The 57,671-nt window shown below is 53.0% G+C and carries 40 protein-coding genes (2 of these 40 only partly in view); 21 read left to right on the top strand and 19 right to left on the bottom strand.

Annotated elements, in window-relative coordinates; genetic code table 11:
• Nucleotides 1-310, bottom strand: the start of a protein-coding gene (locus tag KOR42_RS07445) for a hypothetical protein (protein ID WP_146508429.1). 974 nt of this gene lie to the left of the window's left edge; 310 of the gene's 1,284 nt are visible here — the first part of the coding sequence; the start codon lies at nt 308-310; its stop codon lies off the left edge, out of view.
• A 109-nt stretch (nt 311-419) separates the two neighbouring features.
• Between KOR42_RS07445 and KOR42_RS07450 the strand changes: the two genes are divergently transcribed.
• On the top strand, nt 420-1,538 hold the full coding sequence (locus tag KOR42_RS07450; protein ID WP_146508431.1) for a DUF1570 domain-containing protein: 1,119 nt from the start codon (nt 420-422) through the stop codon (nt 1,536-1,538).
• Nucleotide 1,539: 1 nt separating this feature from the next.
• On the opposite strand, the gene KOR42_RS07455 is transcribed toward KOR42_RS07450, so the two are convergent.
• From KOR42_RS07455 to KOR42_RS07465, 3 genes are all read right to left on the bottom strand, one after another.
• A complete protein-coding gene (locus KOR42_RS07455) occupies nt 1,540-4,164 on the bottom strand; it encodes a PVC-type heme-binding CxxCH protein (protein ID WP_146508433.1) in 2,625 nt (874 codons plus the stop codon).
• A gap of 186 nt (nt 4,165-4,350) precedes the next feature.
• Nucleotides 4,351-5,769, bottom strand: coding sequence for a tetratricopeptide repeat protein (locus KOR42_RS07460; RefSeq protein ID WP_146508435.1), 1,419 nt, complete (start codon nt 5,767-5,769; stop codon nt 4,351-4,353).
• On the bottom strand, nt 5,766-7,157 hold the full coding sequence (locus KOR42_RS07465) for an FG-GAP and VCBS repeat-containing protein (protein WP_146508437.1): 1,392 nt from the start codon (nt 7,155-7,157) through the stop codon (nt 5,766-5,768). The genes KOR42_RS07460 and KOR42_RS07465 overlap by 4 nt, the downstream gene beginning before the upstream one ends.
• Before the next feature lie 287 nt (nt 7,158-7,444).
• Here KOR42_RS07465 and KOR42_RS07470 point away from each other — a divergent pair, with 287 nt between their 5' ends.
• On the top strand, nt 7,445-8,806 hold the full coding sequence (locus tag KOR42_RS07470; RefSeq protein ID WP_146508439.1) for a Gfo/Idh/MocA family protein: 1,362 nt from the start codon (nt 7,445-7,447) through the stop codon (nt 8,804-8,806).
• 107 nt (nt 8,807-8,913) lie between these two features.
• Here KOR42_RS07470 and KOR42_RS07475 read toward each other — a convergent pair whose 3' ends face one another.
• The 3 genes from KOR42_RS07475 to KOR42_RS07485 form a co-directional block, all read right to left on the bottom strand.
• Nucleotides 8,914-10,263, bottom strand: coding sequence for a PQQ-binding-like beta-propeller repeat protein (locus tag KOR42_RS07475; RefSeq protein WP_146508441.1), 1,350 nt, complete (start codon nt 10,261-10,263; stop codon nt 8,914-8,916).
• Between the two features lie 221 nt (nt 10,264-10,484).
• Nucleotides 10,485-11,492, bottom strand: a complete 1,008-nt coding sequence (locus KOR42_RS07480) for an NAD-dependent epimerase (protein ID WP_146508443.1) — start codon at nt 11,490-11,492, stop codon at nt 10,485-10,487.
• Nucleotides 11,493-11,640: 148 nt separating this feature from the next.
• Nucleotides 11,641-13,017 (bottom strand): nucleotide sugar dehydrogenase, encoded by a 1,377-nt coding sequence (locus KOR42_RS07485; protein ID WP_390620869.1) that lies wholly within the window; start codon nt 13,015-13,017, stop codon nt 11,641-11,643.
• Between the two features lie 546 nt (nt 13,018-13,563).
• On the opposite strand from KOR42_RS07485, the gene KOR42_RS07490 reads away from it, so the two are divergent.
• Nucleotides 13,564-15,339, top strand: a complete 1,776-nt coding sequence (locus KOR42_RS07490; protein WP_197440951.1) for a sulfatase family protein — start codon at nt 13,564-13,566, stop codon at nt 15,337-15,339.
• A gap of 130 nt (nt 15,340-15,469) precedes the next feature.
• Here the strand turns inward: KOR42_RS07490 and KOR42_RS07495 are convergent, their stop codons facing one another.
• Entirely contained in the window at nt 15,470-16,879 is a 1,410-nt protein-coding gene (locus tag KOR42_RS07495) for a DUF1501 domain-containing protein (RefSeq protein ID WP_146508445.1), read from the bottom strand.
• Nucleotides 16,880-16,881: 2 nt separating this feature from the next.
• Nucleotides 16,882-19,407 (bottom strand): PSD1 and planctomycete cytochrome C domain-containing protein, encoded by a 2,526-nt coding sequence (locus KOR42_RS07500; RefSeq protein WP_231740755.1) that lies wholly within the window; start codon nt 19,405-19,407, stop codon nt 16,882-16,884.
• Between the two features lie 1,041 nt (nt 19,408-20,448).
• Between KOR42_RS07500 and KOR42_RS07505 the strand changes: the two genes are divergently transcribed.
• From KOR42_RS07505 to KOR42_RS26490, 14 genes are all read left to right on the top strand, one after another.
• Complete coding sequence (locus tag KOR42_RS07505) at nt 20,449-21,936, top strand: sulfatase family protein (RefSeq protein WP_197440953.1); 1,488 nt, start codon at nt 20,449-20,451, stop codon at nt 21,934-21,936.
• A 306-nt stretch (nt 21,937-22,242) separates the two neighbouring features.
• Entirely contained in the window at nt 22,243-23,586 is a 1,344-nt protein-coding gene (locus KOR42_RS07510) for a V-type ATP synthase subunit B (protein WP_146508450.1), read from the top strand.
• A 119-nt stretch (nt 23,587-23,705) separates the two neighbouring features.
• Nucleotides 23,706-24,335 (top strand): V-type ATP synthase subunit D, encoded by a 630-nt coding sequence (locus KOR42_RS07515; RefSeq protein ID WP_146508452.1) that lies wholly within the window; start codon nt 23,706-23,708, stop codon nt 24,333-24,335.
• Nucleotides 24,332-26,137 (top strand): V-type ATP synthase subunit I, encoded by a 1,806-nt coding sequence (locus KOR42_RS07520; protein ID WP_146508454.1) that lies wholly within the window; start codon nt 24,332-24,334, stop codon nt 26,135-26,137. Before KOR42_RS07515 ends, KOR42_RS07520 begins: the two co-directional genes overlap by 4 nt.
• Nucleotides 26,128-26,574, top strand: a complete 447-nt coding sequence (locus KOR42_RS07525) for an ATP synthase subunit C (protein WP_146508456.1) — start codon at nt 26,128-26,130, stop codon at nt 26,572-26,574. Before KOR42_RS07520 ends, KOR42_RS07525 begins: the two co-directional genes overlap by 10 nt.
• 61 nt (nt 26,575-26,635) lie before the next feature.
• Nucleotides 26,636-27,286 carry a hypothetical protein gene (locus KOR42_RS07530; protein ID WP_146508458.1) on the top strand — a complete coding sequence of 217 codons (651 nt, stop codon included), beginning with the start codon at nt 26,636-26,638 and terminating at the stop codon, nt 27,284-27,286.
• Between the two features lie 101 nt (nt 27,287-27,387).
• On the top strand, nt 27,388-28,059 hold the full coding sequence (locus KOR42_RS07535; protein ID WP_146508459.1) for a DUF2764 family protein: 672 nt from the start codon (nt 27,388-27,390) through the stop codon (nt 28,057-28,059).
• A complete protein-coding gene (locus tag KOR42_RS07540) occupies nt 28,034-29,848 on the top strand; it encodes a V-type ATP synthase subunit A (protein ID WP_146508461.1) in 1,815 nt (604 codons plus the stop codon). Before KOR42_RS07535 ends, KOR42_RS07540 begins: the two co-directional genes overlap by 26 nt.
• 253 nt (nt 29,849-30,101) lie before the next feature.
• The gene (locus tag KOR42_RS07545; protein WP_146508463.1) at nt 30,102-32,531 is read left to right on the top strand and encodes a phosphoketolase family protein; all 2,430 of its coding nucleotides are present in this window, start codon (nt 30,102-30,104) and stop codon (nt 32,529-32,531) included.
• A gap of 185 nt (nt 32,532-32,716) precedes the next feature.
• Entirely contained in the window at nt 32,717-33,499 is a 783-nt protein-coding gene (locus KOR42_RS07550) for an LOG family protein (RefSeq protein ID WP_231740759.1), read from the top strand.
• Complete coding sequence (gene glgX, locus KOR42_RS07555) at nt 33,496-35,559, top strand: glycogen debranching protein GlgX (protein WP_146508465.1); 2,064 nt, start codon at nt 33,496-33,498, stop codon at nt 35,557-35,559. The genes KOR42_RS07550 and glgX overlap by 4 nt, the downstream gene beginning before the upstream one ends.
• A complete protein-coding gene (locus tag KOR42_RS07560) occupies nt 35,556-36,746 on the top strand; it encodes an acetate/propionate family kinase (protein ID WP_146508466.1) in 1,191 nt (396 codons plus the stop codon). The genes glgX and KOR42_RS07560 overlap by 4 nt, the downstream gene beginning before the upstream one ends.
• 719 nt (nt 36,747-37,465) lie before the next feature.
• Nucleotides 37,466-38,215, top strand: a complete 750-nt coding sequence (locus tag KOR42_RS07570; RefSeq protein WP_146508470.1) for a DUF5343 domain-containing protein — start codon at nt 37,466-37,468, stop codon at nt 38,213-38,215.
• Nucleotides 38,216-38,366: 151 nt separating this feature from the next.
• Nucleotides 38,367-38,510 (top strand): hypothetical protein, encoded by a 144-nt coding sequence (locus KOR42_RS26490; protein WP_197440954.1) that lies wholly within the window; start codon nt 38,367-38,369, stop codon nt 38,508-38,510.
• 356 nt (nt 38,511-38,866) lie between these two features.
• Here KOR42_RS26490 and KOR42_RS27815 read toward each other — a convergent pair whose 3' ends face one another.
• From KOR42_RS27815 to KOR42_RS07605, 7 genes are all read right to left on the bottom strand, one after another.
• The gene (locus KOR42_RS27815) at nt 38,867-38,977 is read right to left on the bottom strand and encodes a PEP-CTERM sorting domain-containing protein (protein ID WP_146510025.1); all 111 of its coding nucleotides are present in this window, start codon (nt 38,975-38,977) and stop codon (nt 38,867-38,869) included.
• A gap of 663 nt (nt 38,978-39,640) precedes the next feature.
• Nucleotides 39,641-40,618, bottom strand: coding sequence for an NAD-dependent epimerase/dehydratase family protein (locus KOR42_RS07580; protein WP_146508472.1), 978 nt, complete (start codon nt 40,616-40,618; stop codon nt 39,641-39,643).
• A 132-nt stretch (nt 40,619-40,750) separates the two neighbouring features.
• Complete coding sequence (locus KOR42_RS07585) at nt 40,751-41,899, bottom strand: sulfotransferase family protein (protein ID WP_146508474.1); 1,149 nt, start codon at nt 41,897-41,899, stop codon at nt 40,751-40,753.
• Nucleotides 41,900-42,315: 416 nt separating this feature from the next.
• On the bottom strand, nt 42,316-43,179 hold the full coding sequence (locus tag KOR42_RS07590) for an SDR family NAD(P)-dependent oxidoreductase (protein ID WP_146508476.1): 864 nt from the start codon (nt 43,177-43,179) through the stop codon (nt 42,316-42,318).
• A gap of 277 nt (nt 43,180-43,456) precedes the next feature.
• Nucleotides 43,457-43,894: a ComEA family DNA-binding protein gene (locus tag KOR42_RS07595; RefSeq protein WP_146508478.1), complete on the bottom strand. Its 438-nt coding sequence runs from the start codon at nt 43,892-43,894 to the stop codon at nt 43,457-43,459.
• 131 nt (nt 43,895-44,025) lie between these two features.
• Nucleotides 44,026-47,148 carry a YXWGXW repeat-containing protein gene (locus tag KOR42_RS07600; RefSeq protein WP_146508480.1) on the bottom strand — a complete coding sequence of 1,041 codons (3,123 nt, stop codon included), beginning with the start codon at nt 47,146-47,148 and terminating at the stop codon, nt 44,026-44,028.
• A gap of 398 nt (nt 47,149-47,546) precedes the next feature.
• Nucleotides 47,547-48,710, bottom strand: a complete 1,164-nt coding sequence (locus KOR42_RS07605; RefSeq protein ID WP_197440955.1) for a glycosyltransferase family 4 protein — start codon at nt 48,708-48,710, stop codon at nt 47,547-47,549.
• 422 nt (nt 48,711-49,132) lie between these two features.
• On the opposite strand from KOR42_RS07605, the gene KOR42_RS07610 reads away from it, so the two are divergent.
• Nucleotides 49,133-50,065 carry a UDP-glucuronic acid decarboxylase family protein gene (locus KOR42_RS07610; RefSeq protein WP_146508484.1) on the top strand — a complete coding sequence of 311 codons (933 nt, stop codon included), beginning with the start codon at nt 49,133-49,135 and terminating at the stop codon, nt 50,063-50,065.
• A gap of 58 nt (nt 50,066-50,123) precedes the next feature.
• On the opposite strand, the gene KOR42_RS07615 is transcribed toward KOR42_RS07610, so the two are convergent.
• The gene (locus KOR42_RS07615) at nt 50,124-50,627 is read right to left on the bottom strand and encodes an MEKHLA domain-containing protein (protein ID WP_146508486.1); all 504 of its coding nucleotides are present in this window, start codon (nt 50,625-50,627) and stop codon (nt 50,124-50,126) included.
• 278 nt (nt 50,628-50,905) lie between these two features.
• On the opposite strand from KOR42_RS07615, the gene KOR42_RS07620 reads away from it, so the two are divergent.
• Complete coding sequence (locus tag KOR42_RS07620) at nt 50,906-51,415, top strand: DUF1499 domain-containing protein (protein ID WP_197440956.1); 510 nt, start codon at nt 50,906-50,908, stop codon at nt 51,413-51,415.
• Between the two features lie 161 nt (nt 51,416-51,576).
• Nucleotides 51,577-53,106, top strand: coding sequence for a phenylalanine--tRNA ligase subunit alpha (pheS, locus tag KOR42_RS07625; RefSeq protein WP_146508488.1), 1,530 nt, complete (start codon nt 51,577-51,579; stop codon nt 53,104-53,106).
• Between the two features lie 105 nt (nt 53,107-53,211).
• On the opposite strand, the gene KOR42_RS07630 is transcribed toward pheS, so the two are convergent.
• Entirely contained in the window at nt 53,212-54,960 is a 1,749-nt protein-coding gene (locus tag KOR42_RS07630) for a hypothetical protein (protein ID WP_146508490.1), read from the bottom strand.
• A 427-nt stretch (nt 54,961-55,387) separates the two neighbouring features.
• Here KOR42_RS07630 and typA point away from each other — a divergent pair, with 427 nt between their 5' ends.
• Nucleotides 55,388-57,199 (top strand): translational GTPase TypA, encoded by a 1,812-nt coding sequence (gene typA / locus KOR42_RS07635; protein WP_146508492.1) that lies wholly within the window; start codon nt 55,388-55,390, stop codon nt 57,197-57,199.
• Between the two features lie 199 nt (nt 57,200-57,398).
• Here the strand turns inward: typA and KOR42_RS07640 are convergent, their stop codons facing one another.
• Nucleotides 57,399-57,671: the 3' portion of a potassium channel family protein gene (locus KOR42_RS07640; RefSeq protein WP_146508494.1), read on the bottom strand. It continues 708 nt past the right edge of the window; the window shows 273 of its 981 coding nt (coding positions 709-981); the start codon falls outside the window, past its right edge; its stop codon occupies nt 57,399-57,401.

Below are 57,671 nucleotides of genomic sequence, written 5' to 3' on the forward strand. Positions count from 1 at the left end.
TGCGGATGGCAAGGCGAATCCGATCCAAATGAATTGCGATGACGGGATCGTCCGTCGGGAACTCCTCAAGAGCGGGGATGGCCTGTTCCCCGAGTTGGATCAATGATCGTTCCGCCTGGACTCGTTCCGCTCGCGATGGGCTGTCGAGCTGAGAAATCAGTTGGGAGACTTTCTTTTCGTCAGGAACGCTCTCACGGTCATCGTCTGCCGCACACCGGAACTCGTTGATTTCGGCGCAGGAAATGATCAACGTGAGGAGAACAAGCCGGAAGGTCCAACGGAAACAGGGCATTGTTTCAGCATAATTCATTCAATCCGAAAAATCATTCCATTTGATGGAGCCGAACTTGAGGTCGCTTCCGCGCAGACGGGCTTAGCATTCTACGTTTGTCTGACGCGTTCCAAGTCCGGGGACCTCAATGATTTTTCTACGAATTGTGTTCTGTCTGCTCGTGATGCCAGCCTTGTTGCTCTCTTCGGCGTACGGGGCAGGGCAGGTGGAACTCACGACCCCCGAGGGAACTTATGTCGGGAAACCGTTGGTTCATGATCGAGGATTGAGTTGGTTGGCCCATTCGGACGGGAGCTATTCCCGCATCGAATTGCAGAAGGTCACAGGTGCGAGAAAGTATCCTGATCCGTTTCGCGCAGAGTCATCGATTGCGATGAGAACCCGACTCCAGAAGGAGTTGGGACACGATTACGAAGTAGCGACTCGTGGACAGTTTGTTGTCGCGGGACCGAAAGGCCGAGCGAAAAAGTACGCCGAGTTGCTCGATAAGATGGCCCGAGCATTTTCGCTCTATGCTTCCCGACGAAAACTTCCGACGATCCGCGCAGAGTTTCCGCTGCTGGTTCAAGTCTTCAGCAAACGATCCGAGTTTGACGCCTACTGCGAGAGCGATGAAGTCCCACCGAACGGGCTGATTCGGGGTTATTACCATCCCTCGACGAATCGCATCGCTCTCTATGAACGTCCTTCGCAAACCCCGAAGTATCGAACGGTGCCCACCAGACGAAATTCACGCTCCACAGATAGTGAACTCGATCCAGCGATGGTTCAAACACTTCTTCACGAAGGCATTCATCAACTCGCTTTCAATTCTGGGCTGCACTCACGAATCGGTGCGAACCCTCGCTGGGTTGTCGAAGGCTTTGCCGAGATGATGGAAGGAGACGGGACCTTCGACGAGAAACAGTTTCGGGGAGAGGCTGCATTGAACCCGCAACGACTGCACCACTTTCGGGCCTATTTGTCGCAAGCGAGGCAAGAAACAATCTCTCAGTTTATCGCCGATGATGAAGTCTACTTTCGCCGGAAAATCCTGAATGCATACAGCCAGGCGTGGGCGCTGAGCTATTTTCTGGCCGAGACTCGACCGTCAAAATACGCGGCCTATTTGAAGATCATTTCGACGAGAGACTCACTCGATCGAGAATATTCCGCGACCGAACGTCTCAGCGATTTTCGAAAAGCGTTCGGGAACGACATCGACTGGCTTGAGGTTCAGTTCGTTCGATTTATCGAAGGATTGTGAGTCATTTCAAGTTCTCAAGGAATGCAACGAGATCCTGAAATTCTCCAACCGTCATGGATTGAACGAGGCCATCTGGCATCAGAGATTTCGGAGAGGCAGCGTAGTCTTCGATTTCATGAGACTTAAAGTACAGGTTGTCGCCGGATTCCGAGATCATCGCAATTGCTCCCCCGGACTTGTGGTCGAGTTGAAGTCCACGATGGATTTTCCCGTCGGTCGTCGCGACCATCCATGCCTGATATTGCGGAGGAAACTCTGCGGAGGGTTCCAGCACTGAGTGAATGATTTGTTGTCGAGATTTTGAAAGCGAAACCTGACTGAGATCGGGGCCGAGAATGCCGCCTCGTCCATCCACAGTATGGCACTTGAAACATCCGACTCGTTCGGTGAAGAAGACTCGTCGACCGCGTTTCGCGTCCCCTCCCAAAAGTGTGAGCTTCGTCCATTCCTCTCGATTGTCGGGCCGAGCAGCGACGTCGGTTTCTGAGAATCCATTCTCTTCACGAGGACCGGAAATCCTCTCTCGGACGACTGGGGACAACTCTTGCAGGTCAATTCGTTCAAGGCATTCCTGGGCGTGCAGCCGGTCAAACCAGGCACGAAACGTTCTTGCTGCTTCAATCGCAACGGATTCATTCTCATCGAGCAAGAGAGGGAGCAATCGTTCCGGGTTGTCGACGCTGACGGTGCTGATGGCGAGAAGAGCTTCACATCTTAATTCGGAAGGCACTGAGTCATCCATGCAAATCCCCTCCAGCTCTTCGATGAGTGAGGGATATTGCGCTAACGGGAGTTCGGCTAGTTTTCGAACCGCAGCTAGTGCGAGCTGTTGGTGTTCACTCCGCAATTGTTGCGTCAGCCAATCGCGTTCTGATTTGATGCTGGAAAGATCAAAGAAGCGAACCGCGTGAGCCTGGACTGATTCTGAAAACTCCGGACTCCTGGCGACCTTTACCAGAAGTGCTGCGGTCGATGGTCGTGTGAGTTGACTTGACTTGGCGGAGGCACGAGTTTGATAGGCCTCGATGAATTTTGCATCCAGATTCTGAACAGCGGCCAGATAAGTCGCGAACAGTTGAGTACTGACGTCTTGGCGAGTGATGGCAGCTTCCAGATCGTCAAGCAACTCGACGTTCATCGATTCCCCAGCCCAGACGAGCGCTGCCAGACGAATCTTTTCCGACGGATCCTTGAGCCATCGGCGAATCGACGGGACGTCGTTGGGTTGTCGAAGACGCTGCGCCAGCAACGCTCCTAATCGCACGCTTTCGCTGACATCACTGGAAAGCCGGTCGTCGAAACTCTTCTCGTCGAGATGCGCGACCCGTTGAACTGCGACATGCCTGAGCATTGGCGAATCAGATTGAAGAGCCTGGATGATTTCCTCTCGGTCGTCTGTCTCGGAAATCTCATTCGCGTGCGCTTGCCACGGATTCGTCAGTGGTGGATCAAACTTCTGATGAGGGGCGATCGACGGTTCTGTGCTGATGTTCGAAATACGCCAGATGCGGCCCCGTCCATGGTTGGGGTAATTCACAAGCACCCAGTCCGTCAGATACATGTTACCGTGAGAGTCGCAGTCGAGTGCGACCGGGCGGAAGTCTTTTCCTCCGGACATGAACAGCGATTTGTCGGTGACAACCAGACCATCCGGTTCGGTCTTGAGTGTGAATCGCTCGATCGAGTTTTCATTCCAGACTGAGACGAGAACACTCTCCGAGTAATCCAGCGGAAAACTGGACCGCCGACAATCAATGACGGAACACGGAGCTTCCCCGGTCCCTGCAAGAAACGGCAAAGTGCCGGGTAAAGATCCATCCCAACCCTGAAAAGGATGATTGCCGCTCCCTCCGTAAAGCGATCGATATCCGTAGTCGCCTCCCTTGAGGACATGGACGAGACGATTGGGGCCTCGCGCATCGGGGTCGTTGTCAACGAGCAGAAGGTTGCCCAGATGGTCAAACTTCAAGTCGAAGGGATTCCAGAATCCGGTCGCGAATTCTTCGAGTTGCGTTCCGTCGGGGCGACATCGAACAACATTGCCGCCATCACCATAGCCGGAGACTTCGGAGTCATCGGTTCCGACGAATCGATAGCTTTTTGATCCCGTATTTCCGCGAGCAACATACATCCAGCCGTCACGATCGAACGTGATTCCGAGGAGGCTGTTGTGAGCATAACGTTCGTCGGTCTCGAGAGTCAGGATTGTTTCGACCCTTTCAGAGCGGCCATCGCGATCTTCATCACGAATCTTAAGAACGTTCCTCGCACAGACCACGTAGAGTTCGCCGTCAGGAGAGAACGCAAGACTCATCGCCTGATTGATTCCCTCCGCACACACGAACGAATCATCCGCTTTTCCATCGTGATCGCGGTCGAAGAAGACCTTAATTCGATCTCCTTTCGGTCCGGAATAATTCGCAGGTGGATGATGCGTGTGTGACTCGATGACGAAGATTCGATCCTGTGAATCAATCGCCATTCCAATCGGAGTCACAATTTCCGGATCTTCTGTAAAGAGCGTCACCTGCAATCGATCGTCGTGAACCACTGGAGGTTGTTGTGCCAGAGCGATCAGGGAGATCGAGTTCACCAGAAAAGTGATGACTGCGGTTCTTGTGCGCATGATGCAAATGCTCCCTTGTGTCGCCGCTTGAACTGTGTGCCCAGGTTCTTGGAATTCTGCCCGTGCAAAGTTCCGAAGACAATGCTTTGGAGGAAAATCACAGGGCGGCTGTGACTCGCTCACGCGATGGCCAACAGATTCCGGAAAGTCCCCACGAAGAAGGATACCTGTGTCGAATCAGATCGATCAATCTTCGGCCGATTCTGGCTGTGTTGCATCTTCTCCGCCGGAATTACGAATCGCTTTTACAAGTGCCAGACCGTCAATCGCACGGCCAAAGTTCGGATCAATTTTCAGGCATTCTTCATACGCTGTTTGAGCATCCGTGAGTTCCCCCAGTTCATAGAAGAGTTGCCCAAGGTAGAACAAAGGATCGGCAGTTTCGGGATTTGCTTCGGCACTTTGGATAAACAGGTCAATCGCTTTAGAAGGGTCTTCCGTTTGATAGATTTTTCTTCCGTAATGAAACTGTGCTTCGCTCCAGTTTGCCAGAGCCTTGTCTTCATTGCCCTGTTCCGAAGCAAGGTTCGCCAGTTGCTGGTACAGGTCGGCAACGACCTCACGCTCATCGTTGGATTCAAGAGCCGCTCCAACAGTCATGACCTTCTGGACTTCGTCTTTCTGCTCGTTGCCAATCAGTGCAAAACCGAGTCTTGCAGCCCGGTAGGAATCGAGCCCATCACGCTCGATGATTTCCTGAAGAAGAGCGATCTGTTCTTCGATGTTCCCGAGCGCACGTTCCACATCGGATCGAGCATCCCAGATAACGGGATGAAACTCGCTGCCAGCTTCGTATTTCAAAATCTCCTGTGCGTCCGACACTTTCCCCGCATCGAGCAGCTCTGTCGCGCGCGTCTGCACGAATTTCACATTCCCCACGTTTCGGAGCTGTTGAATGCTTTCGAAAATTTCCTGTCGCGGCGAGGTCAGTGCGACGAATCGACGGTCCGAACTGAGGTACAACATCGACGCCAGATGCTGCTCTCCTTGTTCATCGAAGACTTCCGCCAGGAGTCGTTGCGGTTCCGTCGCATTAGGGAATTCGTTGATAATTTCTTTGAGCATGTGTTCTGCTTGTGCGCTTTCCCCAGCTCGCCAGGCGATTTTCGCCAGTTCGAATCGGGCTGCCGGCAGAGAGGTCGCCTTCAGGAAGAAACCTTTCGCAGTTTCAGGATCGTCCATGCGAAGTGCATTTCGGCCGAGAAAGTACCAGCACTGGCTCGCGTATGGGTGCCCAAGTTCCATCGCTCGTTCGAACTCACGAGACGATTCATCGGTCTTGCCAGCAAGGATCAACGCGAAACCCAGTTCGTACGCGATCGACGGGTCTTCAGGGCTGATCTCTTGTGCTCGAGTAAAACAGGCCACCGATTCGTCATAGAAACCGAATGCCTGATAAACCATCCCGAGTCCACTCCATTGTTCCGCGAACTTGGGATTCATCGCGACTTCGGAAGACATAATCATGTTCCGAGTAAACCCCGGTAAACCTTCCGTGTTGGCTGTCGGGGCCACTGGTTGCTGTTGAACATTCCGATACGACCTGAAGCCTGCAACAAGCTCGATCCCGATGACTGCCAGTAGTACGGCGTTGACGACTCTCATTCCTGCTCCTCGCCTTCTTGAGTCCAGACTGTCACGCGCCCGGGGCGAATGATCGGTTCATTGTTGAACAGAGACCCGGCAATGATTTCCTTCTGACCATTTCCGGTGAGGTCACCACAAGCGACTGTCGCAAGACGAGCAGGGGAGTCGGCAATTTTCCAGGTTTGAAAGGTCGCCTCTCCGTCGTTTTCAAACCAGACCAGACTCGTTGTTCCATCAACATGCCAGTTGTTGAACCTGCTCCCAGCGATGATGTCCAGGTCGTTGTCGTTATCAATGTCTGCGACTGCAATCGAACTGCATCCGGGAAGAGAGCCCACTGAATGCAACTCGAACTCGAAATCACCGAGGTTTTCGAGCCAATACACGCCGTGCGAAGATTGCTGAGTGGGAACGGGATATTCCGAGTCTTCCCCAGCTGCAAGGAGTAAGTCGAGGTCGCCATCTTCATCAAGGTCAACTGACAGCATCTCCGAGCCGCCGAAGTCGAAGTTCGCGGTTCCCCAGATCTTTCGTTGGACTGGTTGGAAGGGTGCTTCCCCAGTGTTCTCGAAAATCCATACTTCTTCTTGCTCACTCGGAATGAAGGCGGCAACGTCAGGATCTCCATCGCCGTCGAAGTCTTCTGCGGAGACCGAAACGGTTCCGGCGGCACGCATGAGTTCTCGATCGACGAACGTGAGATCGCCGCGGTTTTCCATCCAGAAGATTCGGCCGAACTCATGGCCATATTCCGCAACGACGAGGTCAAGGTCGCCATCTCCGTCAAAGTCGCCGGATCGGGCATCGGAGACACGCCGAATTTGATCAATCAGGACTCGCGGAGTGAACTCGTTGTCCCCGTTGTTTTGCAGAAGAACAACTTGACCAATTGGATCAGACGTTGGAGTCAAGCTTCGAAACACAGCGACCAGAATGTCCGGATCGTTGTCGCCGTCGAGATCGACAACTTCCGTCCGGGCAGGGACCGAAATGGTGTTCTCCGGAACGAGTGCCGTTTCCTTCCAGGATCCATCGGGAAGTCGTTGGTATTGGAAAATGGTGTTCCGAACTGCATCGCAAACAAGAAGCTCAGGCTCACCGTTTTCATCAAGGTCAACGATGTTGACGTTCGTCACTCGGGGGCTCCAGTCCTCATGGTCGGTCAACTCAAATGCCCGAAAACGAATCGGGGACATTTCCAAATCCGAAGGAGCCCGAGAGATCTCCAAAGGAGGGCCCTGCGGAGTGGTCGTCGCAATCATCTGCAGCCAACCGATCGGGATCGCGGTGGCGACTAGAACGAGGGCGATTGTGAGTCCGTACCGAACGCGAGTGCCAGACTCTTCGAGAGGGGCAATCGGTTCTGGTACGAGCGAACTCCCCCAAGATAAAAATTCACGAAACATTCATTTCCCGCCAATTGGGTCTTCAGTTGGAGTTTGACACATCGGACTTGCGAACTGGGCCAGAAGACTGCATTGAGAGGCAATTTTTTCTGGTGACCGAATCACAACGTTTTCCGTTCGAGAACACAACTCCCGCCCGGAGGATTTTGAGATTCACCACACGTTTTTCGAGCACAGATCCCGTGTCGGCTTTTCGAATCCCATCAGTCGGCGACGATGCATTCGTGAGTAAAATCAGATAATGTTTGCGAAACGGCTGTGCTTCACTCGAATCGAAAGGGGACTGAATGTCATCTTCAAGACTGAATCGACGAACCGCACTGCAAACGATGGCGGCTTCGTCATTGGCATTGCTCCCGACAACCCGCAATGCGTTTTCCGCTCCTGCGAACGGGCGATTGAATCTGGCATTTATCGGAGTTGGCGGACGCGGGGGACGCAATCTCAAGACGATGACGGAGCAATCCCTCGTGGATGTGCAGGTCGTCGCTCTCTGCGATGTGAACCGTCAGAACTTGGGAATCGCTTCGAAACTCTTTCCTGAAGCGAGAACCTATGAAGACTTTCGAGAACTCTACTTCGATCGGACCGACGACATCGACGCGGTCGTTGTGAGCACGACCGAACACACGCACGCGTACGCAACGATGCCTGCATTGAAAATGGGCAAACATGTCTACTGCGAAAAACCTCTCACCCTCAACGTGGACGAAGCTCGACGCATCACGCAAGCTGCGAAATCGGCGGGCGTGAAAACGCAGATGGGGACCCAGATTCATGGGCTTCCCAACTACCGCCGAGTGGTTGAATTGATTCAATCGGGAGCCATCGGAGCTGTGCGGGAAGCCCATGTGTGGGTCTCTCGTGCCTGGGGGCTCCAGAGCAAAGAAGACTCCGACAAAAACAAAGACCGCGTTTTTGTTACCGAACGCCCCTCTGAAGCGATGACTCCTCCGAGTTATCTCAATTGGGATCTGTGGATCGGTCCGGCTCCGATGCGTCCTTATCACGAAGTGTACTTCCCCGGCCCCAAATGGTATCGCTGGTGGGATTTCGGAAACGGAACAATGTCCGACCTTGGAAGCCATCGCGTCGATCTTCCTTGGTGGGCGTTGAATCTGGATGCCCCCCAATCAATCGAAGCCTTCGGCCCGGAACCGCATCCTGAAATTGCCCCTGCATCGATGCACGTCACATACGAATACGATGCGCGAGGAGAAATGCCTCCGTGTACGCTCACCTGGTATCAGGGAGACCACAAACCCGACATCTGGAATCAGCGGGGAATTCCTCAATGGGCCAACGGAGCGTTGTTCATCGGAGAAGATGGAAAGATGCTTCTCTCTGACTACACCAAGCACATCCTGCTTCCGGAAGCTGAGTTCGCAAACTTCAAGCCGCCCGAACAATTCATTCCGGACTCACCCGGCCAGCACGAAGAATGGCTCGTCGCATGTCGCGATGGGTCGGAAACCTCGAGCCCGTTCAGCTATTCTGGACCTCTCACAGAAGCGAATCATCTCGGGAACGTGGCCTTTCGGGCTGGTGAAAAACTCTTATGGGATTCGGAAGCTCTGAGGGTCACCAACACGGAATCCGCAAACTCTTTCCTCGGGAGAGAACCGCGATCGGGCTGGTCGCTCGACTGAATCTCTGCACTTGAGGAAGCGAAATCCATCACGCCCCCAACGAAAGTTCAAGCTTCTCGAAGGGGGCGTCGTTGTAGATTCATTGCACGTGGTTGAGTCTGATGTGACTACTTACCAATACAATAGAGATTCTCTTTTCCTCGCAGATAAATCGCATCGCCAACGAGAACAGCCGATGCGTCGAAGTGGTCGTCAAGCTGATTCGTGGCGAGCACTTCAAACTCTGAATCCGCCACGATCACAACCGTTTCGCCGTCTCTTCCGGTCAGGTAGATCTTTCCCTTCGCTGCCACTGGCGATCCGTAGAATGCTCGCACACCCGGAACACGAGTTCGCTCCAGCAGGACTTCTCCTGTTTTCGGATCGACACAGGTCAAAATCGCGTTGTTGGACTGCGTAAAGTAAAGCAACCCGTTGTATAAGATTGGCGAAGGAACATACGGAGTTCCTTGTGCGAGTTGCCAGGCAACTTGATCAGTGCCGGTCACATCACCTTTGGAATCCAGCGAAATCGCCATTGCAGAAGAGCCACGGTAGCCACTCATGCAGTAAACATATTCTCCGTCGGTCACGGGACTCGGAGTGACATTGCTGGCCTGTCCACCGCATTCCCAGATGAGACTCCCGTCATCGAGATTGTAGCTTCGAACGCGATTCGCTGCGTTCACGATCACTTGCACAATTCCATCTTTCTCGACGATCAAGGGTGTCGCCCAACTGCTCAACTCGTCTCGATCTCGACTCCAGATTTCCTCTCCGGTCGTTGCATCGAGAACCATGATCGACGACTGGCCTTCGTGATCGCGATTGATGACGAGACGTCCATCGTGAGCGACTGGTGAAGTCCCTTCGCCAAAGCTTCGCCGAGTTTGAACAGGGCCGAGATCTCGTTCCCAGAGAAGGTTCCCGTCCAGATCAAGACAATACAAACCTTGAGATCCGAACCAGCAGTAAAGACGCTCTCCATCGACGAAAGGAGAACAGGAAGCGAAGCTGTTGTCTCCGTGATGCCCCTCGTTGGGAACACGCTCTGCCACGACCTTCCGCCAGATTTCGTTTCCCGTCGATCGGTCCAGGCACAGCACGACGAACTCGTAGTAGGTGTTCGGAAACACAATTCCGAATGATCGTTCGGGCTGTTCGGCAGGGGCCGGTTTTGAAGCGTCAATCCGTCCAGAATCGACCGCAGTAAGAACAAAGAGCTTGTCGCCCCAAACGATTGGCGTTGCGTTTCCGAGCCCCTCGATCGGCCTTTTCCAGCGGACGTTTCGGTTCTCGCTCCAATTCACTGGAGGCGTCGCTGTCTCCGAAACACCATTGGCATTCGGCCCTCGCCATTGGTGCCAGGAAGTTGACGGATCAACGTTATCTTCTGCCTGAGATTGCTGTTGCCCCGAGAAAACGATCCCGCTGACGATGATTAGCAAAGTGAAGAAATTACGTTTCGATTTACTCATTCCATGATCCTTGTGTGAGAAGGGGAGTCTCGGAACGAGAGCTTAGAGGATCGGACTCGGACCTGTGAAGTCGCCCGAACGGATTCTGAGACGAACAACACCTCCCGATGAGCCGTTCGGAATTCACTTCATGAAGTTTGCTTCAGACCAGTGAGACGAGTCCCGTTCGATCAGCTGTCTTTGAATCTGGTGAATTACCGTTCGAAATGAATTTGATCCGCTCACACCTGATAGTAATCGCGATACCATTTCACGAATTGCTCAATGCCAGAGTCGAGTGAAGTCTTCGGGGCGAATCCGGTGACTTCTCGAATCGACTCGATATCCGCAAATGTCGCAGGGACATCGCCGGGCTGCATTGGCAACAGATTCATTTTGGCTTTCTTACCCAGGCATCGCTCCAGCGATTGGATCATTTCCAGCAACTCGACAGGTCGATGATTTCCAATGTTGAAGATCCGATATGGAGCCTTCGATGTCGACGGGTCGGGCGAATCACCTGACCATTGAGGATTGGGTTCTGCGGGCCGGTCCAGCACACGAATGATTCCGTCCACGATGTCATCGATATACGTGAAGTCCCGCTGCATCTTTCCTTCATTGAAGACATCGATCGGCTTGTCCGCGAGGATGGCTTTCGTGAAGAGAAACAATGCCATGTCCGGTCGTCCCCACGGTCCATAAACCGTGAAGAAGCGAAGGCCAGTCGTTGGCATCTGATACAAATGGCTGTAAGAGTGAGCCATAAGCTCGTTCGCTTTTTTGGAGGCAGCATACAGACTGACGGGATGGTCGACATTATCCGTCACTGCAAACGGCATGGTCGTATTGGCCCCATAAACGGAGCTGCTTGAAGCATAGACCAGATGCTTCACCTTCGAATGCCGGCAACCTTCGAGGATGTTTAGAAAACCATCGATATTACTCGATATATAAGCATGCGGGTTCGTGAGCGAGTATCGAACGCCAGCTTGAGCAGCGAGATGGATGACTCCGTCGAACTGCTGGGCTTGAAAGAACTCTGCGTTTTTGACTCTGTCTGATAGGTCAAATCGGTGAAACTGGAAACGCTCGTCAGAGTTTAACATCTCCAGTCGCGTCTCCTTGAGTTCCACACTGTAATAATCGTTGACGCAATCGACTCCGACGACTTCGTCTCCTCGACCTAACAATGTGCGAGCAGTGTGAAAACCAATAAATCCAGCGGTCCCTGTGACGAGAATTTTCATGCGTGCCTCAGATTCCTCTCCTGAGATTTGTTTCCAAGCCGACGGAATGTCGATGACGGTTCAAGGACGTGATTGCTTTACGGGGGTCGAATTCTCTTCGAAAGACTTAAGTAAGTGCGACCACCCCATGTGTTCTTTCCAATGCCAATCAAGCCCGACGAATCTTATCGCGGCCGGATTCGACTTCGCGAGTCGCGTTGCGTGTGTCGATGACGAGCGGAGCGTGTTCAACGATAAAATTATAATCAAATGCGTCGTGATCGGTCGCAATTAACACACAATCCTGAGCTGTTAAGAACTCTTCGGTTAACTCCTGGCTGGAGAGCTGTGTCAGTTGATGTTTTCGCATCTTGGGAAGTGTTGGGATGTGCGGATCGCTATAGCTGACGTGTGCGCCTTTGGATGTGAGCTGATCGATCAGCACGAACGAGGGACTTTCCCGAGGGTCGCCGGTGTTCGGTTTGTAAGCAACACCAAGGACGCAAACGCGACTCCCTTTAATCGGCTTCTCGACTTCGTTTAAACAATCAGAAACCCGCGACACCACATATTCAGGCATTCGAACATTTAATTCGCCAGCGAGTTCAACGAACTTTGTCGATGCTCCAAACTTCCTTCCCAACCACGACAGATGGAATGGATCGATAGGAATGGTGTGCCCCCCCACTCCGGGCCCCGGATAGAATGGCTGAAATCCAAATGGTTTCGTTTTCGCTGCTTCGATGACTTCCCAAATGTCGATCCCCATTCGATCGAAGAGGATCTTCAACTCGTTGACAAGAGCAATGTTGACCGCCCGGTAAGTGTTCTCAAGGATTTTGCACGCCTCGGCAACTTCAGGACTCGAGACCTTAACGACATCGACTCCGGTCTCTTTGTAGAACGCTTCCGCCAGTCGGGCGCTTCTCTCGTCGATACTGCCAACGACTTTGGGAACTCGCGAGTGAGAAGGCTCCGGGTTTCCGGGATCATCTCTCTCCGGGCTGTATGCAAGGAAGAATTCTTCGCCGGCGACGCATCCACTCACTTCCAGAATTGGTAGAACCAGCTCGCGGAGAGTCGAGGGGTAGGTCGTGGTTTCGAGAAGAATCATTTGCCCCGGACGTAGTTCGCTTGCGATCGAGCGAACGGTCGTCCGCACGAATTGCAGATCCGGATCACGACTTGGAGTGAGCGGTGTTGGGACACAGATGATCAGAATGTCGGCTTCCTTGATGCGACTCATGTCGTCCGTCGCATCGAATCTTCCGCTCGACTTCCATTCCTGGACACGTTCGTCCGGGACGTGCTTGATGTAGCTTTTCCCGTAGAGCAGGGACTCGATTTTGGAGCGGTCGACGTCAAATCCGAGAACTCGATATCCGGAACTGAAGCTGCGATCGACAAGCGGAAGACCGACGTATCCCAGCCCGAGAATTCCGACAACGGCGGACTTGTCCCGAATCTTCCTGGCGAGATACTCGGCAAGGCCATCTGGCTCCAGTAATTCCGGTGTCACTCCCATGTGACCATCGTTGTGCAACATACCTGACATCAGCTTCTCGAATTCCGGGACAAGGGAAAATTGGCCGCTTTCGCCGGAAGGGCAATTGTGAAAACAGCCAAGTATTCACGGCTCAAACTACCTGACTGGGGAAGGCGAGTCGAGCCCCGTTCGTTGTTGCGAGGACTCCCGGAACCGACCGGGGAAGAAGATTCCGGAACACCTCGGAAGATGTTCGGCAGAAACTCGCCTGAGCAGCCACAGCAAAGTCTCGAGTTGAACGGATTCAGTGACTGCTCTCGAAAGAACAATGTAGTCCCGAAGTGAACCTGAGGAGGGAAAATCATCGAGCTTTGGAACGGAAGCATTCCTTTCGTGAGAGTTGACGGGCAGGCACCTGAAATTCTTCGGTCACTGTCACCTTGCAATCCCATTGAATCTTGTGGATCAATTGGTCATGCTCAGTTGTTCCTCATCATGCAAAGGCCCGCCATGCAAGTTTTCATGCACATCCGAAGTCTTACACTCTCCCGATTTGTTCGAATGATCGCCGCCTGTCTGAGCCTGTTCCTCGTGACGGAAACATTGGTGGCTTCGCCGACAAATCTGTTGATTATCACTGTCGACGATATGAGTTGCGATTCCATGGGAGTCTATGACTGCCCGGTTCCTGACACGAGCCCGCGAATGGATCAACTCGCAGCAGAGTCGATGAGATTTGATCATGCTCATGTTGTTGTGGGAAACTGTATGCCGTCCCGCAACGTCATGTGGTCCGGTCGATATCCACATTCGAACGGCGTCGAAGGCTTCTATCAGGTCCCCGATGCGACACATCCACATCTGGTCGACCTGATGCAGCAGGCGGGATACTTCACTGCGATCCGCGGGAAAGTCACACATTCAACTCCGTACCATCCGTATCATTGGGATCTCATTCTCGACACGGATACGGATGGAAGACAATTTGCCCTGAAAGATGCGAAATCTTACGGCAAGTCCGCTGCGATGGGGATTGCGGCTGCTGAGGAAGCGGGGCAGCCGTTCTGTGTCATGATCAATGTTTCCGATCCCCACAAACCGTTTTATGCACAAGGGAAGAACGGGACCGTGTTCGACGACCCGCATGTTCCCAGCCGAGTCTTCACCGCGGATGATGTGAGCGTTCCCGGTTTTCTATTCGAAGATCCCGTCGTTCGTCAGGAACTCGCACACTATTACTCTTCGGTTCGCCGGGCGGATGACTGTGTCGGCGAAGTCCTCGACGCGCTCGATGCGTCAGGTGTCCGCGACGAGACACTTGTCGTCTTTCTTTCTGACCATGGAATGCCGCTGCCGTTTGCGAAGACTCAAGTTTATCATCACAGCTCGCGAACGCCTCTGATGTTCCGTTGGCCCGGGAAAATCGAAGAGAACTCTGTCGACACCAAGCATATGGTGTCAGCTGTGGACCTGTTGCCCACGATTCTGGATGCGATGCGGTTGTCCGTTCCCGAGGGAATTCAAGGGAAGTCTTTTCTTCCGATCCTTGAAGGTGACGATCAGCCGGGGCGTGATTTTGTCGTCAAGGAATACAACGAAAACTCGGGAAGATCACGGGACCCGATGCGCGCAATTCAGACTGAAAACCTGCTCTACATTTTCAACCCATGGTCGAACGGTGAGCGGGTTTTCGCGACAGCAACTTCAGGCACGCAGACTTACAAGAGAATGAAACAGCTTGCCGAAAGCGATCCGCAGATCCGGGAACGTCATGAAGTTTATTTACACCGCCAGCCGAAAGAGCTTTATGACATCACTTCGGATCCCGATTGCCTTCACAATCTGATCGACAGTCCGACCCACACGGCAGATCTTGACTTCCTCCGGACGACACTGGAACAGTGGATGGTGGAGACGGAAGATCATTGCCTGATCGCATTTCGAAATCGCGACGATCCAGAAGCTATGGAGAACTACGTGCTCGCGAAAGAAGCAGAAGCGACTTCGAGACCGCGACGAAATGGGGGACAATCGAACTCCTCGCGGCAATCTCAAAGGCAGAGAAATCTGGTCTCAATGAAAGTCATTCGAAGTGCAGCACCAGAACTTCAGGCCACTGTTCAAATTGAACACAAGATTCCTAAAAAACTGGGAGAGCAAAAGCTGCATGTCACTCTTAAAGGCGGGCCGAACGACAAACGAATCGAACGGAAAATCGTCTCTGTTTCCGGGGTCGGAACCGAGACGGTGAAGTTCGACATTCCCGAGTCGCTTAAGGACGACGTTATCAGCTGTGCTGTTTTCGTTGGAGAAGATTTTCCACAGAACTTGCAGCACATTCAGTCTTCGCAGGTCCCTCCAGAGAGCAAGCAGAAAAATTGATCGACCAGCGATGAGGAATTCTCTCACTGGAGGCTCATGCCAGCACTTTTCTGGCTGAGCTTCCAGCATGGATCGGAATCGATGGGCGTTTCAAAGCCCGTGGTCGGTCATTCAGTGCGTCGCGTTTCAATTACGACATAATGTCGTGCACAACATTTCCGTACACATCGGTCAGCCGGAAGTTTCTTCCCGCATGAGTGTAGGTGAGTTGTTCGTGGTCAAGTCCGAGGAGATGAAGCAGCGTCGCATGCAGATCATGCATGTGAACAGGATTTTCCACAGGAGCATATCCGAAGTCGTCGGTGGAACCGTACGTCATTCCTCCACGCACACCGCCTCCAGCCATCCACATCGTGAATACTTGTGGATGATGATTCCTTCCGTCCTTGTTCTCAGCCATTGGCGTTCGGCCGAATTCCGCTCCCCAGACCACGAGTGTGTCTTCGAGGAGTCCTCGTTGATCCAGATCCGCCAGGAGCCCGGAGATTGGACGATCGACTTTTGCACACTCTCCGACTAACCCTTCCTGAACCTTCTGGTGATGGTCCCAGGTATAGTCGGTCGACACCTGGATGTAGCGCACTCCGTTCTCGGCAAACTTTCGAGCGAGAAGGCACTGGCGGCCGAAGTTGTCTGTCGGTTCCTCACCGATTCCGTACATCGCGTGCGTTTCAGGAGTTTCGTCGTCCAGCCCCATCACTTGCGGCATGGTCGATTGCATTCGGAATGCCAGTTCGTAATTCGCGATGAGTCCTTCAATCGTCGGATCAGTCACGGATTGTCGCAAATGGGATTGATTGAGTGACTGGATCAAATCGACCTGTCGGCGCTGTTGTTCCGTATTCAATCGGGGATTGCGAAGGTTGGAGACGACTGCTTGGGAAACGGGAGTTTCTGCGGAACCAATCGCTGTTCCCTGATGAGCGGCCGGCAGGAACGCACTGCCGTAATTCTGAACACCACCATGCCCACGCGGAGGAGAGATGGTGATGAAGGCAGGCAAATTCGCGCTTTCACTCCCGAGTCCATAGCTGACCCAGGCTCCGACACTCGGCCGGACCAAATTCGCCTGACCGGTGTGCAGTCGAAGCAACGCCTCGCCGTGGGCGCTCCCTTCTGTGTGGATGGAACGGAGCACACAGAGTCGGTCAGCGTGCTGGCTCAGTTCCGGAAAGAGTTCACTGATCCAGACTCCGCCTTCCCCATGTTGCTGAAACTTAAACGGAGAGCCGAGCAGTTCACCAAGTTTGTCACGATTGACCCCAACGGAACTTCCTGAAAGTTGCTCCCCGGCTCGAGCGTTCAATTCTGGCTTGGGATCGAACAGGTCAACGTGACTCGGTCCGCCCCACATGAACAGGAAAATGATCCGTTTCGCTCTCGGGGCGAAGTGCGGCATTCCACTGGTGGCTTGAGTTCCGGAGAAACCGGATGCGGACTCCGAGAGCATTGAAGCGAACGCAATTTGTCCCAGTCCGCAGGCGCTCGACCGCAGCATCTCTCTTCGATTCCAGACTGGCTCGAATTCATTGCATTTCATGGCTACTCCAGAATTTGAAACCGACTTGACGCAAACAGTGCCTGACAGACCATCGACCAGGCCTGTTGCTCAGGTGAGACTTCCTGCTCTGATGACGTCGGAGCGGCGTGCGTTTTGAAGTCGTTCAGAAACGACAGCAGGTTCTCTCGGACCGCATCTTCGGGAATTTGATTGAGCGTCAACTCGTAGAGATGGTCAAGACGCTGCCGGTCGTCAGAAAGGGTCTCATCGGCGAGCAGGGCAGCAGCTGTTTGTTCAGCAATGCGAATCACAGATTCTTCATTCAACATGAACAAACCTTGTTTCGCCACAAGAGTCTGCGGACGCATCCCGGTTGCGGCGTGAGGGTCGGTAAAGTCGAACGCTTCGAAAATTTCCGGAAGGTCGTTTCGAATGACAGGCAGGTACACACTGCGACACGGGAAGTCTGTTCGTCGGCGATTTGTATTGGCTCCGACCGCCGTCGCTTGATCACCCAGATACCAGACAGTTGAGTCCATCGGATTGAGATCGAGTTGCTTTCCGGAAAGCAGCATTGCATCGCGGAGCGACTCAGGATCAAGCCGTCGACGATGTGCTCGCCAGAGGAAAACATTCTCGGGATCGACAGCATGGGCAGAGTTGTCATGGGAACTACTCAGGACGAACGTGTGACTCATCACAATGTTCTTAATGAGAGATTTCATGGACCAGCCGGACTGAATCAATGAATCCGCCAGGTGATCGAGAAGTTCCGGATGGGATGGGGTTTCCCCGGTGCGGCCAAAGTTGTCAACGGTGCGGACGAGACCTCTTCCCATCAAGTGATACCAGATGCGATTGGCCAGCACGCGAGCTGCGAGATTCCCGGCTCCAGATTCAGTATCCGTCAGCCAGTTCGCCAGTTCGAGACGACCGCTTTGGTCGGCAGGAATCGAGACTTCTGAGTTCGTGAGGACTTGCAGAAATCCTCGAGGGACTTGATCGCCCAGCTTGTCGAATTGCCCGGCAATTCGGATGTGTTCATCTGTCGGTTCATTCCGTTCCGTCGGAGACATGGCTCGGGGCGGAATCGGCGGCGGCGAATTCCAGAGACGATCGAATTCGGCCACCATCTCTTGTTGTGCCGCAATTCGTTGTTCGATCTCAGCATTCTCATCTTTCGCCACTTCAGCGATGACGAGATCGTCTCGTTTGAGACGTTCCGTGAACTCTTCAAGTTTCCCGGCTTTCAAGAGTTCAAGAATCTCCGTCGAGCGTTGGCGGCGATCTTTGAGTGCTCCCCGTTCACGCCAGTAGGTTTCGTACTCTTCATCGAGTTTGGCTCCATCTTCACCGAGTCCGATGAGTTGTTCCATCACTCGCTGTTGACCGAGCATGTATCGTTGCTCCATCACTTCCGTCGATGACAAAATTCCAGCGAGTGCGTAATAGTCTCGGGTTGGAACGGGATCGAACTTGTGATCATGGCACCGGGCGCAGCCTAATGTTTGCCCAAGAACCGCTCTCCCGATGGTGTCAATCTGTTCGTCGGCGACTTCCATGCGTTGATTGGCGGGGATGTTTCCAAGCAAAACTTTCGGCCCCATGACCAGAAACCCTGCGGCAATCCGATGCGAATCCCGCTCTTCGATTGATTCATAGGGGAGGAGATCTCCCGCGATCTGCATCTTCAGGAAATTGTCATACGACAGGTCATTGTTGATCGCGGAAATGACCCAGTTGCGGTACCGCCACGCTTCTCGAAAGAGGAAGTTTTCGTCGAGGCCGTTAGAGTCCGCGTATCGTGCGAGGTCCAGCCAATGGCGTCCCCATCGTTCCCCAAAGTGAAACGATGCAAGAAGCCGATCGACCTGACGTTCGTAGGCATCCGATCGTTCATCCGCAAGAAAGGATTCCATTTCCTCCAGTGTCGGCGGGAGGCCGGTCAGCAATATCGAAACGCGTCTGAGGAGTGTGCGACGTTCCGCATCGTCTACGGGATGCAGGTCGCGATCTTCAAGTTGCTTGAGAACAAAGTGGTCAATGGAACTCAGCGGCCAGTCAGAATCGCTGACTGCAGGAGGAGTTTGATCCGATAGCGGTAAGAATGCCCAGTGTTCTCGTCCTCGAACCGGATCGGACGGGACGTCGACACTGACTGGTCGAACGGCCTCAGTGCGTGGATCGGGGGCACCGATTCGGACCCATTGTTCGAAGTCGGCAATTTCACGATCACTCAATGCCTGATCCGGCGGCATCTGCAAGTTTTCATCGTCGTAGCGAATCGCGGAAATCAAAAGGCTGCCATCGATGTCACCGGGGACAATGGCCTTTCCGGATTCGCCTCCTTTTGCCCAGCCTTGTCGAGTGTCGAGCGCCAAGCCGCCTTCCAGGCTTTGAGTTGCTTCCGAATGGCAGGAGTAGCAACGCTTCACAAGGACCGGACGAATTCGCTCTTCGAAAAAGTCTTCACCGTTTTCGGCGAAAGCGGATGCTGCGGTCACAGCAACGATGCTGAATGTGACGCAGCATGCTCTCAACGCGCTGAAGTGATCGGCGACGAACATGGTTGGCATTTCAAGGCAGGAGGGAGTGATGCGGCGGGAAGTGAAGTGTGACGCTGAATGAAGTGATCGTTCACACATGCACTTTGTCTGATTTGATTCTATTTCACAACGACCTCACTTCGCAAACTCAACTCAAGAAGTTTTGTGTCCGGGTGGGAAGACTCTTCCAGGATCTCTCGGTTTTGAGGAGAACGCACCTCGACGAGAAGAGAGATTGCTCGATTCGAAATGCAGTGACGAACCACGTCATCGGAAAGAGTTGCGAAGTCGCACAATCGACTTGGATGGTGTCGAGACGATCATGCAAGCGGGATCGTTAGCACTTCAGAATGAATTGCTTTCTGACTTGCACAGAGCTTGCGACGCTGAGATGTGTCGCCAAGAGTCGACAGCGAACCTCCCCGCGGCGGGCAACCTGGGGAGGCTCTAAGCTGGCGAAGCCGGCCAGGTCATTGCCAGCTTACGGTTAACATTGCTCACATAATCGGCTTTGCAAGAAAATTCCTCAGAATCGAATGGGTGGGTCATTTCGAATCGCGTCCATGTGGTTTCACGGCAACATGACGAATCCGACTCCCGCTGTCTTCGATGATGCGGACTCACCACGTCAAATCGACGAGCTATGAAAAAAGCGAGCCTCACTTCGGGCGGGCGTTCCGAGTGAGGCTCTTTCTGTCAACCACGGGCCGGTGACTGACAGAGTTCACAGAGCATCGCATCTACTTAAGCGATCGCAAGCTGGAAGGTTCAAGATGAGGGACATCCCTGAGACGATTGTCGCAGCCTCTTCCGTCCTTCTTCGATCTCTCTGCTCTGTCGAGTTGCTTCGATTGCGTCGGGATTATTCTCAGAAGACTCATGAGAGACTCATGCCTTGAAGTCATTGGCCACTCGAGGGGGCTGTCTGGACTGTGCAGCGCACACTTTCTAGGTTTACTGAAGGTGCTGACCGAGTGTGTGATGCGAAGCGATTTCGTCATCGCCGGTCCTTGATTGAGTTTCATCACTTGTTGAGAACGAAGAGATACAATGATTCGAAACATGAGAAACTGTTGGTCGATGCTGCTCCTGTGCTGTTCCCTCAGCTTCGCATCCGATGAACGTCCCAACATTCTCTTCATTGTTTCCGAGGACAACGGTCCTGAACTTGGATGTTATGGCGATCCATACGCCCGGACGCCAAATCTTGATCAACTTGCCGCCAGTGGAGTCTTGTTCCGCCGAGCCTTTGTTCCTCAAGCGGGATGCAGCCAATCACGCGCCAGCTTTCTGACGGGGCTCTATCCCCATCAGCATGGTCAAATTGGACTGGCAACGTGGGGCTTTCGACTGGCTTCGGAAGAAACTCCAAACCTTCCGCGAAGCCTAAAAGAAGTGGGATACCGAACCGGCCTCATCGGGAAACTTCACATCAACCCGGAGTCGGCGTTTCCTTTTGATATGCATGAGAAGCCGTCTGCTAATTTTGCACGAAAGAAGCTCAAGGACTACGCTCGTCGTGCAGATGCGTTCATCAACGCGGGAGATGCGCCGTTTTTTCTCAGCGTGAATTATCCGGACGCCCACTCTCCGTGGCTTCGTCAGGTCGGAGGATTGCCTGAGCACCCGCAATCAGCTGACGAAGTTCATGTTCTGGATTACATGGGGATCGATCCGCCGGCCCTACGGAAATTGATGGCCAATCACTACAACTGTATGAGTCGACTCGATTCGCTCGTCGGCGATTTGTTGGAAGTGCTGGATCGATCGGGGAAATCGAAGAATACCATCGTCATTTACTTCGGCGACCATGGTGCTGATTTTCTGAGAGGGAAGAGGACCTGTAACGAAGGCGGACTGCGAATTCCGTTGTTGATGAGGTGGCCAGCAAGGATTTCCGCACAAGAACGTGACGAACTTGTGTCAACGATCGATCTGATGCCAACGTTACTGGTAGCGGCAAACGCTCATCCAGTCGCTAATTTACCCGGTGAGTCTCTCTTGTCACTTGTGTCAGATGGCGAAACGAACTGGAGAGATTATTTTTGTGCCGAGTATCACACACATGCCGCTGCTCCTAACTACTTCCCTCAGCGATCCATCAGGGGGGCTCGATATAAGTTAATCGAAACCCTGTTGCCGGATACAGTTCATCCCGATTATGCCGTTACCATCCAGAAGATAAATCAGGCATTACCAAAAGGCTCTCAAACGATCGAAGAGTCCATCGAGCAATCTCAGTCGGTTGTTCGTGAAGCATACCGGCTGATGGAACGCCCCACTCGATTTCAACTCTATGATCTCGAACAAGATCCGCACGAGTTTCACAACATTGCAGACGATCCGAAGTATGCGGTCACACTGGAAGAACTCAAGGGCCAACTCGACCAGTGGAGAGAAAAGACAAACGACCCTCTCTTGGACGAGGAGATCCTGAAGCTTCTCACGAAAGAGGTCCAGTCAGTCGAAAACAAAACCGATGCCAAGGACCACACGTGGAAGTATCCGGAACATTTCATTTGGTATCGGAAACTAAAAGGTGTTAATTAATCCAATTGTGCATTTGTCTAATTCATCAAAGAGCCTAAAGACAATGTAAACATTGGGCGAAGTCGACGAGACCTGTCGCCCTTTCTCAACTTTGGTATCTACCAATCCCAAAGTCTCTGGGCCCACGATTTCTGATTCAGGCGTATTCTCCACTTGCGTGTCACAAAAGTGGCATCGGGATCGTCATCTCACCGCCGACTTTGAGAAAATCCCGTCGCTGAACCCGGAATCGTGATGCCGATGGTTCCATGGCTGTTGGCCATTCGATATCGTGGATTCAGCTCCAGTGATGAAAGGTGACGCAGGATGACTGAGTCGGTGCAGCAGCTCGTTCGGTATACGCGCATTCAGGAAATTGTCGGCGATGTCATTCGGCTCAGGGCTTCTGGAGTAGCACTCGGCGACATCGCCGAAGTCGAGAACACCGATGGTGAAGTTTCGATTGCTCGAGTCATCGGGCTGGATCGAAACATCGTCAGCCTCCAGGTCTTTACCGGAGGGAAAGGGCTTTCCACTGACGCGACTGTTCGGTTTCTGGGACGACCGCTCGACGTTGTCTATTCCCCGAACATTCTCGGGCGAATCTTTTGCGGATCAGGCGAACCGATCGACGGTGGCCCTTTGCTGACGACGGATCGGCATGTCCCGGTCGGTGGGCCAACAGTGAATCCTGTCATGCGCGTGATGCCGTCACGCATGATTGAAACTCGCGTCCCGATGATTGACTTGTTTAATTCGCTCGTCGAGAGTCAGAAGATTCCAATCTTCTCGGTTGCGGGAGAGCCTCACAACGAATTGCTCGCAAGAATTGGTTTCCAGGCCGACGCCGATGTTCTCGTCTTTGGCGGAATGGGTTTAATTTTCGACGACTACCACTTCTTTCGCAAGTCGTTTGAAGAGCACGGAGTCTTTGGCCGTACGATCATGTTCGTCAATCAGGCATCGGATCCTCTTGTCGAACGTCTGTTGATTCCCGACATGGCGCTCGCTGTGGCGGAGCGATTTGCTGTTGAAGAGAACAAACGCGTTCTCGTTCTCTTGTCAGATATGACAGCTTACGCCGACGCGATGAAAGAGATTGGAGTCGCCCAGGAGAGGATTCCGGCCGTGCGAGGTTATATGGGTGACCTCTATACACAACTCGCCCAACGCTATGAAAAAGCCTGCGACTTCAAAGGAGCGGGATCGGTCACCATCCTGACAGTGACGACAATGCCCGGCGATGACGTCACGCATCCCGTACCCGACAACACTGGATACATTACTGAAGGGCAATTCTATCTGCATGGCGGCGTCATTGATCCTTTTGGCTCCCTGTCACGACTGAAGCAGCACGTCATCGGAAAGGAAACTCGAGAAGATCATTCGCAGGTGATGAACACAATGATTCGCTTTTATTCCGAAGCTGTCGAGTCGGAGCGAAAACAGGCAATGGCCTTCGAGTTGTCGCCGTTTGACAAGAAGCTTCTGAAGTATTCCAAGCTGTTTCGCGACCGTTTTATGAACATTCGTGTTTCATTGGGTGTGGATGAAGCACTCGATCTTTGCTGGAAAACGCTCGCCGAATGTTTCGAACCCAAAGATTTGTTGATGAAGCAACACCTTATTGACAAGTACTTCCCTGACATCGCAGAGAAGGAGACAGGATAACTGTTTTGATGACTTCGAGCTGTTTGGCAGCGACAGGTGCAATGTGAGTTCGTCAGCTCGCTCGTTCCTGTATCGGCACTCTGTCTTTAGGTCACTTCCGGGAAAGTCGCAGTTAATCAATGGCGAAATTAAAACTCAGTAAAAACTCGCTTCAGCAACAACAGCAACAGTTAAAGCTGTATAAAAAGCTTCTACCGTCACTTGACCTGAAGCGTCGACAGTTGGCAGTCGAAGCGAAGAAGGCTCGCGCCACTCATCAGCAGACGGTCGAGACATTGGAACAACTCGATATCCAAGCCAGCGACGATCTCCTGATGCTCGCGGACGACTCGTTGGACTACACAACTCTTGTTCGCATGAAGGGATATCATGTTGGCGAAGACAATGTCGTCGGCACCCGACTTCCCGTTCTCCAAAGAGTCGACCTGGAGATTGCAGAATATTCTCGGATGGCCAGTCCGGCTTGGATCGATGTTCTTGTGAACCGTTTGAAGAAAGCTGTGGAACTCCGAGTTCAAGCATGTGTGGAAGCGGATCGTCTTGAAATTCTCAATCACGCCGTTCGCCGGATTACCCAGCGAGTCAATCTCTTCGAAAAGATCCTCATCCCAACAGCAGAGAAGAATATTCACCGAATTCGAATCTATCTGAACGATGGCGAGCGGGCTTCGGTGGTGACATCGAAGCTTGCGAAAGCGAAGCAACAAGCCGCCGGGAATGCATTCAGCTTTGAGGAGGATCAAAGATGAGTATCGTTCCAATATCGCATGTCAGAATCTTCGGCTTTCAGAAAGACAAAGCTCGATTGCTGAACCGACTTCAGGAATTTGGCAAGCTGGAAATCATCCCATTTCGAAGCCAGGATGGCGTCGAATTCAGAGGACCGACAAACGATTCTCGCCAGGCCTTGAAATTTCTACTCACAACACCGCAACATCGTCGGCAAATCAGCGACCCGAATCAATTCGATGCAGCAGCCATTGAAAAACAGGCTCTCGAACTGGAATCACAACTTTACGATTTACGCTACGAACGCGACGAACTAAAGCAGCGAATCGAGGAACTTGAGCCGTTTGGAGAATTCGCATTTGCCTCACTGGAAGAGATGGCGGGGCTCAAGCTGTGGTTTTACATCGTCCCAAATCGCGAAACTGCGAATTTGAAAGAGACAGGATTTCTCAACCGGGCCGGTGAGAAGCTCCCCTGGAGAATCGTTTCGACGAGTCGGCAAATGAGCTACGTCGTTGTGGTCTCTGATCAAAAACCAGTTGAGTTCGTGGGGGAGCGAATTGAAACAGACACTCGCTCGCCGGAACAGTTGCGAAATCGACTGAGTGAGGTCGAGGTCGCCATCGAAAACTGCATGGTGGAACGAACTCGTCTCACGATGTGGTGTCGATTGTTCGCCCGGAGCCTGGATGAGTTGGAAGATGCTGCGGCGCGACAGCGTGCTGCAGCACTGACCTGTGACAGTGATCCGATCTTTGCAATTGAAGCTTGGGTTCCGGAAGAACATGTTGCAGAACTCGCTTCTGATTCCGCGAAGAATGGATTCGTCTGCGAGAGTCGACCTCCGCGACGAGACGAAAATCCACCGACTTTAATGAGAAACACGCCACGAACAGAAGCGGGTGAAGATCTCGTTTCGTTCTACATGACTCCCGGATACTGGACATGGGACCCGTCTGCGCTCGTGCTGATATCGTTCGCGATCTTCTTCGCGATGATTCTGGCAGACGCTGCCTATTCATTGATCATTTTGCTGGCTCTGGTCTTCTTCTGGAAACGGTTAGGCAAGTCTCCGACGGGGCTCCGATTCCGTCCGATGCTGGTTCTGATCGCGGTCGCTTCCCTCATCTATGGTGTGCTCGTCGGAAGCTATTTTGGAGTCACTCCAGCTGAAGGCTCCTTGCTAAGTTATGTACACGTCTTAGATATGAATAACTCGACGATGATGATGGGGTTATCGATTTTAGTCGGTGCAGTTCACGTCATCCTCGCAAACATTATGGACGCACGACGTCACACGAATTGGACTGACCGATTGTGTTCTCTGGGTTGGGCAGTGGCGATCGCTGGAGGACTGATTTTCGCGGCAAGCAAAATCGATGAAAAGTTTAGCGCCCTTGGAGCAGTCGGGGCCGCCGCGATGGTCCTTGGACTTTTGTGCGTGGTCCTTTACACAGCTCCACACGAAAAGCCTCACCGTCGACTTTTCTATGGAACGTTAGGGCTCGCGAAAGTCTCTGCAGCTTTCGGGGACATTTTGAGTTATCTCAGACTCTTTGCATTGGGACTTGCCTCAGCATCGTTGGCGACCGCATTCAACGATATGGCAACGGGTGTTCGGGAAGCGGTTCCGAGTCTTGGACTCTTCCTCGCTTTGCTGATTCTATTGTTTGGCCATTCATTGAATATGCTGCTGGGTGTTTCCAGTGGTGTGATCCATGGGCTGCGACTCAATGTGATTGAGTTTTTTAACTGGGGATTAAAGGAAGAGGGGCAGACCTTCGCCCCATTTCGACGAAAGGACGGTTCATTATGGAAATGACGATGCTGATTCTCGGTTGGATCGGCTTGTACTCGCCGCTTGCACTCGGAGCGATCGGCAGCATGATCGGCTGTCTTCGGGGTGGGATGGCCGCCTGTGGAGCGATGCTGGAAGTAGAGAGAGGCTATGGCCGCTTCGTCGGGGTGGCAGCGATGCCCTCGTCGCAAACCATTTACGGAATCGTGGTCACGATGACGTTGCCAGCTGCGCTCACTCCTGAGAATTCGCCCGGGATTTTCGTGTTGGGAGTGATGTGTGGAATCGCTTTGACGTTCAGTGCGACGGCGCAAGGGGCGGCGTGTGCATCGGCCATTAATGCCTCCAAGAGCAAGCCGGAAGTGTTTGGCGTTTCTCTTGCTCCAGCGGCGCTCATTGAGGGTTTCGCGGTGTTCGCGTTTGTGTTTGCACTTGTTCTGGCTGGACGACTGCCGCAGTAATTTCGTGCGAGCCATGAACAGGTTGAAAACTGAAAATTCCACTGACTGAGAGGATGCAACGATGGGAGAACGCGAAGAACCATCAACCGGGATTCAAGAACTCATTGACAGTATTCGGGATCAGGGCGTCAATGCTGCTCAATCCGAAGCTGATCAACTGCTCCGTGAAGCTCGTCAACGGGCAAGCGAAATTGTATCAAAGGCCAAATCTGAAGCGGACGAAACTCGATCGCAAGCCTTCGCCGAGATCGAAGCCCATCGACAAGCCTCGTTGGACGCCCTTCAACTTGCTGCCCGTGACACGATTCTGGAACTCAAAGCACGTGTGACAAAACGCTTTGAAGAGTTCGTCGAACGTCTCGTCGTTTCGGCCACACATGATAAGGCTCTGATCCGAAATATCGTGCTCGTTCTGGCTGGCCGCGCCGTTGAGGAAGTGATTCAGGACAAGGATATGGTCGTGCGGGTCTCGAAAGCGCTGGATGGAGAGAACACGCTCGAAGAAGACGGCAACCGCACGGTTCTCGCTCTAACAAGCGACATGTTACGAGAAGGGATTGAGATTGTTCCTGACTCGGAAGTCGAAGGTGGCGTTCGCGTCCATTTGGTTGAGGACAACCTTGAGATCGACCTGACTGACCGGGCGGTCTCGCGATTGATCGCCGAACGGCTCATTCCACGTTTCCATTCGATCATGCCAGACGAAGATTAATTCACAGGTGGAGTTCGTCACGAGACTCCCCATGAGAAAAGAGATGTTTCAGAAACCTCAACAGTCAACAAGCAAACGCAACATGCTCGAGGAGGCAAAGCATGTACTATGACCTCGTTTGCAGCCTTCCGCATCTCGTCCATCTTGAACGCGTGCGTCGATTGCCAATTACTCCTCAACGACTGAAGGAACGACTTCGTGGTCTAAAACCGGAGCATGCTTCGAAATTAAACGAAGCGATGATGTTATTGCGCTGGCGTCCACTGAGTTTAAGTTCAACGAACGACGCATCCTGGGCTGAGTCATGTGAGAAATTCTTAAACTCGTGCCGAATCGAATCGCTGAGAAGCTATGTCCAATATCGCATAACACAACAGGTTCTCGTTGCTGCATTGCGATCAAAGCGGGATGGTTTGGAGTGGCATGATCCTCCCGTTTTTGGAGGAGATTTGGCTCTTGAGCAGAAAATACGAAGGCGTTGGAACGTCTCGTACTTCGGGCTTGAGTACGTCTATCCGTGGATACCGGAGGTTCAAACATTCTTGACGGAAGTGAAACCGCTGAACCTCGAAAAGACCCTCATGAATCTGAACTGGAAGTGGCTGTCAAATTATGCCGGTGCCCCAACGTTCAAGTTCGATGACGTAATGGCATACGTTTTTAAATGGGACATTCTCAGGTCGTGGCTGGCGCACGATTCCGAACGGGCCAGAATTAAATTCGCAGAAATCGCAAATCAGGTGGCAGATGTCGAGTCAACAGAGCAAGAGTAACGCCCCGAGCGTCGCAACCGTTATTCAAGTTCGAGAAAGCCTTGTTCTCATTGAAATCGGTGAAGACCAGGCGATCCGAAAGAACGAAGTCGGATACATCTGCGTCGGCGATGAGCGACTCAAATCCGAAGTGCTGCGGATTCGAGGCCGGACAGCCGACATGCAAGTCTTCGAAGACACAACCGGTGTCCGTGTCGGAGATCGCGTCGAAATGACCGGAGAAATGCTCTCGGCAACTCTCGGTCCTGGACTCTTGGGAAATGTCTTCGACGGGTTGCAAAATCCACTTCATGAACTGGCTGATAAATATGGTTTCTTCTTGCCTCGCGGCGCAATTACAGAGCCATTGAGCCACGAGAAGAAGTGGGAGTTCACGCCGACGGTCGAAGTTGGCTCGCTTGTTCCTCCTGGCGGCGTCCTGGGGACCGTTCCGGAAGGGCCGTTCACACACAAGATTCTCGTTCCGTTTGGGTTAAAGGAACCGGCCAAAGTTCTCCAGATCTCAAGCGGGGAGTTCACAATTCAGGAACCGATCGGCAAAATCGAGTCGGCCGGTGTCGAACATGATGTGACGATGACGCAGCAATGGCCAGTTCGCCGTCCGATTCCTGCGTCAATGTTGCGGCGAAAGTATGTCGAGCGACTCTACTCAGAAACTCCATTGACAACGGGAACCCGGATCATCGACACCTTCTTTCCGATCGCCATCGGCGGGACAGCATGTATTCCGGGGCCCTTCGGTGCGGGAAAGACGGTCCTCCAAAGCACAATCGCTCGATACTCCAGCGTCGATGTTGTCGTTGTTGTCGCTTGTGGAGAGCGGGCTGGTGAAGTTGTCGAAACCATCTCCCTTTACCCGGAAACCAAAGATCCACGGACCGGCGGGACATTGATGGATCGTACGATTATTATCTGTAACACATCGTCGATGCCGGTTGCAGCTCGCGAAGCCTCGATTTACATGGGAGTTACACTCGCTGAGTACTATCGGCAGATGGGACTTAACGTGCTGCTGATCGCGGACTCCACTTCCCGATGGGCACAAGCGATGCGTGAAACATCCGGACGAATGGAAGAAATCCCCGGCGAAGAAGCTTTCCCCGCCTATCTCGATTCGTCAATTAAGAGTGTTTACGAACGTGCAGGAGTCATGCGTTGCTCCGACGGAACTCGAGGGAGTTTAACGATGATTGGAACGGTTTCTCCGGCAGGAGGCAACTTTGAAGAACCCGTCACTCAATCGACTCTTGGGACAGTGAAAACTTTTCTCGGGCTGTCCTACGATCGCGCCTATCGCCGGTTCTACCCCGCAATTGATCCGCTGCAATCCTGGTCTCGCTATCTGGACCAGTTGGCGCCAACCTTAAACGAAGAACTCGGCGCGAACTGGATTCGTGATGTCAAACGGATGCATGAGTTGTTGCGCGAAGGCGATTCGATCAACCAGATGATGCAGGTGACTGGCGAAGAAGGGATCACGCTGGAAGACTTCGTGATCTGGCAGAAGTCCGTCCTGTTGGACATGGCGTTCCTGCAACAGGATGCTTTCGACGAAGTTGATGCCCGTATGCCACGCTTGCGCCAAAAGCAGAGCCTCGAACTGTTGAAGATGATCATTGATCACGAAGATCATTTCCAGGACCGCAACGAAATACGTGACTTTTACACCACACTCATCGGCCTGTTTAAGAACTGGAATTACAGTCCGCCGGAGTCGCCTGATTTCGAGAAATACCTTAAAGAAATCCAAGACGCATTCCAGCAGACCGCCCCCGTGCTACAGGATTAAGGAAGACTTACTGAAAGAACACAGCTCTTGCCTGTCGACTTGAGGAAGAACAAATCGTAGGCAACGATCCGCGTCATCCATTCAAGTTAAAGACTTCGGGGCGAGAGCCTTTCTCGACTATTTTGGGACCTCGGCCCCAAAATAGTCGAACATCCAGAGCGTCAGTTCGGATTTCATCGAAAGTTGACAGAACAGGATATCTCGCAACTTATAGTTCAAAGCGATTCCCTGGTGATTGAGAAGGAACAGAGAAATGAGTCAAACAGTCGCGAACACTGAGGCAAGCCCACTTAATCCTCATGAACTGCGGCGGATGGACGCCTATTGGAGGGCACTGAATTATCTTTCAGTCGGTCAGATTTATCTTCTCGACAATCCGCTTCTGAAGGAAACGCTCAAACGAGAGCACACAAAGCCGCGGTTGCTTGGGCACTGGGGGACATCGCCCGGTTTAAATATGTTATGTGTTCATCTCAATCGAGTGATCAAGCGAGATGACCTCAATATGATCTATGTCATCGGCCCGGGGCACGGTGGGCCATCGCTTGTTGCCCACGCATATTTAGAGGGCACCTACAGCGAGCGATATCCAAGCATTACCCAAGACACAGCCGGGATGAAGAAGCTGTTCAAACAGTTCAGCTTTCCGGGCGGAATCCCGAGTCATGTCGCGCCGGAAACACCGGGAAGTATCCACGAGGGTGGTGAGTTAGGGTATGCACTCAGCCATGCTTACGGCGCAGCTTTCGACAACCCTGACTTAATCGTTGCTTGCGTTGTCGGCGATGGAGAAGCGGAAACGGGTCCGCTCGCAACAGGGTGGCAAGGGAATAAGTTTCTCAATCCGGCACGCGACGGTGCCGTTCTTCCGATCCTGCATCTGAACGGATACAAAATTGCGAACCCCTGCTTTTTAGCTCGAATCCCAAAAGATGAATTACAGAAGTACTTCGAAGGAATGGGATACGAGCCATTCTTCGTCGAAGGTCACGAACCCGCCTCCGTTCATCAGCAACTTGCTGAAACGCTCGACATTGTCACTGACAGAATCAGGAACATCTGGAGCGACGCTCGTTCGAATGGAAACCTCACTCGTCCCAAATGGCCGATGATTGTCTTCCGAACGCCGAAAGGTTGGACGTGTCCGCCTGAGATTGACGGGAAAAAATGCGAGGACTATTGGCGCAGCCATCAAGTTCCGATGGGAGATTTGGACAACGAAAATCACATCCGGATTCTCGAGACCTGGATGAAGAGCTATCGCCCAGAAGAACTGTTCGACGAAACGGGCAAGCTCCTCCCCGAGTTGGCGTCGCTTGCTCCTGAGGGACATCGACGAATGAGCGACAACCCTCACACCAATGGGGGGCTGCTCATGCGAGATTTGCATCTTCCGGATTTTCGTGATTACGAAGTTGAAGTGAGCAGCCCGGGGGCCACGATCGCAGAGTCCGCCCGTTGTATGGGGGGATATCTTCGTGACGTCATGAAGCTCAATCTCAACAGCAAGAACTTCCGACTCTTCAGCCCGGACGAGAACAAGTCGAATCGCTGGCAGGATGTCCTTGATGTCACAGATCGCTGTTACATGGCAGAGATCTACCCGGAAGACGACCATCTTTCCCCGGACGGTCGTGTTATGGAAGTTCTCAGCGAACATCAGTGTCAGGGATGGCTCGAAGGCTATCTTCTGACTGGCCGACACGGTTTCTTTTCATGTTATGAAGCGTTCATTCATATTATTGACTCCATGTTCAATCAACATGCGAAGTGGTTGAAGACATGTAACAACATTCCATGGAGAACACCGATCGCTTCGCTCAACTACTTCCTCAGTTCTCACGTCTGGAGACAGGATCACAACGGATTAAGTCATCAGGACCCGGGATTTATTGACCACGTTGTTAATAAAAAGGCGGAAGTCATTCGCGTTTACCTTCCGCCCGACGCGAACTGTCTCCTGTCCGTCACAGAACATTGCCTTCGCAGTCGCAATTACGTCAACGTCGTTATCGCCGGGAAGCAGCCTGCACCGCAATGGTTGACGATGGATCAGGCGATTAAGCATTGCACCGCTGGCTTGGGGATCTGGGAGTGGGCAAGCAACGACATGGGGAGTGAGCCTGACGTCGTGATGGCGTGTTGTGGCGATGTTCCTACTTTGGAAACACTCGCTGCGGTCGACCTCTTGCGGAAGCATCTTCCGGAACTGAAAGTTCGAGTGATTAACGTCGTGAACTTGATGCGACTTCAACCTCACAGTGAGCATCCGCACGGATTGTCCGACCATGACTTCGATGCTTTGTTCACGAAAGACAAACCTGTCATTTTCGCTTTCCATGGCTATCCCTGGCTGATTCACCGTCTGACGTACCGACGGACGAATCACAAGAACCTGCACGTTCGGGGATATAAGGAAGAGGGAACGACCACCACGCCATTTGACATGGTGGTGATGAATGATCTGGACCGATTCCATCTCTGTGAAGATGTGATTGATCGACTACCACAGCTCGGAGCGCGTGCTGCATACTTTAAGCAGAAGCTTCACGAGAAACTGATCGACCACAAGGAATACATCGCGAAGCACGGGGACGACATGCCCGAAGTTTCGGGATGGGGATGGGGACGCAATCACGTTCCGGTAGAAGGGGCAACGTCCACCGAAGGAGACAACGTGTAAGCACAAGCCTGCAATGACATCGAACAGCATTGACCGAGGCAGCTCCGTGAAGAATGAACATCGGAGTTGGTTGAGGGAGTCGAAACGATGATGGCAATCGTCGTTTCGGCTTGCGTATTTGCGAAGTCTCACCTGCAGGCAAACTCGCGATTTCTCTGCACAGTTCCACAATCTAATCCGAGACGATGATGACGCACAAAGAAGAATCTTCTCAATCCGGACGACAAGCAGCTGTGAGTCTGTCTGACGAAGGACAGGTTCGCGATGTGCTGGCCGATTCGATCCTTGGGTTGTGGGATGTCGTGAACAATCTGACTCGGCTCAAGCCAACACGGCGAGAGCGATTTCGCGTCACACTCTTTGGGTCTGCGCGAATCGCTCCCGGAACGTTTAGTTACGAAGAGACCAAACGGTGTGCAGCAGAACTGACGAAACTCGGGTGTGACATCATTACAGGCGGCGGCCCCGGACTGATGCAAGCGGCCAACGAAGGGGCAGCAACCGATCCGGACCGGAGTCACTCGATTGGAATCCGCGTCGATCTTCCATTCGAGCAGGAAGTCAATTCGTTCGTTGGTCAGGCTTTCGAACACCGAACGTTCTTCACTCGACTCCAGCAGTTTGTTCTTCAGTCGGATGCATTCATCGTTGCCCCCGGAGGCATTGGAACAGCTCTCGAAACACTCATGGCCTGGCAGTTGCTTCAAGTCCAGCATCTTGTGGGAACACCACTCATTCTCGTGGGTGAAATGTGGCCCGGCCTTGTCGAATGGGCAAGAGCGAGCATGATCTCCGCAGACCCGCCGCTGGCCAGTGAAGAAGACATGAACATCCCGCAATGTGTCAAAAACGCAGACGTAGCGATTGCGATCATCCGAGAGTATCACTCTCGGTGGGCAGACGAGTTCGGATCGGGATCGAATTCCGAAGCAGGCAATTATGAGTCTTCAGCAGGAACCGAGATGTGAATCAAGACATCAATTCCGGGCAAACTTCTCCGCTGGGCGCACATGTGCGTGACGGTGGTGTGAATTTCAGTCTCTATTCACGCCATGCGACCAGAGTTGAAATACTGTTCTTCGACCACGATGACGACGCGGTTCCGTCCCGAGTCGTGGAATTGGACCCGGCCAGCAATCGCACATATCACTACTGGCATGTGTTTGTCGCTGGTGTGCATTCGGGCCAGCGATATGGATACCGCATCCACGGCCCCTATGAGCCTGAAGAAGGTCTTCGCTTCGACCCGACAAAGTTGCTTCTCGATCCGTACGGAAAATGTGTTGCGTATCCACAAGACTACTCTCGAGAACTGGCGGAATCCCACGGAGAGAACCTGGAGTCGGCATTAAAAAGCGTTGTTGTCGATCCCGAGTTGTACGATTGGGAAGGCGACCAACCACTCCGTCACTCGGCGACCCAGACAATTATCTACGAACTGCACGTGAAAGGGTTCACGAGTCACCCGAACTCTGAAGTTGATGAATCGCGTCGCGGAACGTATCTCGGTCTCATTGAAAAGATTCCGTATCTTCAGTCGCTGGGAATCACGGCAGTCGAGCTGTTACCGGTCTTCCAGTTTGATCCGCAGGATGCTCCACCAGGAAAATCCAACTACTGGGGATACGCTCCCATTTCGTTCTTTGCTCCGCACCATGCGTACCGATCAAGAAACTCACCTCTCGCGGCTGTCGATGAGTTTCGCGATATGGTCAAAGCATTCCATCAAGCCGGAATCGAAGTCATTCTCGATGTTGTCTTCAATCATACCGCCGAAGGGAACGAGAATGGCCCAACGCTTTGCTTCCGCGGAATCGATAACCCTGTTTATTACATGCTGGAAGCGGGAAAACATTATGCCAATTACACCGGGTGCGGAAATACTTTAAACGCGAATCATTCGGTCGTAAGGCGAATGATCGTCGACAGCTTGAAATACTGGGTCAAGGAAATGCACATCGATGGATTTCGCTTCGACCTGGCTTCCATTCTTTCCAGAGACTCAGACGGAACCCTGATGCCGTCTCCGCCCGTGCTTTGGGATATTGAATCTGATCCAGATCTTGCGGGAACAAAATTGCTTGCCGAAGCTTGGGATGCAGCAGGGCTCTATCAGGTTGGAAGCTTTGTCGGGGACTACTGGTGCGAATGGAACGGGAAGTTCCGCGATGACGTGCGTGACTTCTTTCGCTGCCAGCCGGGGGCGGTTCGCAGGATCTCCGATCGAATCGTCGGAAGTCCACAAATTTATGCGTACAAGGGCAGGGAAGTGGAGCAGAGTGTAAACTTTGTCACCTGCCACGATGGCTTCACGCTGAACGATCTCGTGTCTTACAATAATAAACACAACGAGTTAAACGGTGAAGATAACCGAGACGGATCAAATGATAACCGCAGCTGGAATTGCGGAGTCGAGGGACCGACCGACGATCCGGACATCGAATCGCTAAGAAATCGGCAGGTGAAAAACTTTCATGTCATCACGCTCATGGCGTTGGGGATGCCGATGCTGACCATGGGTGACGAAGTCCGTCGCACTCAGCGGGGCAACAACAATGTTTATTGCCAGGACAACGAAATCGGCTGGTTTGACTGGGACGACGTTCACAGGCATGAAGACATTTATCGATTTGTCAGCTTGTTGTGCCGTCGTCGCGTTCAGCGAATGACTCAGCACAAAGGGAAACGTGTCACTCTGGTTCAACTGCTGTCGGACGTCCACTGGGCCTGGCACGGAGTCAAAGTCGACCAGCCCGATTGGAGTTGTGATTCTCACTGCATTGCGCTTCAGGGACACGTTCGCCCCGACGGACTTTCCTTCCATCTGATTCTGAATGGATTCTGGGAACCGAAGACGTTCGAACTTCCTCCACTGCAAGGAGGACGCTGGAACCGATGGATCGATACATCGTTAGCGACGCCCAATGACATCGTTCCCTGGGAGTCGGCTGTGCCTGTTAGGGATGATCACTATCTCGTCGAATCACACTCGGTCGCTCTGCTCATTTCGAAGGGAATCCCAGCATGAATGTCTTGCTCTTAAATGCTGGTTCAAGCAGTTTAAAAGCGAGCATTCTGGACTCGGCGGATGAGTCCATTCTCGCTTCTTCTCAATCGGATCGAGAAGAAAACGGCGTCCGCTACGAGTTTCACGATGATCAAGGCCAATCCAAGACTCAAAAGAGTGACGAGTTCAGCTTCACGACTGCTGTCAAACAATTCCTGAATGACTGGCAAAGTTCACGCGAGGGACAGTCGACAGCGGATGCTTCGATCTCTGCAGTGGGGCACAGATTTGTTCACGGAGGGAAGTTCACAACATCGACCATCATCACCGATGAGGTTCAGTCTCGTCTTGATGAACTGTCCGCTCTCGCCCCGCTTCACAATCCCGCCAGCCTCGAAGCATTGATCGCTGCCAAACAACTGCTCCCGGACGTCGCACATGTCGCGGGGTTCGACACAGCCTTTCATGCCACGTTGCCTCCCGAGGCGTACACTTATCCCGTCCCGGATGAATGGACGAATCAATGGGACGTTCGTCGGTACGGTTTTCACGGGTTGAGCCATTCCTATTGTGCTGAGCGAGCTGCTGAGATTCTTAACCGTCCACTCGATGAACTGCGGATTGTCGTCTGTCATCTCGGTCACGGCTGCTCAGCGACTGCCATCAAAGGAGGACAATCCATCGACACCACAATGGGCTTCACGCCGCTTGAAGGCTTGATGATGGCCACGCGCAGCGGAACCGTCGATCCCGGACTGCTGCTGCATCTCCAAAGGAAATTTGAACTCTCACCGGCAACTCTCGAAGAAGTGCTCAACCGTCAGTCGGGACTTCTCGGCGTTTCCGGTCTTTCCAGCGACATGCGAAAAGTCCTCGAAGCTGCCCAATCTGGCCACGAGAAGTCCCAGCTTACTGTGAAGATCTTCGTCCAGCGAGTCTGCAAAGCGGTCGGTCAACTTTACGTCACTTTAAATGGGCTGGACGTCCTCGTCTTCACAGCCGGAATCGGAGAACGCTCCGCAGAAATCCGAGCGCAAATCGCCACCGGCCTCAATTGTCTGGGCGTGAAAATCGACGAAACCAAAAACGCTTCATGCACTCCCGACTCAGACATCTCAGCATCCTCAACAATCAATACACTGGTCATCCAAACACGAGAAGACCTCTCCCTGCTCCGCGAAGTCAAAAAGACCCTCGCGGAGACGTGATGATCGCAAGACCTTCACGTTCAACAACTCCGATACGGATTGAAATAATGACCGTTTTGCCGCAGTCCTTCCTAATCGATCGAGAAACCGCCCGGACGGCTGAGACCGATGCACTGCACTTCACTCGCCAAATCTTCACCAGAGTGGGTGAAGCGGTCAGCAATGCCGTGGAGACGGACCCCGTCGACGTTCCCCTATAGAGGCGACTTGCCTATTCATCAAGTTGTTTGCCGCTCCGGTGCGTGGATGAAGCCGTGGAGGCGGGTCGAATCTTCGAAAGTATCATATCCACACTGGACTATAATCTTTCCATTTTTGTCTCAGCGCATGTGGCAAGTGATTCTAGGCCGCAGATCGCACTGCTCTTGGAATGCGCATTTCGTCAACGCGTTGCCACTCTTCGTTGAGTTTGTGGGTGTCCTGTTCCCTGTGCGCAGCTTCAAGGCGTTTAAGCGTTAAGTCGTCCACTTGGGAGTACACGTCCATTTTCAAGAATCCAACGACAACCGACCTGTTCTTTGGGTTTGCAAGATAGACAACTCCATCGACCTGGTCGCAGACTTCTAGTCTCACGGGTCTGTCACCAAACGCCCGAACGACAACAGACTCACCAATCAGCAATCTTGTCTTTTCTCCCAAGATTGTGTGTGTCGACATTGTGTACCTCGTCGTATTGTAGTACGCAGTACACGCAGTACATCAGCAGAACGGTGAATTCAATGGCGAAGGAAAAGGTCGGCCTAAAGCCGCCATACTGCTCGTTTTCCACCCTGAAAACATTCGTTGAGAACTTACGCGAAACTGCCGTCCCAAAACAAATTGACCGCAGTATCATGCCAAAGATGTCAGGGGTGACGCAAGGTCAGTTATTGTCGGCCCTTCAATTTTTGGGCCTGACGGATTCGGACGGAACTACGAAGGATCGCCTTCAAGAACTGGTTGACAGTCAGTCCGCAGATGCATGGAAGGCAAAGATCAAAGAGGTGATCAACGATTCTTACGGTTCTGTCGTTGGCGACTTAGAGATATCGTCTGCTTCGGGAAAGCAGTTGCGCGATCGTTTCAAGAATAATTCGGGAATCGATGGCCAAATCCTTGCGAAATCACTCCGGTTTTACATCTCGGCGCTCTCCGAGGCTGGAGTCGATTACTCACCGCATTTTAAGGACGCGACAAAGGGCCTCGCTTCTGGAAGGTCGAGAAGCACTAAGAAGCAGGCCACGCCTCCGGTGCAGGGCGGAAACAATGGAAATGGAGAATCCGGAGGAGAGGAAGTCCAAGAAATCTCTGAAAAAGAGACGGACATACCAGGCACGATCCGCTTACCGATTCCGTTCAAAAACAAGCCACATGGATACATCGTAGCACCTGAAAAGTTAAGCAAGGATGACATGAAGATTGTGGAAATCGCCGTTCATATGCTTTCGGCGTACGCAGTACAGGAAGAAGTGGAAAACGACATCGAGTGATGTTAAAGACAAAAGGGGTGGCTGCAACCACCCCTTTTTACCAGATGGCATAATGGAGCGCCACCTGGTCGGGACAGAGCCCCTTCAGCGTAGAAGGTATTTTTCACTCTTGTCTCGAAAATTGCAAGCTCCATTTTCTTGGAGTGTGAGCATGATCGCTCTCGCAAATGGGCGTCCTGCGCCCAAAGGCTATCGCTGGATCTCTTGCAAAGAGGTCAAGCACTGGCGAAGTGGAAAAATGATTCGTCGAAAAGACGGGTTGCCGTTCCGGTTCCTTGTGTGCGATAAGCGATAACCTGAGAAACTGGCGGGTAGCCACTGATTGAATCAGCAGTAAATTGTTGATCAATTGTGTAGGGGGGCTGGTTCCACGAGCTTGAGGTTTTCCTCCTACCCGCTATTTTCTTTTCTTTCCCCCGTGACGAGTTCTGCGTCTAACACAAGAAAACAGCCCGCCATTTCTGACGGGGCTGTGGAGTAGTTGAAAAAGTTTCTGCACTCGAATGACAAATTAGCGCTGTAGGGTTTGCCAGGTTTGAGGAAGAAAATTCTTCACAATGAAAACCAGTCTTTGCTCCCGTGGTAGAGCCAGTTCACGTGGTGTCCGGTTCCGATACAACTTAATTTCGATTTTGGCAGTTATTAGAAGATTCAATTTAGCACTCCTTCAAGTTTCCGTAAGCACTTCCGCGCAAAAATCAGCAAACCCGCGATCCTCATTCCGAGCAAGGCCAGTGACGACGGTTCTGGAACCGGTTTGATGGCTTGCGTGTAGGTCTACTTTCCATGCACATAGTGTGTTAAGGGGAATTGATCGAACGAAAAGCGGGAAAGGTCTCTAGACGATGAACCCCACATTCGAGGTGACCTGCGTTGCATGTTCCCTCAGATTGGTAATAGTATTCCAGTCTGCGCGGACGGCAACAGCCGAGATCCGGAAAATCCCAGCACTCAACTGTTAACAATTCTTACTCAGGGGGATAGGTGCGACAGTGCGCATGATTGTGTGCCCAAACAGCATGGTGAGAGCCATAAAATAAAAAATCCCGGAAACAGAGAGTCCTAGGGGGGCTGAGGACTTCGATCTATTCCCGGGGGCGATGAGCGTCTTGCCGGACCATCAAAGGCTGCTCATCCCGCCTTCGATGAGGGCACCTTATGGCTTACGCAAAAGTGGGTCAACATGTGTTTTGATAAAAATGAACGTTGATCCATCTCTCTCAAACCCGAGCGGGCCTGCAAGTCGTAAGATGTTCTAGAAAAGCACTTTACGAGCAACTGAACGCGAGGCAGCAGCCCGCAGAATCTGCCGATAGGGGACTTGCGCGTAAGTCCAGGAAACTCGTTCGCGAGGGCGTTTGCGTACGCTGATTGAGGAGAAGCTGTCTGGGGATTCGAGATTGTCCGCCGTGAGAAATTCGTCGATCAGTTTGCCTGCTCGGAGGATCTCTTCCACTCGATGATGTCGTCCAGAATTTCGCTAAGCGTCAGGGATGGCTTCCATCCGAGAGTCTTCTGTAATCGGTCAACGTTGGGGACGCGGCGGCGTACGTCTTCGAAGTCGTTTCCATAGGCTTCGGTGTACTCTCGAAAGTTGACGTCAACGGAGGAGTCGACTTTCGAGATGACGGTCTTTGCGAGCTCGTGAATCGTCACGGGCCGGTCGCTTCCGATATTGAAAATCCGACCGACCGCCTCGTCTGATCGGACGAGTTCATCAATGCAGCGAATGACTTCTTTGACATGGGCAAAGCATCGAACCTGTTGGCCATCGTCATAAACGATGACCGGTCCGCCGTTCATTGCCTGATCAACAAAGCGTGGAATGACCATTCCGTAGTTTCCGACCTGACGAGGACCGACCACATTGAAGAATCGGCCGATTACGATCGGAAGCCCGTATTTCGCATGATAAGCGAGGGCGAGAAATTCATCGATGGCTTTCGAGCAGCCGTAAGCCCAGCGGGGTTTGGAAGTGGGGCCGAAGTGTAAGTCTTCGTCTTCGTCCCAGCACTCGTTTGGGTTCTTTCCGTAGACTTCGCTTGTTGATGCGAGGAAGAAGCGGCAACCGGTTTGAGTGGCGAGTTTCAAAAGCCACTCTGTGGGATAAATGTTCGTTTCGATCGTGCGGACTGGATCATCGGCGACGAGTTTCACTCCGACAGCGGCAGCGAGATGGTAGATAATGTCCTGGCCGCGAACAGCTTCGGTCAGAAGGACCTGATCGGTAATTGACCCAGTCAATCGCGTCAATCGCGGGTGACCTGCGACATGTGCCAGGTTATCTGGACGTCCGGTCGAGAAATTGTCGAGTACGGTGACTTCGTGTCCATCTTCGAGGAGTTTCTCGGTGAGGTGGCTTCCAATGAAACCTGCTCCACCTGTAATCAAGCACTTCGACATTCTCTTCGTCCTTTGGAAACTCTCTCTGTTGTCACGCTCAACCATTCACATGGTTTCTTTGCGACGATCATCTGAAATCAAAGCATCTCCTGATCGGAGACCTGAGCGATGATCTCCAAAGGATTCGAGCAACTACGCAGCTTCGATCTGTCCATCATTGGGAGGGGGATAACCGAATTCATCGTAAGCTGCGCGACAACGCTGGTAGACTTCCTTGACCCAATGCGGATCGCGGTCAAATTTATTTTTCTTGTACTTCTTCAGTTCTTCAACTTGCGGTTCGATGGCTGCTCGCATTGCGTCCACGTTTTGCAAACTGAGCTGCTCGTAGATCCGATTCATCTGCCCCAGCGGATCTGCAGCGAGCTCTTCGTACTTGACCTCGCACAAGTCCCCTTCGGGAATTGACCATTTGTTGGTCTGATAGCTGGTGAATCCCTCGTTGTACCATTTGATGACGTCATCCTCGAAGCCGCCCTTGGGGTTTTCTCCGAGAGTGTTTTCCGTGGCCATTGTTTGGCGCAAATGGCAGTTCGAGTTGAAGACATCGAACGGGTCGCGATAGATGTAAATGAACTTGGCCCCCGGATACATCTTGAGCAACGTCTGGATGCGGAACGTGTGAGAAGGGGACTTCAGGACGAGTTGTTTGGGCGTTCTCAATGTCACTTTGCGGATAAGTGTGTCGAGTGCCGAACACCATCGCTGTCGATCTTGTTCTGAAATGGCCTCGATGTCGATGTATCGCCGAATGATCTCAAATTGATAGGGGAAGGTGACCATCAGATACGGTGACAGCTGTGTCATCACACACAACGCGACTTCATCTTCCTGCGCGACATCCCATCCAACGCGGACATTGTCCATGGGGCGGCTTTCGGGAATGAATGCCGCCGTTAATCGAGACGCGACTGTTTGTGTTGTCAGAAAGTGCCACGGAAAGACGGTCTGGTAGAGCGTGGTCGTTGTGAACTGCGGATCGGAATCCATCAGATTGTGGAGGAGGGTGGTTCCGCTTCTCCAGAATCCAAGGATAAAAATCGGTGGAGCAACTGGCTCGGTTTCGCGGATTCGACGCCCATACAACAACGACTCGACAGCGGCCATTGTTGAGTTGTAGAGAGCCATTGGTGGCAAAAGGGCGATTCTGCCTGCTTTGGTCCAACTCAGCTGAGGACCAAGTTTCATCAGATTGTACAGACCGGAAATCTTCATCCCATGCCAGATTGAGAACGGCCCTTGCGAGGAGCGCTTCGGCTTCGTCTTCTTTTCTTCCGACATGACTTCAATATTACTCCACTAAAGATTCAAGCTTGTTGCGGTCAATGAGGGTCGCTGCGACTGAGCAACTTGAAGAGCAGATTCGGGAGTTTCCCGGCTGAACGCAAACCGCATCTCTGCATTATCTCTCCATCGACAGAGCAAGCAACCCTCTCGACGCAATTCATTTGCGACAGATCGGAGTCTCTAACTTCGCCGATCGTGCCAGGACGAAACCCACAGAATCCCCGGAATCGGAACGCAAACACCGAAGTTGGCCGGAGCTTCGCAGAATCTTGTTTCGAAACTCACTGCGAAATGTGGACGTTCACGTGTCCCGGCAGCGATCGAAGCGTGCTCGCCGAACACTTCAAATGCGTGACGAAGTCGTCGAGCGAAACAGCTCCGGGCGAGTGCAGAAAAGCGGTCGAAATGATTTATCCGGCAGCACGTCGAGGCGGCAACGAGTCCTCAGCAGGGCCAGTCGCATCAAGTGAGGGGAATTTGATGGAATTCTGTGGCTTCTGACCGATCATTTGCCCCGGAAGCGGAAACGCGGCGTTCCAGCCGAGAGGCAACGTAACTCCAGTGATCCAGCGGGCTTCGGGAGATGCCAGGAATGCCACCGCAGCCGCCACATCTTGAGGAGACCCCACTCCAAGCGGATGAGATCGTTCAAGCTCGGCGAGGACATCTTCATCGAATGTGGAGAGGTACTTCTTGAGCATGGGAGTTTTGACGAGTGCCGGGGCCACGCAGACCGCTCGAATTCCTTGCGGAGCCATTTCGGCGGCGATGGATTGTGTGAGCCCGATGAGGCCCGCTTTCGAGGCTGAGTAGGCCGGAAATCCTGCACATCCAGCGATTCCCAGGACGGACGCGATATTGACGATCACGCCGCGATCGGCGGTGAGCGATGGAAGAAAGCTGCGAATCACCCGCATCGCTCCCGTGAGATTCACATCAATCAGCGAAAGCCAATCTTCATCAGACGTCGACGTAAATTCTCCTGAATGATCAATCCCGGCGTTGTTGATCAGGACATCGGTCTCGCCGAATCGATCACGAACTTTCTCGCTCGCAGCATTGACTTGCGATTGGCGTGTGACATCACACTCAATGGAAAGAACGTCGATATTACGTTTTTCGAGGCGTTTCAAAAATCGCTTTGGTTCTTCGTGCCAGAGCAGGGCAAGCTGAGCCCCTTCTTGTGCAAGCTGGTCAGCAATCGCGGCTCCGATGCCACGGTCATTGACTCCAGTAATGACTGCAGCCATGCCTTCAAAACGACGTTTCGACATCCTTGTCTCCCCCCAAGATCAATTCGATTCCGTTGCACGCGATCCAATGCGTTTCACGGACGTCAGTGATTCTGATCGGTTTGGCGATTTCCGGCAAGGTGGATTTTCGCCTTCCACAAGCCCGAAGTTGGATAGGCGGAACAACTTGCAGCGGCAGCTCAGAGCATGTCGCGATTGTTTGGAGGGACTGTTGAGATTTTCGCTCGATCGAATCGACAGTCACGTAATGGAGATTGCGGGGCGAAGGTTGATGGACGAATAGCTTTACCTGGGCTGTCTATTCGTCGATGTCATCACTGCATTGAATGCAACTCAGATGGGGACGCATTTTATCGAGCGTCACATCGCCAATGCCGCGAACTCGCTGCACATCATCAATCGAGTGAAAGGGACCGTTCGCGGAGCGGTCGTCAACAATCGCTCGAGCAGTGACTTCGCCGATTCCTTCGAGTTGCATCCACTCAACCCATGTGGCGGAGTTGATATCGATCTGGTAGAGCGTCTGCTGTCCTGCCGACCGGACGATTTCGACTTCTGGTTTGCGTCCCGTGTTCTTCGCAATCCAGATAATTCCAGAAAGTGAAACGGTGCAGAAGCACATCGTCAGCAACAATCGGCGATCCGATTTTCTCAGCCCCAGCTCTGTTTGATTCGCTGTGGGCGAAGCATCATGATCACTAGGTGAATTGGCTGGCTCTTTGGAAGACGAAAGCATAGTCCGTAGCTCAGGCGGGAAGCGTGGAGGATCGCGAAAAGAGCCATTAGACCAATTCCGGTGCCTCTCTGCATTCGCCTGAACCGGTTTAAAACAACGTGCATCGAAGTGACTTTGGGCTGCGACTTAAGTCAGTCCCGATTGCGGGAGCGACTTCGGCTGGAGCTCGAACCGGAAGACCGACTTGAACCCGATGACCGCGACGAGCGTGACGCCCCTGATGAACGACTGCTCGACGAGCGTGACCGAGTCGACGGAGATGAAGAACTCCGCGATCGACTCGAGGATGACGACGAACGGTTTGATGCCGAGGGCGTACTCCGCTGAGTGCTGGGAGACCGGCTCGACGTTGATGGAGTCCGTGAGCGACTACTGCTGCTGCCGCTTCGGGTGCTCGGTGTCGAGCTGCGGAGACTGTTGATCCGTTGCTGGAGCGATTGGCTTGAAGACGACCGCGAACTGGAACTGTTGGTCGACGGCCCCGCTCGTGGCGTACTGCTTGATGATCGCGGTGTGGTCGTCCGCTGCGGTTGAGATCGAAGTCGAGAGGAATCGATTCTCTGTTGAGGGTTCGAAGACCGGGATGGCTGTCGATTTGCTCGGTCCTGAGACGAATTCGTGCTCGGTTGGCGGATGGAATCAGTTCCTCCCTGACGCAAAGTTCTCGATTGGTTTGGCTGCGATCGTGTCGAAGGGACAGTCGTTGGTCTCGAACTACTGGAACGATCATTCCGGTTGGTTGAAGAGCTGTTTCCGGATCGAGAACGGTCAGTCGAAGGAGTGGTTGATTGAGTTCTGGAACGCTGCTGGAGCGCTTCGATCCGCTGTCGAAGCTCGCTGGGCTGTGTTGATGAGCGAGATCGGTTCTGACTCGAATCCGTGTTTCGAGACGAGTTGCGGTTCGTATTCTGTTGTTGCTGTCTCATCGCCTCGATTTGCAAGCGCAAGTCATTGGAGCGAGACGAACTTCGGTCGTTCGACGGAGTCTGTGGTGAAACCTGGCGTGGACTGTCAGCCTCTCGGTTCCGTGACGAAGGTGAGCTCTCCTGTCGGTTCTCGAGACGTTCTCGCAACGACGATCCGGAGGCTCCCCGCGACGGCTGACCAGAATCGGGCCTCTGTTCTGGCGATGTTGTCGGACGTTGCCGGGATGACTCAGGATTCTGAGAAGCAGCTCGTTGAGCAGCTTCAATCCGTTCACGCAAACTGTTCATTGATGGTTGCGAAGAAGAGTTCCTGCTCTCCGAACCGCGGTCACGGCTCGAATCGGAATTCCGGTCCCGAATGGCATCAAGTCGCTCGCGGACATCCGAAGCTGTCGGGGTGTTGGACCCGGAGCCTGGACGGACCGTTGGATTTTCATCGGATCGGCTCCGTTCGCGATTTTCCCTCGATTGGGCTGTGTCGCGATCGCTTCCCCGCTCGGTGCGAGGTTGATCACCGCGATTCGATCGCGCAGCTTCTATTCGCTCCCGAAGCGAGTCCATGTCGGAACGACCGGAAGAATTTGAACTTCGCGAATCGGAACGGTTGGTTACTTCGCGACCTGAATTCCCCGGCGAGCGGGGATCCGGATCTCGGGAACCATCTCTTGATTCTGTGCGTTCACGAACTGCATTCAAACGGTCACGGATCGAATTCGAATTCGGGAGTTTGATCGACTCAGCACGTGAAGCAATGTCGCGATCGTTTCCGAATCGTCCGTCGCGGTTCCGATCGTCTCCGGAAGGGCGATTGCTTCGATCTTCCGGATTACGCCCATCCCGGTCATTGCCGAATCGTTCGCCTCCCGGACGGTCACCGCCCGGACGCTGATCACGATCATTGCCGGCCAGCGAACCTCGACCTCTCGGATCACCGTCGCGATTCCGAATTGATTCAAAGCGTGAACGGAAATCCGTCAACTCACGGACAGCCTTGTTCGACCGCTCTGAAATTCGATTCCGGTCGACTTCTGCGATAGTTCGGAAATTATGGTGATCCGGACGGCCGGGACGTTTGAATCGATCGATCGACTCACTGAGAACGGACTGTTCGAAGACAGATCGATTCCGAGAGCCATTTCCTAACGCAAGGAATGTTCGAGTGCGATCGTAGGTGCGCGGCGGTCGGAATTTTTCATTCCGATCATAGTAGCTGTGCCAACTGACCAAACGGTCGTATGTTACACGGCGTCGTGGATTCTGGTAGTAGGCATAGATTGGATCGTAGGCATATCGTCGCTGATTGTAACGTCGTTGATGGACGAAGGGATAGATTCCCCGGTTGCGATAGATCGGAGCGTAATAGTCCCCGAAGTAATAGTGTCGATATCGCGGACGCACGAACAAATGCGTCAGAAGCGGACTGATCCCGATCCCATACCGTGGTCGGTATCGATAGCCATAGAATCGATAGGGGTAGGCGCGGTTCCAGAATCGAATTGGCGAGAAGAGGAGTCCTCTCCGGACGAGCGGGTAGTCCCAATATCCGGAACAGTAAACATATCCTCGCGGCGTCCATGAGTAACGCGAGGGAACCCAGATGTAGTCCTGATAGGGCTGTGTCCATCGTCCTGGCTGCCAGACGTAAGACTGGTTCTGATATGACCAGTTGCCCGGAACCCAGAAGTGTTCTTCAGACGGCGCAGGAACGTTTGGCCCCTCTTCGAGACTTTGTGGAGGCTCTGGCAAATAGCTCAACTCATCGGCATCAGCGGATGTCCAGAACCCCGGAACCCACTGATAGCTCCCTTCAGTTTCCGCCCAGTATCCGGGAATCCACTGCTGATTGGGAGGAATGTCGCGCCACAATCCGCTGACCCAGATGAAGTCATCGAGATCTTCATCCCAGGCCCAGTATCCGGGAATCCACTCGACGTTGTTTCCTTCAGGCATTTCTTCCGGAGGAATTTCGTCGATGAGATCGGGTGGATGTTTGGTAACTGTCAGCCCCGGTTCCGGGTCTGCAGAATATTGTTCGGCGAACGCTTCATGGATGGGGCCACGAGTCAGGACCTCGCTTTCCACATTGGCGGGATCGGCTGCTTCCGGTGGATCTGCGACATCCCCATCTTGATTGTTGTCTGTGACGGGTGGCTGAAAGTCAGCTGCCGGCAACGGCGGAGGAGGTGGAGAGCTCTGGGAAGTGGCATCGTCTTGAGCGTGTAGACCTCCCGTTGTGCCTAAGAACACGATTGAAAGTGTGCTTACAAACACAGTCGAGAGAAGCCACGAGGTCTTTCTGGCTGTCGAGTGCATCGAACGTCCAGTCATCAATGCGATCGCCAAAGTTGATTCGATCAAATGGCCATCAAGGGAGTGGGGATTGCGTGTATTCTCGCAATCAAACAGTGAACTGGCAAATTTCCGGATGAGTTACATGTCACGAATCGCGACAAAAGATCGGCAGAATTCGCCAGTGGCTGGTAGAGCATCTCGCGTTCCGGTATTTCGGAACCAATCTCCCAGAGTTGATGAAAGATTCAACACGTCGACTCAGCGAGAGCCGTATCAGCATTCATAAGAACGACTTAGGCGTCCGGGGCGAGCTGTTGAATTCATTCCAGAATTGCTCGAACGTCGGATGTGGCACTAGCGCAAGAAAGTATCAATTTGACCCTTTGCGCAGTCCGAAAGACGACAGCCCACAATAAGGCCCACAATAAGATTGGTCAGCGGACTCTCGGTGTGGCCGATTGAACGACAAGGTTTCGGTAGAGCTGAAGGTACCGGCGAGCGGTTGTCTGCACACTCAGTGTTGTTTCAACAAGCTCACGGCATTTTGTTCCCATCACTGGCCAGAGCGGAGCTTGATCAATCATCGAGACAATCGCCACAGCGAGTTGATTTGCTTCCTTGCCTCGCGCAATTTTTCCGGTCACTCCGTCTTGAATGAATTCGGACGCAACGAGTGACTCCGTTGAAAGCACAGGAATTCCAGTCGCCATCGCAGACAAAATGTTCCTCTGAGATGCGAGCGTGTGAGCCGTCGAGATCAGAAACCCGCTCTGCTTCAACAATTCGTCTGTAATCGGTCGGTCACCGAGAAACTCAACGTGATGTGTGAGCCTGAGCGAGCTGACCAACTCGACCGACTGGTTCAAGAGCGGACCGGTGCCTGCGATCTGAATTTTGAAGTGCGGGTAGCTGTTGACGACTGAACGAACGGCGTGAATGAGTGCTTCAAACCCGTATTCGCGATTGCATTCGCCAATCGCGATCGCTCTGAGTTCCGAACTTGGTCCGTAAGGGAAGAAACGTGTCGAATCAATTCCGAAGGGAATGGTCATCATCTGTTCGCGATTTGATTGATTCTGCTGGCGACACAGCTCTGTGACTGCTTCAGTAATTCCAATCACCCGGTCGGTGAACTCGTTCGCAATTCGGAATTGCCAGAGAGATTTTCTGTCTGCCCCACAGCCGCGACCGTAGTGCGTCGCAACAGAAATCGGCGTTTGAGACCACTTGCACGCGATCGCACCATGAAACTGCGCCGCAGTCCCGTGCATATGCAGGACGTCGATTTCGTTCCGATCGAGAAATTGACTGAGTTTCCGGAGGGCCTGAATCTTCCCGAACAATGATCTCTTCAGAGACTGAACGGGAAAGCCGGAATCCTGCAGGACTTCGGCGGTTTCACCGAGATCGTGAAGCGCGACGAAAGAGAGTTTGGCGTCGTTTGGGCTCGTGCAGGTCGCCAGTTCGACGAGGTGTCGCTCAACGTCTCCGGTGCACAGCTTCTCAGTCAGGTGGCAAACTCTCAGGGACTCATTGGACTCCCCCGAGGATGCCCTCGCGGAGACAGAAGCCGAATCCGAATGAGTTTCAGACGACATGAAAGATTCCGTCATTACAAATCAGTTGAGTCGCTGGTGACCAACAGCCTCGACGTTTCGAATTCGAAACTGCAGACCTCCCGCGTTCTCAGCACAGTTGCCAACAGTGCTGACGCCTTTGAAAACATGGAGTCGAAACCGCAGTGGTGTATCGAAATTCATGAGATTTCGGAATAGGGAGTTGGCGCAGCACAACCGCGCCGTCACAACGACTCTCGATCGGAATTTGCCTATGCGACCGGATGTGACAGTTGTGTGGAGAAAGACGCGGTCGATGCGGGAGCTGAACTCGCGACGGGCCACACCATCGATTTAATAGAACCGGCTGTTGTCGTTCCTGCCGCGAAGGGCTGAATCCGACGAAGTGGCTTCCGTCCACATCCGATACACTGGAAAACAGTCCAATTATCAAGAGGTGTGATGTGTCGACGATTCTCGTCACTGGGGGAGGGGGCTTCCTCGGAAGTCATTTGTGCGAACGGCTGCTCAACGAAGACAATGATGTCATTTGCGTGGACAATTTCTTTTCCGGCCGAAAAGAGAACATCCGCCACCTGATCGGGCATCCCAACTTCGAAGTGATCCGCCACGACATTGTGCACCCTCTTCACATCGAAGCAGACCAGATCTACAACCTCGCCTGTCCGGCGTCACCGGTTTCGTACCAGCATAATCCGATCAAGACGATCAAAACGTCGACCCTCGGAATGGTCAATATGCTCGGCCTAGCCAAACGCTGCGGAGCGAGAATTCTGCACACGTCGACTTCTGAAGTTTATGGCGATCCGGAAGTTCACCCACAGACAGAAGACTACTGGGGCAGCGTCAACCCGATCGGCCCTCGCAGCTGCTACGACGAAGGAAAGCGAGTCGCTGAGTCGCTCTGCATGAACTACCACCTGGCCCATAATATGGAGGTTCGAATTGTCCGAATCTTCAACACATATGGTCCGCGAATGGCTCCGGACGACGGGCGCGTTGTCTCCAACTTCATCATGCAGGCGCTTCGGGGAGAGGAACTGACCGTTTACGGCGACGGAAAACAGACTCGCTCGTTCTGCTATGTTTCCGATCTCATTGACGGTTTCATTCGAATGATGAAGCAAGACGAGCAGGTTGGCCCGATCAACCTCGGGAATCCCGTTGAAAACACGATGATCGAGCTCGCGGAAACGATCCTCGAGATCACCGGTTCCAAGTCAAAGATTCGCTTTGACCCGCTGCCGAAAGACGATCCGAAACGCCGCTGCCCGGACATTTCTCGCGCGAAAGCACTTCTTAAGTGGGCACCGCAAGTCGATCTCAAAACCGGCCTGACGCACACGACGAAGTATTATCGAGATACTCAGCTGTAGAGTCTCGCGGCGAGTCGACACAGTCGGCGCGAGAAGGCGAAGCGTTTCGGCACCTCGTTTAATCGGACGGCTTTGGTGTCGATTCGTTCTCGTCGAGCCATTCCCACTCAGAAAAAGTGGCCGCCTGTCCGCGGTAGTTGTTCTTGAAGTCGATGAGATTCCAGACCACTGCCTGACGGATCAAAAATCGCCGGCCGTTCTGGCTGATTCGAATCCCGGAGTAGTCATCGACATAGCCGTTCTCGGTTGTTCGCTTGAGCAACCGTTTGCGTTCGTCACGATGCATCGGCTCCGCGGTCATCCGGGAAGGGGTGTTGCACAATGTTGCGACATCCATTTCCCACAGGTCGAGAGCGACTTGATTTCCGTAGTTGAGAACGGGATCGGGGCGATAGTCATGCGAAACGACCACGAACGGAGAGAGGAAGAGAGTTTTCGCCTGATCCAACTGGCTTCCCTCACGCGGGATCAGTTCCTTCTTCAAGTACCGTTCATAAGAGTCCAGCATCAACTGTGTGTGAGCGACCCAGTTGCGTTTTATCCACAGAGAATCTTGAGACATCTTCAACTCGACTTAACTTCCACGACCATCGCACGTTTGCGGACTGACAACCTGGCTGTCAGATATCGTCGGACTCTCGGCAATTTGCCATCTCAATTCAAGCGCACACTGGTCAATTCCATCGCTCGTTGAGTTCAGGAATCCCCGCGAGTCGAAGGCACAGGCGAAGCGCGTGGTTGCAGGAGCGGACTCCTCGGAGTACTTTTCAGGCAGGTGGATCATTTCAATCGAGAATCCGCCGCAAACCGAATTCACTGCACTCACTGGAAGAGCAAACCGTGAAGAAACGGACTTTCCGCATCGCGATCATCGCCATCGCTCTTCCCGTCATTGGATTGGCATTCCTAAGCATGACCTCAAGGCGTCCTGATCATCTTGGTGTCGTCGACGGAAAACTCGCCCCGCCTCCAAGTTCCCCGAACTGCGTTCAAACTCAAACAGATTCCCCCGAACACAAAATGTCTCCGTGGGAATATTCCGGGACTGCGGCCGAAGCGAAGGCGAACCTGATCACCATCCTTGAAGAGCTTCCGCGAACGAACATTGTGGAGTCGACCGAGACCTATCTTCATGCCGAGGCCAAAAGCCTGCTGTTTCGATTTGTCGACGATGTCGAGTTTCTGATTGACGAGCAATCTCAACTCATCCACTTTCGATCCGCTTCAAGAGTCGGCAGTTCTGACCTTGGAGTGAACCGGAAACGGATGGAGGGGCTGCGTGATCGATTCACGAGCCTGCAATCGAAGACTGCCGACGCATCCTCGGATGCGAACCCTCAACCCGAATAGTACGCGGCCCAAACACCTCATCGTCAAGCTGCTTCACCAGTTTCGCTCGCTGGCCGAATTTCACCTCGAACAGCCGCACTGTTCCACTTGGTCAGTTTCCTGCTACAGTTCTCAAATTCTTACCCTTACCGGTCAATAGATAGCGGCAACGAACAGGAATCATGGCTGAGACACTGCAACTCGACGAATTTTCGTACTCCGTCTGGGAAACGTTAGCCAAGCACGAGGAGATCGGGCTCAACGAACTTGCAGCGGCTCTCAAATCTGATCAGTCGCGGGTGCTCGTTTCGATCCAGGAAGCGGCCAATCAAAAGTTCGCGACGATTTGCGAAGAATCGTTTGATGAACTCATCCCCTCTTCGGAAGCTGTTTCACTGGTCAATGAAGGATTGCCGGAACGAAAAGCGCTGACGCTCCTTCTCGAATCGAACGGAGAGTTGGGAACCGGCGACTTCGCCAAGGCAGCCAATCAATCCGGGATTGCGGTCAACGACGTGTTTCGCTGGGGAACCGCGCGAGGCTGGATCGAACGCGACAAGCAGGGAGTCCGAATCACCGATTCTGGCCGGAAGGCAGGCGAAGGTGAAAAGGATGTCGACGAAGTCGCGATTCTCGAAGCGGCTGGTCAGCCGACATCTCTCGAAAACGCTCCGGAAGCTGCCCGAATCAAACAACTGCTGGGCAAGCGAAATGAACTCGCCAAAATCAAATCGCGAAATCGAAGAACGGTCTCGCTGACTGCTGAAGGGCGAAAACTTCTGGAATCCGGCAAGATCTCTGTGAAGAAGGAGCGGAATCTCCTCTCCGCTGAAGACATCCGAAGCGGAGCATGGAAGGAGATCACACTACGGCCTTACGATGTGACTCTCTCTGCGGAGACAGTCCGGCCGGCCAAGGTTCATCCTCTTCGGAAAATCATCGAGCAAACCAGACGTGCTTATCTGGAAATGGGATTCACGGAAGTGGTCTCTCCGATGGTGGAGTCGTCGTTCTGGAACTTCGACGCACTTTTCCAGCCGCAAGATCATCCTGCCCGCGATATGCAGGACACATTCTACATGGCCAATCCCGCGACGACAGATTTGCCTGACGATGCAGAACTGGTCGATCGCGTTCGCCATGCTCACGAAGATGGCGGCGACACAGGTTCGGAAGGCTGGGGGTATCGCTGGTCGCCCGAACGCGCGAAGCAAGTTGTCCTGCGAACACACACCACAGCTTCGACCATTCGAGCTTTGGCCAGACATCCCGAACCGCCACTGAAAACGTTCTGCGTGGGATGGGTCTGCCGAAACGAGACGATGAGCTACAAGCATCTCCCAGTCTTTCACCAGGTCGACGGAATTGTCATCGACAAGAACGCTTCTCTGGCAACATTGCTCGGAACCCTGGAAACCTTCTACATGAAGATGGGCTTCCAGCAGGTCAAATTCAAACCCGCTTTCTATCCCTACACCGAGCCGAGCGTGGACGTTGTCGTTTACCTCGAAAGCCGAGGGAAATGGATCGAAATGGGTGGCTCCGGAATTTTCCGTCCGGAAGTGACCGAACCGCTTGGCTGCAAGCATCCCGTGATGGCATGGGGGCTGGGAATGGAACGACTGGCTATGATTCGATACGGCCTCTCAGACATTCGCGAGTTGTATCAGGGACGAATCGAAGCCCTGGAAGAAATGGCACTCCACCAGTAATTCTTCCCGCTTGAACAGCTACTCTTGCTGCAAAATCGAGGGTGTCCCGCACTGTTGTCGCACTTGGATCTTCGAGGTGCGAAACGAAAAAGTGCTGCAAAGCGACTAAGCTGCCAACCAGATGGCCGCGATCATGACAGCGATTGCCAAGACGAGCGTGACCGTCAGCTCGTTCCGGTTGGAAGAATCTTCATCCGATGGTGTTCTGTGTCGGGATTCGTCGACTAATCGCACATCATCGCACAGAGTTTGAAAAAGGCTCCCCGGAATAGCGAGCAGAAGATGGCTCAGATTCGTTTGAAAGTTCGTCGAAACCTCCTGCAGCGGCGTGAATGCTCCGCGATTCAGGAGTTCTCCGATCTTGAAATCATTGTTGAGAAGCTTCACGAGACTGCTTTCAGCGAGCGATTCGGGAACACTCAAGGTTTCCCGCCACTTCCAGACGACTCCCAGAATCCCAGCGACTGCAAGCAGCCAGACAATCGTCCCCACTGCTGATCCAACCGTTCTTCCCTCGCTCAGGAACGGCAAATAGACCAGGTATTGGAGTAAAATTCCGACGACTGCCCAAAGACACAGCCGACTGATCGACAGCTGTTTCTCCCGCAAATTCACTCCTTGGGATAGCACGCATGCGAAGAAGCTGAATGCACAAAGAGCATAGGCCACCGCAAACAGAACCGGGAGAATCAACGGAATTCCAGTTGAAGGGTCAGACGCCAAGGCGATCATCCGCTCAAGCGAACGACGAGCCCCCAAGAGCCCCAGAAAGAGCAATACTGCGGAAACGATTTGCGGTGGATTCCACGGCATCGGGAAGGCCACAACGACTGTCGGCACCATCAAACACGCAATCGCGAACACGAGACCGGTCGGTGAAGCTGCCTCTGCGAAGATCGCTGATGTGGCAACAAGACAAGCGAGGGCCAGGCTGACTCGGAACGCTCGCTGTGCCCCGGATTGAAAGATCGAAGCGGCCGCATGAATGAGAGCGGAGAGCACGAGGAGTCCTCCCAGCATGGTCTGAGATGACGAATCAATCGACAGCACCGGTTGCCAACGGAAGATTTGCGACATCGTCAACAGCACTGGAAACACCAACACGACCAGCGACGATGGGACGCCACCTCGTGCCATTCCATTCCAAAGAAGAAACGGAACTCCGCCGAGGCGAATCAGGAAAGACAGCCCCAGCCAGATCGCAGAAACGGCCAGCGATGCTCGCTGAAAGGAGTCGAGAGGAGCAATTTCAGTCACAGCTTGCAGGTCGGAGATCGATCCGATCCCCCTTATGAACGACATTCCCTGAAGTCCGATCATCGCCAGAATGTCTGCCAGCCCGAGAAGAATGAGCACATGTTTCCGGGTACCGTTTGAGGAAAATCCTGACATCCGTGTGCATTGCCACACTGAGAGCCAACAAGCTGCGCTCAAAAACATCCATTGCAGCAAAATATGATCCGCCATCACGACCAGCGAAGCGAGTGCCCACAGCAGGATCAAAGAACCGACTTCTGAACGCTTTGGGAGTTGACAGCGGCCAGCTTCAATGGAATGGGCACAGGCAATGGTCACGATGCCCCCTGCGAGTCCGAACAGTGAGAGAATGGAAAGACGATCGCGGAGCCACCATCCATCAAAAACCGCCGATAAGAAGGGCGTGCTCGCTGATGAGTTCGGCAAGACCAGCGAGGTGTGAAAAGCCAACGACAACGAAGCAAAAGCAAGCATTGATGCGACCAGAAGCGTCAATGCCCGTGAGCTTCGGGAGAACCCAAGACGAGGCAAAAACCGACCCAATCCCGCAATCACAACGCAGATTCCCAACATCATGATCGCGAAGTCAGTCGTCATTCTTAAAGTCTCACCGGGGCTGTTGCCTGTCGAGTTCGCAGGTCGCGAGTCGAAATCTGTACAGAAACTTCACAAGTGCAGTCTAGGAAAGGGTGAACTGAGCACAAGTATTCGAAATATTTCCGCAGAATTGTCTTCTTAACCTCCTTCCCGGAGACGACTTCGTTTAGTATTCCACGCTTTCGTTGGAACGAGATTGCGCGCACGTTCCGATCACAACAATGATTGCTTCCGGATTTGAGTTTGACGCACCCCAAGCGTGACTCAACACTCGCTCACGGATTCCGCTGTTTGTTATGTATCAACTGCACCCGAATTCCCGTACCAGGCTTATTCCCCGAACAAGGTTTGGAACCCAAAGGGCAACACGAACGTGACTGAATCAACTCTCCAAGCATCCGCACCTACAATCTCTGGTGATTCCTCCATGCGAAGAACGGACATTCGCAACATCGCGATTATTGCCCACGTCGACCACGGCAAAACGACGCTCGTTGACTCCTTGCTTCGCCAAGGCGGACAGTTCCGAGAATCACAACTGATCGGCGACTGTATTCTCGATTCCAACGATCTGGAGCGGGAACGCGGCATTACAATTCTCTCGAAGAACATTGCAATTCCCTACAAGGGAATCAAGATCAATGTGATCGATACCCCAGGTCACGCCGATTTCGGCGGAGAAGTGGAACGCGTTCTCCGATTGGCCGACGGTGCATTGATTCTTGTTGATGCATTCGAAGGTCCACGGCCGCAGACACGATTCGTGCTGACCAAAGCCCTCGAAGTTGGACTTCGACCAATCATCGTGATCAACAAAATTGATCGCCCTGATTGTCGTCCCGATGACGTTCTTCTCGAAACCGTCCATCTGATGGAAGAACTCGGTGCCGAAGACTCTCTGGAGATCCCATATATTTATGCCAGCGGACGTGCCGGTTTTGCTTCGCACGATTCAGAAGCCCGGGAAGGAAACATTCTTCCGCTTCTTGATCTCATCCTGGAACACGTTCCCGGTCCTGTCGCAAACGTCGAAGCCCCACTTCAAATGGCGGTCACGTCCATTCAGTGGTCCGAATTCGTCGGGCGAATCTGCATCGGCCGGGTGACCAACGGCGTCGTTCGCCCAGGAATGAACGTCGCCCTCATGAAGGCCGACGGAGTCGTTGTCAAATCATCGGTCGAAGGGGTCGAAATCTTTGACAAGCTCGGAAGAGTCAAAACAGACGAAGCCGGGGCAGGGGACATCGTCGCTCTCACCGGACTTGCAAATGCAGAGATCGGCGACACTATCGCCTCGGTTGAGAATCCGGTAGCACTTCCTCGGACCTCGGTCGACGAACCGACCCTTTCGATGGTCTTCACGATCAATTCCTCACCATTCTCAGGCAAGAGTGGGAAGTTTCTCACGAGTCGCCACCTGCGAGATCGACTCCAGCGCGAACTCGAATCGAACGTTGCTCTCCGCGTGGAAGAAGCGGATGCAAAAGAAGCATTCAAGGTCTCGGGGCGAGGATTGCTGCACCTGTCGATTCTGATCGAAACGATGCGGCGAGAAGGGTACGAACTTTCCGTCGGAAAACCCGAAGTCATTCGTCGTCAGGTGGACGGAAAATGGCAAGAGCCTTTTGAAATTCTCGAGATCGAAGTTCCGTCGACAGATGTCGGAACCGTGATCGAAATCGTCTCGGCCCGGAAAGGTCAACTCCAGGAATTGAAAGCCGGAACGGGAACGCATTCGCACGTTCAATTCCTGATTCCAGCCCGTGGACTGATCGGACTCCGAACCCGCCTGTTGAATGCTTCCAAGGGTGAAGCAGTCATGAATCACCGATTCGAGTGTTATGCGGAACTTGAAGGCGAGATTCCTCGACGAAAGAACGGTGTGCTGATTTCTCAGATCCAGGGCAAAGCGACCGCTTATGCTCTCTGGAAACTGAGCGAACGCGCTGATCTGCTGATCGCTCCCGGAACTGACGTCTACGAAGGAATGATCGTCGGAGAAAACTCACGCGACAATGACCTCGTTGTGAATCCGGTTCGCGAGAAGAAACTGACCAACGTGCGAGCTTCGGGATCGGACGACAACATCGTGCTTGAACCACCGCGAGCGATGTCTCTCGAAATGGCTCTTGAGTACATCGAGGCCGACGAGTACCTCGAAATCACTCCTGACTCGCTTCGATTGCGAAAAATCTGGCTCAAGGAAACTGACCGAAAACGCAATCCAATCCGAGGCTAAAGCAACTCATCATCTCGCAGCACTCGTCGGAACACATTTTCGATGAGTGCTGTTTTTTTGTGTCTACAGATTCGGATCACCGGTCGAAAAGAGACCTCTGAATCTTCCAGGATGCTGGGTGAAAAGATTCTCCTCGCCGGCATCAGGGAGGATTGCTTAAGACTTCGCGGTCTAAGCCTCGAAAGCAATTGCATTTGCTCTACTCAGCCTGACTCGCCAACGCGGTCATGGCGATTTGAGTGCCGAAGGCAAACAAGCTGTCGCCTTGCTCAATTTTCACCGTTCCTTCGGGAGCGATGATATGCTGCCCCGACTGGCGTCGGATTCCGATCACCATGATTCCTTTTTCGCGTAGATCGGTCTCGGAGAGTCGTCGATCGATGTACGGGCTGTCTTCGCGAATTTGCACCTCGGCGAGTTCGAGATCGTTCTCCGATCCGTGGGTGACTTCGAGAAAGTCTTCAATGCTCGG

This window comes from Thalassoglobus neptunius (assembly GCF_007859735.1).
Lineage (GTDB): Bacteria > Planctomycetota > Planctomycetia > Planctomycetales > Planctomycetaceae > Thalassoglobus > Thalassoglobus neptunius.

Excerpts from the sequence above, each read along its gene's own strand:
- KOR42_RS07540 (WP_146508461.1), top strand. The coding sequence starts at position 28,034 with ATGTCGAGTCAACAGAGCAAGAGTAACGCCCCGAGCGTCGCAACCGTT.
- KOR42_RS07510 (WP_146508450.1), top strand. The coding sequence starts at position 22,243 with ATGACTGAGTCGGTGCAGCAGCTCGTTCGGTATACGCGCATTCAGGAA.
- pheS (WP_146508488.1), top strand. The coding sequence starts at position 51,577 with ATGGCTGAGACACTGCAACTCGACGAATTTTCGTACTCCGTCTGGGAA.
- KOR42_RS07580 (WP_146508472.1), bottom strand. The coding sequence starts at position 40,618 with ATGTCGAAGTGCTTGATTACAGGTGGAGCAGGTTTCATTGGAAGCCAC.
- KOR42_RS07545 (WP_146508463.1), top strand. The coding sequence starts at position 30,102 with ATGAGTCAAACAGTCGCGAACACTGAGGCAAGCCCACTTAATCCTCAT.
- KOR42_RS07455 (WP_146508433.1), bottom strand. The coding sequence starts at position 4,164 with ATGCGCACAAGAACCGCAGTCATCACTTTTCTGGTGAACTCGATCTCC.
- KOR42_RS07615 (WP_146508486.1), bottom strand. The coding sequence starts at position 50,627 with ATGTCTCAAGATTCTCTGTGGATAAAACGCAACTGGGTCGCTCACACA.
- KOR42_RS07585 (WP_146508474.1), bottom strand. The coding sequence starts at position 41,899 with ATGTCGGAAGAAAAGAAGACGAAGCCGAAGCGCTCCTCGCAAGGGCCG.
- KOR42_RS07500 (WP_231740755.1), bottom strand. The coding sequence starts at position 19,407 with ATGTTCGTCGCCGATCACTTCAGCGCGTTGAGAGCATGCTGCGTCACA.
- KOR42_RS07495 (WP_146508445.1), bottom strand. The coding sequence starts at position 16,879 with ATGAAATGCAATGAATTCGAGCCAGTCTGGAATCGAAGAGAGATGCTG.
- KOR42_RS07535 (WP_146508459.1), top strand. The coding sequence starts at position 27,388 with ATGTACTATGACCTCGTTTGCAGCCTTCCGCATCTCGTCCATCTTGAA.
- KOR42_RS07480 (WP_146508443.1), bottom strand. The coding sequence starts at position 11,492 with ATGAAAATTCTCGTCACAGGGACCGCTGGATTTATTGGTTTTCACACT.
- KOR42_RS26490 (WP_197440954.1), top strand. The coding sequence starts at position 38,367 with ATGATCGCTCTCGCAAATGGGCGTCCTGCGCCCAAAGGCTATCGCTGG.
- KOR42_RS07475 (WP_146508441.1), bottom strand. The coding sequence starts at position 10,263 with ATGAGTAAATCGAAACGTAATTTCTTCACTTTGCTAATCATCGTCAGC.
- KOR42_RS07505 (WP_197440953.1), top strand. The coding sequence starts at position 20,449 with ATGAGAAACTGTTGGTCGATGCTGCTCCTGTGCTGTTCCCTCAGCTTC.
- KOR42_RS07450 (WP_146508431.1), top strand. The coding sequence starts at position 420 with ATGATTTTTCTACGAATTGTGTTCTGTCTGCTCGTGATGCCAGCCTTG.
- KOR42_RS07530 (WP_146508458.1), top strand. The coding sequence starts at position 26,636 with ATGGGAGAACGCGAAGAACCATCAACCGGGATTCAAGAACTCATTGAC.
- KOR42_RS07590 (WP_146508476.1), bottom strand. The coding sequence starts at position 43,179 with ATGTCGAAACGTCGTTTTGAAGGCATGGCTGCAGTCATTACTGGAGTC.
- KOR42_RS07485 (WP_390620869.1), bottom strand. The coding sequence starts at position 13,017 with ATGTTGCACAACGATGGTCACATGGGAGTGACACCGGAATTACTGGAG.
- typA (WP_146508492.1), top strand. The coding sequence starts at position 55,388 with ATGCGAAGAACGGACATTCGCAACATCGCGATTATTGCCCACGTCGAC.
- KOR42_RS07470 (WP_146508439.1), top strand. The coding sequence starts at position 7,445 with ATGTCATCTTCAAGACTGAATCGACGAACCGCACTGCAAACGATGGCG.
- KOR42_RS07600 (WP_146508480.1), bottom strand. The coding sequence starts at position 47,148 with ATGACTGGACGTTCGATGCACTCGACAGCCAGAAAGACCTCGTGGCTT.
- KOR42_RS07520 (WP_146508454.1), top strand. The coding sequence starts at position 24,332 with ATGAGTATCGTTCCAATATCGCATGTCAGAATCTTCGGCTTTCAGAAA.
- KOR42_RS07630 (WP_146508490.1), bottom strand. The coding sequence starts at position 54,960 with ATGACGACTGACTTCGCGATCATGATGTTGGGAATCTGCGTTGTGATT.
- KOR42_RS07550 (WP_231740759.1), top strand. The coding sequence starts at position 32,717 with ATGATGACGCACAAAGAAGAATCTTCTCAATCCGGACGACAAGCAGCT.
- KOR42_RS07560 (WP_146508466.1), top strand. The coding sequence starts at position 35,556 with ATGAATGTCTTGCTCTTAAATGCTGGTTCAAGCAGTTTAAAAGCGAGC.
- KOR42_RS07595 (WP_146508478.1), bottom strand. The coding sequence starts at position 43,894 with ATGCTTTCGTCTTCCAAAGAGCCAGCCAATTCACCTAGTGATCATGAT.
- KOR42_RS07460 (WP_146508435.1), bottom strand. The coding sequence starts at position 5,769 with ATGAGAGTCGTCAACGCCGTACTACTGGCAGTCATCGGGATCGAGCTT.
- KOR42_RS07570 (WP_146508470.1), top strand. The coding sequence starts at position 37,466 with ATGGCGAAGGAAAAGGTCGGCCTAAAGCCGCCATACTGCTCGTTTTCC.
- KOR42_RS07515 (WP_146508452.1), top strand. The coding sequence starts at position 23,706 with ATGGCGAAATTAAAACTCAGTAAAAACTCGCTTCAGCAACAACAGCAA.
- KOR42_RS07605 (WP_197440955.1), bottom strand. The coding sequence starts at position 48,710 with ATGTCGTCTGAAACTCATTCGGATTCGGCTTCTGTCTCCGCGAGGGCA.
- KOR42_RS07465 (WP_146508437.1), bottom strand. The coding sequence starts at position 7,157 with ATGTTTCGTGAATTTTTATCTTGGGGGAGTTCGCTCGTACCAGAACCG.
- KOR42_RS07525 (WP_146508456.1), top strand. The coding sequence starts at position 26,128 with ATGGAAATGACGATGCTGATTCTCGGTTGGATCGGCTTGTACTCGCCG.